At 62.5% G+C, this 57,671-nt stretch carries 48 protein-coding genes and 2 pseudogenes (1 of these 50 only partly in view); 30 read left to right on the top strand and 20 right to left on the bottom strand.

Annotation, left to right across the window (positions count from 1 at the left end; genetic code table 11):
- The 4 genes from NKJ90_RS01615 to NKJ90_RS01600 form a co-directional block, all read right to left on the bottom strand.
- Window positions 1-898: the 5' portion of a sugar ABC transporter ATP-binding protein gene (locus tag NKJ90_RS01615; protein ID WP_023760802.1), read on the bottom strand. The gene continues 656 nt to the left of window position 1, outside the view; only the first 898 of its 1,554 coding nucleotides appear in the window; its start codon is at window positions 896-898; its stop codon lies beyond the left edge, outside the window.
- A gap of 170 nt (window positions 899-1,068) precedes the next feature.
- Window positions 1,069-2,061 carry an ABC transporter substrate-binding protein gene (locus NKJ90_RS01610; protein ID WP_023760801.1) on the bottom strand — a complete coding sequence of 331 codons (993 nt, stop codon included), beginning with the start codon at window positions 2,059-2,061 and terminating at the stop codon, window positions 1,069-1,071.
- A 329-nt stretch (window positions 2,062-2,390) separates the two neighbouring features.
- Window positions 2,391-3,389 (bottom strand): aldo/keto reductase, encoded by a 999-nt coding sequence (locus NKJ90_RS01605; protein ID WP_023760800.1) that lies wholly within the window; start codon window positions 3,387-3,389, stop codon window positions 2,391-2,393.
- Between the two features lie 61 nt (window positions 3,390-3,450).
- A complete protein-coding gene (locus NKJ90_RS01600; RefSeq protein ID WP_023760799.1) occupies window positions 3,451-4,956 on the bottom strand; it encodes a UxaA family hydrolase in 1,506 nt (501 codons plus the stop codon).
- Between the two features lie 229 nt (window positions 4,957-5,185).
- Here NKJ90_RS01600 and NKJ90_RS01595 point away from each other — a divergent pair, with 229 nt between their 5' ends.
- The 6 genes from NKJ90_RS01595 (at window position 5,186) to gnd (ending at window position 11,046) form a co-directional block, all read left to right on the top strand.
- The gene (locus tag NKJ90_RS01595; RefSeq protein ID WP_352485569.1) at window positions 5,186-6,088 is read left to right on the top strand and encodes a GntR family transcriptional regulator; all 903 of its coding nucleotides are present in this window, start codon (window positions 5,186-5,188) and stop codon (window positions 6,086-6,088) included.
- Between the two features lie 149 nt (window positions 6,089-6,237).
- Window positions 6,238-6,594: a DUF2946 family protein gene (locus NKJ90_RS01590; protein ID WP_023760798.1), complete on the top strand. Its 357-nt coding sequence runs from the start codon at window positions 6,238-6,240 to the stop codon at window positions 6,592-6,594.
- Window positions 6,595-6,692: 98 nt separating this feature from the next.
- Window positions 6,693-7,232: a copper chaperone PCu(A)C gene (locus tag NKJ90_RS01585; protein ID WP_023760797.1), complete on the top strand. Its 540-nt coding sequence runs from the start codon at window positions 6,693-6,695 to the stop codon at window positions 7,230-7,232.
- A gap of 39 nt (window positions 7,233-7,271) precedes the next feature.
- A complete protein-coding gene (locus NKJ90_RS01580) occupies window positions 7,272-7,790 on the top strand; it encodes a YcnI family copper-binding membrane protein (RefSeq protein WP_023760796.1) in 519 nt (172 codons plus the stop codon).
- Window positions 7,791-7,844: 54 nt separating this feature from the next.
- Window positions 7,845-9,476: a copper resistance CopC/CopD family protein gene (locus NKJ90_RS01575; RefSeq protein WP_023760795.1), complete on the top strand. Its 1,632-nt coding sequence runs from the start codon at window positions 7,845-7,847 to the stop codon at window positions 9,474-9,476.
- A 142-nt stretch (window positions 9,477-9,618) separates the two neighbouring features.
- Complete coding sequence (gnd, locus tag NKJ90_RS01570) at window positions 9,619-11,046, top strand: NADP-dependent phosphogluconate dehydrogenase (protein ID WP_023760794.1); 1,428 nt, start codon at window positions 9,619-9,621, stop codon at window positions 11,044-11,046.
- A 9-nt stretch (window positions 11,047-11,055) separates the two neighbouring features.
- On the opposite strand, the gene NKJ90_RS01565 is transcribed toward gnd, so the two are convergent.
- Entirely contained in the window at window positions 11,056-12,111 is a 1,056-nt protein-coding gene (locus NKJ90_RS01565) for a LacI family transcriptional regulator (RefSeq protein WP_352485567.1), read from the bottom strand.
- Between the two features lie 394 nt (window positions 12,112-12,505).
- Here NKJ90_RS01565 and NKJ90_RS01560 point away from each other — a divergent pair, with 394 nt between their 5' ends.
- The 7 genes from NKJ90_RS01560 to mgrA all read left to right on the top strand — a co-directional run bounded on the left by NKJ90_RS01560 (window position 12,506) and on the right by mgrA (window position 19,859).
- Window positions 12,506-13,744, top strand: coding sequence for an ABC transporter substrate-binding protein (locus NKJ90_RS01560; RefSeq protein ID WP_023760792.1), 1,239 nt, complete (start codon window positions 12,506-12,508; stop codon window positions 13,742-13,744).
- A 76-nt stretch (window positions 13,745-13,820) separates the two neighbouring features.
- Complete coding sequence (locus NKJ90_RS01555) at window positions 13,821-14,708, top strand: carbohydrate ABC transporter permease (protein ID WP_023760791.1); 888 nt, start codon at window positions 13,821-13,823, stop codon at window positions 14,706-14,708.
- The gene (locus NKJ90_RS01550; RefSeq protein ID WP_031260681.1) at window positions 14,705-15,643 is read left to right on the top strand and encodes a carbohydrate ABC transporter permease; all 939 of its coding nucleotides are present in this window, start codon (window positions 14,705-14,707) and stop codon (window positions 15,641-15,643) included. The genes NKJ90_RS01555 and NKJ90_RS01550 overlap by 4 nt, the downstream gene beginning before the upstream one ends.
- Window positions 15,644-15,648: 5 nt before the next feature.
- Window positions 15,649-16,746, top strand: a complete 1,098-nt coding sequence (locus NKJ90_RS01545) for an ABC transporter ATP-binding protein (protein WP_023760789.1) — start codon at window positions 15,649-15,651, stop codon at window positions 16,744-16,746.
- A gap of 51 nt (window positions 16,747-16,797) precedes the next feature.
- Window positions 16,798-17,544 (top strand): sugar phosphate isomerase/epimerase family protein, encoded by a 747-nt coding sequence (locus NKJ90_RS01540; protein ID WP_023760788.1) that lies wholly within the window; start codon window positions 16,798-16,800, stop codon window positions 17,542-17,544.
- Window positions 17,545-17,555: 11 nt separating this feature from the next.
- Entirely contained in the window at window positions 17,556-18,698 is a 1,143-nt protein-coding gene (locus NKJ90_RS01535) for a Gfo/Idh/MocA family protein (protein ID WP_023760787.1), read from the top strand.
- 114 nt (window positions 18,699-18,812) lie between these two features.
- The gene (gene mgrA / locus NKJ90_RS01530) at window positions 18,813-19,859 is read left to right on the top strand and encodes an L-glyceraldehyde 3-phosphate reductase (RefSeq protein WP_023760786.1); all 1,047 of its coding nucleotides are present in this window, start codon (window positions 18,813-18,815) and stop codon (window positions 19,857-19,859) included.
- A 78-nt stretch (window positions 19,860-19,937) separates the two neighbouring features.
- Here mgrA and NKJ90_RS01525 read toward each other — a convergent pair whose 3' ends face one another.
- On the bottom strand, window positions 19,938-21,035 hold the full coding sequence (locus NKJ90_RS01525) for a S1 family serine peptidase (protein WP_352485563.1): 1,098 nt from the start codon (window positions 21,033-21,035) through the stop codon (window positions 19,938-19,940).
- Between the two features lie 349 nt (window positions 21,036-21,384).
- Here NKJ90_RS01525 and NKJ90_RS01520 point away from each other — a divergent pair, with 349 nt between their 5' ends.
- Window positions 21,385-22,479, top strand: coding sequence for a trypsin-like serine peptidase (locus tag NKJ90_RS01520; protein ID WP_352485561.1), 1,095 nt, complete (start codon window positions 21,385-21,387; stop codon window positions 22,477-22,479).
- A gap of 145 nt (window positions 22,480-22,624) precedes the next feature.
- Window positions 22,625-24,457, top strand: a complete 1,833-nt coding sequence (locus tag NKJ90_RS01515; protein WP_023760784.1) for an MORN repeat-containing protein — start codon at window positions 22,625-22,627, stop codon at window positions 24,455-24,457.
- Between the two features lie 150 nt (window positions 24,458-24,607).
- Here NKJ90_RS01515 and amrB read toward each other — a convergent pair whose 3' ends face one another.
- The 5 genes from amrB to NKJ90_RS01490 form a co-directional block, all read right to left on the bottom strand.
- Window positions 24,608-26,320 carry an AmmeMemoRadiSam system protein B gene (gene amrB / locus NKJ90_RS01510; RefSeq protein ID WP_023760783.1) on the bottom strand — a complete coding sequence of 571 codons (1,713 nt, stop codon included), beginning with the start codon at window positions 26,318-26,320 and terminating at the stop codon, window positions 24,608-24,610.
- A gap of 155 nt (window positions 26,321-26,475) precedes the next feature.
- Window positions 26,476-29,502, bottom strand: coding sequence for a caspase family protein (locus NKJ90_RS01505; protein ID WP_245266780.1), 3,027 nt, complete (start codon window positions 29,500-29,502; stop codon window positions 26,476-26,478).
- A 2-nt stretch (window positions 29,503-29,504) separates the two neighbouring features.
- Window positions 29,505-30,206, bottom strand: a complete 702-nt coding sequence (locus NKJ90_RS01500) for a DUF4760 domain-containing protein (protein WP_023760781.1) — start codon at window positions 30,204-30,206, stop codon at window positions 29,505-29,507.
- Entirely contained in the window at window positions 30,203-30,550 is a 348-nt protein-coding gene (locus NKJ90_RS01495; RefSeq protein ID WP_245266778.1) for a hypothetical protein, read from the bottom strand. Before NKJ90_RS01495 ends, NKJ90_RS01500 begins: the two co-directional genes overlap by 4 nt.
- Before the next feature lie 141 nt (window positions 30,551-30,691).
- Window positions 30,692-32,896, bottom strand: coding sequence for a caspase family protein (locus NKJ90_RS01490; RefSeq protein ID WP_352485558.1), 2,205 nt, complete (start codon window positions 32,894-32,896; stop codon window positions 30,692-30,694).
- 264 nt (window positions 32,897-33,160) lie between these two features.
- Here NKJ90_RS01490 and NKJ90_RS01485 point away from each other — a divergent pair, with 264 nt between their 5' ends.
- Complete coding sequence (locus NKJ90_RS01485) at window positions 33,161-33,565, top strand: Fur family transcriptional regulator (protein ID WP_023760778.1); 405 nt, start codon at window positions 33,161-33,163, stop codon at window positions 33,563-33,565.
- Window positions 33,566-33,596: 31 nt separating this feature from the next.
- Here the strand turns inward: NKJ90_RS01485 and polA are convergent, their stop codons facing one another.
- On the bottom strand, window positions 33,597-36,554 hold the full coding sequence (gene polA / locus NKJ90_RS01480) for a DNA polymerase I (protein ID WP_352485585.1): 2,958 nt from the start codon (window positions 36,552-36,554) through the stop codon (window positions 33,597-33,599).
- 416 nt (window positions 36,555-36,970) lie between these two features.
- Between polA and NKJ90_RS01475 the strand changes: the two genes are divergently transcribed.
- The 3 genes from NKJ90_RS01475 (at window position 36,971) to NKJ90_RS01465 (ending at window position 39,421) form a co-directional block, all read left to right on the top strand.
- Window positions 36,971-38,356, top strand: a complete 1,386-nt coding sequence (locus NKJ90_RS01475; protein ID WP_023760777.1) for a M20/M25/M40 family metallo-hydrolase — start codon at window positions 36,971-36,973, stop codon at window positions 38,354-38,356.
- A gap of 147 nt (window positions 38,357-38,503) precedes the next feature.
- Window positions 38,504-39,124, top strand: coding sequence for a ribonuclease D (locus NKJ90_RS01470; protein ID WP_031260677.1), 621 nt, complete (start codon window positions 38,504-38,506; stop codon window positions 39,122-39,124).
- Between the two features lie 96 nt (window positions 39,125-39,220).
- The gene (locus tag NKJ90_RS01465; protein WP_023760775.1) at window positions 39,221-39,421 is read left to right on the top strand and encodes a hypothetical protein; all 201 of its coding nucleotides are present in this window, start codon (window positions 39,221-39,223) and stop codon (window positions 39,419-39,421) included.
- 61 nt (window positions 39,422-39,482) lie between these two features.
- Here the strand turns inward: NKJ90_RS01465 and NKJ90_RS01460 are convergent, their stop codons facing one another.
- Window positions 39,483-39,686: a hypothetical protein gene (locus NKJ90_RS01460; RefSeq protein ID WP_023760774.1), complete on the bottom strand. Its 204-nt coding sequence runs from the start codon at window positions 39,684-39,686 to the stop codon at window positions 39,483-39,485.
- Window positions 39,687-39,792: 106 nt separating this feature from the next.
- Here NKJ90_RS01460 and NKJ90_RS01455 point away from each other — a divergent pair, with 106 nt between their 5' ends.
- A complete protein-coding gene (locus NKJ90_RS01455; protein ID WP_023760773.1) occupies window positions 39,793-42,069 on the top strand; it encodes a transglycosylase domain-containing protein in 2,277 nt (758 codons plus the stop codon).
- A gap of 50 nt (window positions 42,070-42,119) precedes the next feature.
- Window positions 42,120-42,872 carry an SDR family NAD(P)-dependent oxidoreductase gene (locus NKJ90_RS01450; protein WP_023760772.1) on the top strand — a complete coding sequence of 251 codons (753 nt, stop codon included), beginning with the start codon at window positions 42,120-42,122 and terminating at the stop codon, window positions 42,870-42,872.
- A 13-nt stretch (window positions 42,873-42,885) separates the two neighbouring features.
- Here the strand turns inward: NKJ90_RS01450 and NKJ90_RS01445 are convergent.
- A pseudogene (locus NKJ90_RS01445) lies at window positions 42,886-43,805 on the bottom strand (zinc-binding dehydrogenase).
- A 117-nt stretch (window positions 43,806-43,922) separates the two neighbouring features.
- Here NKJ90_RS01445 and NKJ90_RS01440 point away from each other — a divergent pair.
- Window positions 43,923-44,685 (top strand): annotated as a pseudogene (locus tag NKJ90_RS01440) (AraC family transcriptional regulator).
- On the opposite strand, the gene NKJ90_RS01435 reads toward NKJ90_RS01440, so the two are convergent.
- Window positions 44,682-46,466, bottom strand: a complete 1,785-nt coding sequence (locus NKJ90_RS01435; RefSeq protein ID WP_023760770.1) for a cation:proton antiporter domain-containing protein — start codon at window positions 46,464-46,466, stop codon at window positions 44,682-44,684. The pseudogene NKJ90_RS01440 and the gene NKJ90_RS01435 sit on opposite strands and share 4 nt — an antisense overlap.
- A 225-nt stretch (window positions 46,467-46,691) precedes the next feature.
- A complete protein-coding gene (locus tag NKJ90_RS01430; protein ID WP_023760768.1) occupies window positions 46,692-47,141 on the bottom strand; it encodes a baeRF12 domain-containing protein in 450 nt (149 codons plus the stop codon).
- A gap of 415 nt (window positions 47,142-47,556) precedes the next feature.
- On the opposite strand from NKJ90_RS01430, the gene cysG reads away from it, so the two are divergent.
- From cysG to NKJ90_RS01405, 5 genes are all read left to right on the top strand, one after another.
- Complete coding sequence (gene cysG / locus NKJ90_RS01425; protein ID WP_023760767.1) at window positions 47,557-49,008, top strand: siroheme synthase CysG; 1,452 nt, start codon at window positions 47,557-47,559, stop codon at window positions 49,006-49,008.
- Window positions 49,005-49,310, top strand: coding sequence for a DUF2849 domain-containing protein (locus NKJ90_RS01420; protein WP_023760766.1), 306 nt, complete (start codon window positions 49,005-49,007; stop codon window positions 49,308-49,310). The genes cysG and NKJ90_RS01420 overlap by 4 nt, the downstream gene beginning before the upstream one ends.
- A 42-nt stretch (window positions 49,311-49,352) precedes the next feature.
- On the top strand, window positions 49,353-51,023 hold the full coding sequence (locus NKJ90_RS01415; protein ID WP_023760765.1) for a nitrite/sulfite reductase: 1,671 nt from the start codon (window positions 49,353-49,355) through the stop codon (window positions 51,021-51,023).
- Window positions 50,998-51,762, top strand: coding sequence for a phosphoadenylyl-sulfate reductase (locus NKJ90_RS01410; RefSeq protein ID WP_023760764.1), 765 nt, complete (start codon window positions 50,998-51,000; stop codon window positions 51,760-51,762). The genes NKJ90_RS01415 and NKJ90_RS01410 overlap by 26 nt, the downstream gene beginning before the upstream one ends.
- 169 nt (window positions 51,763-51,931) lie before the next feature.
- Window positions 51,932-52,465, top strand: coding sequence for a DUF934 domain-containing protein (locus NKJ90_RS01405; RefSeq protein ID WP_023760763.1), 534 nt, complete (start codon window positions 51,932-51,934; stop codon window positions 52,463-52,465).
- 23 nt (window positions 52,466-52,488) lie between these two features.
- Here the strand turns inward: NKJ90_RS01405 and NKJ90_RS01400 are convergent, their stop codons facing one another.
- Complete coding sequence (locus NKJ90_RS01400) at window positions 52,489-52,761, bottom strand: hypothetical protein (protein WP_023760762.1); 273 nt, start codon at window positions 52,759-52,761, stop codon at window positions 52,489-52,491.
- 114 nt (window positions 52,762-52,875) lie between these two features.
- On the opposite strand from NKJ90_RS01400, the gene NKJ90_RS01395 reads away from it, so the two are divergent.
- A complete protein-coding gene (locus tag NKJ90_RS01395) occupies window positions 52,876-53,496 on the top strand; it encodes a DJ-1/PfpI family protein (protein WP_023760761.1) in 621 nt (206 codons plus the stop codon).
- A 129-nt stretch (window positions 53,497-53,625) separates the two neighbouring features.
- Here NKJ90_RS01395 and NKJ90_RS01390 read toward each other — a convergent pair whose 3' ends face one another.
- Window positions 53,626-54,648 (bottom strand): fatty acid desaturase, encoded by a 1,023-nt coding sequence (locus NKJ90_RS01390; protein WP_023760760.1) that lies wholly within the window; start codon window positions 54,646-54,648, stop codon window positions 53,626-53,628.
- A gap of 186 nt (window positions 54,649-54,834) precedes the next feature.
- Window positions 54,835-55,035, bottom strand: coding sequence for a hypothetical protein (locus NKJ90_RS01385; protein WP_023760759.1), 201 nt, complete (start codon window positions 55,033-55,035; stop codon window positions 54,835-54,837).
- Between the two features lie 237 nt (window positions 55,036-55,272).
- Here NKJ90_RS01385 and grpE point away from each other — a divergent pair, with 237 nt between their 5' ends.
- Together grpE and NKJ90_RS01375 are read left to right on the top strand one after the other, a co-directional pair.
- A complete protein-coding gene (gene grpE, locus NKJ90_RS01380) occupies window positions 55,273-55,908 on the top strand; it encodes a nucleotide exchange factor GrpE (protein ID WP_023760758.1) in 636 nt (211 codons plus the stop codon).
- Between the two features lie 137 nt (window positions 55,909-56,045).
- Window positions 56,046-56,678: a trimeric intracellular cation channel family protein gene (locus NKJ90_RS01375; RefSeq protein WP_352485554.1), complete on the top strand. Its 633-nt coding sequence runs from the start codon at window positions 56,046-56,048 to the stop codon at window positions 56,676-56,678.
- A 113-nt stretch (window positions 56,679-56,791) separates the two neighbouring features.
- On the opposite strand, the gene olsB is transcribed toward NKJ90_RS01375, so the two are convergent.
- Entirely contained in the window at window positions 56,792-57,667 is an 876-nt protein-coding gene (gene olsB, locus NKJ90_RS01370; RefSeq protein WP_023760756.1) for a l-ornithine N(alpha)-acyltransferase, read from the bottom strand.
- Window positions 57,668-57,671: the final 4 nt, after the last annotated feature.

Below are 57,671 nucleotides of genomic sequence, written 5' to 3'. Positions count from 1 at the left end.
CATAGAGCCCGACGATCTCGCCGGCGCGAACCGTCATCGAGACATTTTCAAACCCTTTGCCGGAAAGGTTCCGGGCTTCGATGATCGCGGCGCCCGGCGTGAAATGCTCCTTGTGGTAGACCTGCTCGATAGAGCGGTTGATCATCATCTTGACCAACTCGGCGTCGTTGGTCTCGGCGATGTTGCGGGTGCCGACCAGCATGCCGTCGCGCAGCACGGAAACACGATCGGCGAGTTCGAACACTTCCTCCATGCGGTGGCTGATGTAGATGATCGTCACGCCTTCGCCCTTCAGCCGGCGGATCAGGGTGAAAAGCTGGTCGGCCTCCTTGCGGGTGAGGTAGGCGGTCGGCTCGTCGAAGATCAGGAATTTGGTACCGCGCACGGTGGCGCGGGCCGCCGCTATCAGCTGTTGTTGGCCGATTGTCAGGTCGCCCAGCGTGACATGCGCCGGCAGGTCGAAGCCGAGATCGTCGATGATCTTCTGCGCTTGCCTGACCATGGAGCGCTGCTGCAGGATGCCGAAGCGCGAATTTTCTTCGCCGAGGAACATGTTGGCGGCGACGGTCAGGTGACGGCACAGCACGACCTCCTGGTGCACGGCATTGATGCCGAGCGCCATCGCCTCATGCGGCGTCGCCAAAGCAGCCGGCTGGCCTTCCCAGACGACCTCTCCGGAGGTGCGCGGCATGACGCCGGTCAAAAGCTTGATGAGGGTCGATTTGCCGGCGCCGTTCTCGCCGACGATGGCGTGGATCTCGCCGGACTTGAAGGCGAGGTTAACCGGCTTGAGCGCGTGGGTGCCGGGATAACGCTTCTCCAGCCCGCGCAATTCGAGGATGGTCCTGCCAGGCTCCAGCACAGGGGCCGGATGCAGTTCCTGCGCCGTCGATGTCATGACAATCCTCCCAGATTGGCCTCCCAGATCGGCCTCACGATTGGCACGCGGCGAGGCAAGGATATGCCGCGAAGACAGCCTAGCTCAGGCTCGTGGATTGCCAAGCCGTTTGTGCCGGCAGCGAATGTTTCCGGGGCGCGAGGCCCCGGAAACGATTTGGATGCGAAGGCTTAGAGCTTCGGATTGAGCAGCGCGTCGATTTTGGGGTCCTTCATGTTGTCCTTGGTCACCAGATTGGCGCCGGTGTCGACATTGGCCTCGACCTTTTCGCCCTTAGAGGCGGCGAGTGCGGTCTTGATGCCGTCATAACCCATCCGGTACGGATCCTGGACGACGAGGGCGGAAATGACGCCGTCGTTGAGGAACTTGATCAGCTTCTCGTCGCTGTCGAAGCCGACCAGCGCCAGCTTGCCGCCAAGGTTGTTTTCGGCGACAGCCTGACCGACGCCCTGCGCCATGATCAGGTTGGAGGCGAAGATGCCCTTGAGATTCGGGTTGGCGGTGATCAGGTCGGTGGCGATGTTGAGGCCGGTTGTGGCCTGGCCGTCGGCATATTTGTCGGCGACCAGCTTCAGGCCCGGATATTTGGCGGCCAGCTGTTCGGTGAAGCCCTGCTTGCGCTGTTCGAGCGAGCCGGCGCCCGGTGCGTTGGTGATCAGGGCGACGTCGCCCTCGATCTTACCGCCGTTGGCGGCGCCGATAGCGGCTGCAAGGCCGTCGGCAGCAACGCGGCCGCCCTGCACATTGTCGGTGGTCAGGAACGATGTGAAGGCCTTGGAGTCGGCGCCGGAGTCGATGCCGATAACCTTGACCTTGGCAGCGGCTTCATCGATCGGCTTGCCAAGCGCCTTGAACTCGGTCGGCGCAATGACGATGGCCCCCGGGTTGCTGGCAACGGCGTTCTCGAGGATCGAGACTTGGCCGTTGACGTCGGTTTCAGCCTGGGCGCCAAGTTCCGGCACGTTGACGCCGAGATCCTTGCCGGCCTTGCGGGCGCCGGCCAGAACGATCTGCCAGTAGAAGGACGTGGTGTCCTTGACGATGATCGGAATGGTCACATCCGCCGCCGAAACCGGCGCCGAATGCATGACGCCGGTGAGCATCGAAGCTGCTGCCAGCGCCATGACAGCGCGGCGGTTGAGAATGCTGGTCACGAATTTCATGAGGTTCCTCCCTAAGTCGCCCGGTGAACGTTACGGAAGCTCCGTTCGGATAGGCGTAGCCCAAACAGAACTTTATCAATAAAAAACAGTTGCCATGTTTTGATAGTGCATCGAACCGGCCGATGCAAGCGGTGTTTGACCAGTTCTCGGGAAGCCTGGCAGAGGCAGAGCCACCGCACTGCTTTCCCTCGCCGTCATCGAATGCTCCCGTTTCCATTCCGTGAGCGTATGGAATATTAATTCCACCCATTCGTCAATATGGAATATTCATTCTCTTATAGATTGCAAGGGTGTGAAACCGGATCGCCGTTCACCGAGCGGATCGCGTTTCACGCCAGCTCCTGCACCAGGGTATGGGGGCGATATCTGGCGTATTCCGTCTCAGGAACGTCGATGTCGAGCAACTCGAGGTTGCGGATCAGGTTTGCCAGCTTGGCGGTACCGGTCAGCACGGTAGCGACCATTGGTTCATGCAGCGGGAACTGGAACGCGGCCGCGGCCAGCGGATAACCGCCCTCGGCTGCGATCCTTTCCATCGCACCGACGCGATCGAGCACGTCATGGCTGGCAGGGCGGTAATCGAAATGCGAGCCTTGCACCGGCCCGGTCGCCAGGATGCCGGAGTTGAAGACGCCGCCGATGACCAAGGAGGTCTGTTGCGCACCGCACAGCGGCAGCAATTCCGCTTCGGCGCTGCGGTCGAGCAGGGAATAGCGGCTGGCGAGCAGGATGCAATCGAGCGGCGCCCGGCGCATCACGTCGAGACAGATCTGCACCTCGTTGACGCCGAGCCCATAGGCGGAAATGACACCTGTTCTCTTCAGCTCTTCGAGCGCCTTGAGGCCGCCATCCATCAGATCGCGAAAGTGCAGCTTGGTCTTCTCGGCGCCATGCGTGTAGGCGCCGATATCGTGGACGAACAGGATGTCGATCTTGTTCAGGCCAAGCCGCGCATAGCTGAACTCGACCGAGCGCATGATGCCGTCATAGGAATAGTCGTAATCGAGGGCGAAGGGCAGCGGATCGACATAGGAGTGATCGGGAACTTGGTCATCCGGCACCGGGCGGAACAGGCGGCCGACCTTGGTGGACAGCACATAGGAATCGCGCGGCTTGTAGCGCAGGAAGTCGCCGAAGCGTCGTTCCGACAGGCCGAAACCATAGAAGGGTGCGGTGTCGAAATAGCGCAGGCCGGCTTCCCAGGCGCCTTGCAGCGTCTCCATCGCGGCTTCGCGCGGACAGGCGCGGTACAGGCCGCCGAGGGCTGCGCCGCCAAAGCTGACCTCGGTGACCTCGAGCGCGGTGCGACCGATGCGACGCTTGTTCATGCGAAAACCTCCCCGTTCCCGACCATTGTCCGGCCGGGTCATCTTCAGATATCAGTGGAAACTAAAGCGTCGCGCCCAGGTGCCAGGGCACGAACTCGTTGTCGCCGTAGCCGAAATCCTCGCTCTTGGTCTTGCGGCCGGAAGCCGTCTCCACAATCAGTTCGAAGATCTCGCGGCCCATGCCGGCGATGGTCTTTTCACCGGAGGCAATGACGCCGCAATTGACGTCCATGTCCTCTTCCATCTGATGATACATGGTCGAGTTGGTGGCGACCTTGATCGACGGTGTCGGCCGGCAACCGAAGCAGGAGCCGCGGCCCGTGGTGAAGACGATGATGTTGGCGCCGCCCGCCACCTGGCCGGTCGCCGAGACCGGGTCGTAGCCGGGGGTGTCCATGAACACCAAGCCGCTGCCGGTGACCTTTTCGGCATAGCCGAAGACACCATTGAGCGGCGTCTGGCCGCCCTTGGCGACCGCGCCGAGCGATTTCTCCAGGATGGTGGTGAGGCCGCCGCGCTTGTTGCCGGGCGAGGGGTTGTTGTCGATCGAGGCGCCGTGCTTGGCGACGTGATCTTCCCACCACTTCACGAAGCCGTCGAGCTTCTGCGCGATCTCCGGCGTTGCCGCGCGATAGGCAAGCAGATGTTCGGCGCCGTATATTTCCGTGGTCTCGGAGAGAATGCCGATGCCGCCGACGCCAGCCAAGATATCGACGGCAGCACCCAGCGCCGGATTGGCTGTAATGCCCGACATGCCGTCGGAGCCGCCGCATTGAAGGCCGACGACGATCTCGCTGACCGGGATCGGCTCACGCTTCAACTGGCCGACTTCCTCGGCAATCTCAGCCAGCACGCCCATCGCCTTTTCGACCGATTTACGCGAACCGCCGGCGTCCTGGATGTTGAAATGGCGTTTGCCGGCAGCGACGCCCTTCTGGCCGTAAAGGGTGAGCTGGTTGACCTCGCAGCCGAGGCCGACCATCAGCACGCCGCCGAAATTCGGGTGGCGGGCATAACCGGCAAGCGTGCGGTGCAGCACCATCATGCCGTCGCCGGTGGCGCTCATGCCGCAGCCTTGGCCGTGGACGATCGGCACGAACCCGTCAATGCCGGGATATTTCGGCAGCAGGGTTCGGTTGGCGGTATCGGCGATCGAATGGCATACGGTGGCCGAGCAATTGACGCTCGCGACGATGCCAATGAAGTTGCGTGTGCCTGCGCGGCCATCGGCGCGGCGATAGCCCATGAAGGTGCGGGCGCGGTCTGCTTCCGTTGCGTGCTCGGCCTCGCTCGGCGGCACGACCGGCAAGCGACCGGACTCGAAAACGAGATTGTGGGAATGAACGTGCTCGCCGGCTGCAATATCCTGTGTCGCACGGCCGATCGCCTGCGCGTATTTGACCACGGCCTCGCCACCGGCGATCGGCTTGATCGCCACCTTATGGCCAGGTTCGATCGGAGCAGCGGCGAGGGCGCCGCCCGGCAGCACGGTGCCGATCTCGATGCGGCCGTTAGCGACGGCGACATTGTCGGCGGGGGACAGGAGGATGCAGTTGGAGGCGTTCACGGGCGGTTTCCTGGGTGATCCTGGGGTGCGCGGGCGGATTGACACGCGCCTGTTTAGATATAATGTCTTTTATCGTGAAAAAACAATTTTGCGTCAATTGTTTTTTCGCGGGGGAGTTCCGCATGTCCATCGGCGTTCAGGAAAGCGAATTTCGCTTTCAGGGGTCATGGGAACATCATATTGCGCTTCCGGCCGACGGCCGCAAGCGACGGCGTGCAACGGGTCAGGGATGTCGAAGAGCAACAACGTCTATAAGGATGCCTACAACCGCTGCCTGCGGCTGCTCGGCGAGACGCGCAGCCTGCCTTCGGAGCCGGAACTGGGCACTTTGCTTGGCGTCAGCCGCACCACGGTACGAACGATTCTTGCGCGCATGGAAGAGACCGGGCTGATCGCCTGGAACAAACGTGCCAAGACGGTGCTGCGCGAACCGCGTCCCGATGATTTCTTCCCCGAGGAAGAAACCGACACGCTGGCCGAGATCATCGAGCGGTCGTTCATGCGGCGCCTGCTTGCCGGCGGAGCGGAAGCCGGCATGCAGATCAACGAACTCGAACTGGCGCGCGAGATCGGCGTCGGCACCACCAGCGTGCGCGAGTTCCTGATCCGCTTCTCGCGCTTCGGCCTGATCGAGAAGCGCCGCAACAGCCACTGGGTGCTTAAGGGTTTCACGCGCGCTTTCGCGCTGGAGTTGACTGAAATCCGTGAGATGTTCGAACTGCGCTCGGCGGCAGCCTTCGCCGCTCTGCCGCAGGACAGCGCCGTCTGGGCCAATCTCGAACGTCTGGAAGACGAACATCGTCGGCTGGCAAGCGAGATCGCCACCCGCTTCAACGAATTCTCCGAGTTGGACGAGCGCTTCCACCGGCTCATCCACCGGGCGTCGCATAACCGGTTCATCGTGGATTTCTACGATGTCATCGCCATGATCTTTCACTATCACTACCAATGGAACAAGACGCGAGAACGCGAACGCAACGAAGTCGCGATCAATGAGCATCTGGTCTATATAGAGGCGCTGAAATCACGCGATCTCGGCAAGGTCGACGCCGCCTGCCGCAAGCACCTGAAGTCGGCGCGCCAGACCTTGCTGACCTCGATCCCCGAAATGCGGTCGCCCCAAAAATCATAAGGCGCGTCGCATCTGAAGGGCTGCGACGCGCTTCCTGCCGCGTTGCCGCAGCATCGAATTGGCGATTTTCCACCCGACGGCCTCGTGCTAGGAATGTTGCATTGCTGCGAAGAGGCAGGGTTTTGGGCGTATCGAGGAGACGGTGGAGCATACCGGTCGCGCTTGTCGCGGCCTATCTGCTGTTGCTCCAGTCGACGCTCGGCGCTTTCGCCTTCGGAAACGTGCCGAATGCGTCACAACTCGATGCCTTTGGCAACGTCATCTGCACCCATGGGGGTGCCACCCAGCTTCCCGGCGGCAACCAGCCGCCATCCCATCAGCCGGCATGCTGCGTGTTCGGCTGCGGCATGTTTTCGCCGGCCTTTGCGCCGCCGCCCGATGCCGGGCCTACACTGGACAGTCGGTCCTTTGAAACGGTAGCCTTTGTCTTCCGGGCGGCCATCCATCTCGACTTCGCGCGTGAGCGGTCGCCATCGAACCCGCGCGCGCCGCCGCCGACGGCCTGAGCCTGCTTGCCCGCCGGAACCTTTAGTGGGCGTACCCATCCAAAGATCAAACTGCTCGCGACCCGCAACGGGCGCGACCATCACTTCATGGAGCAACCATGTCCTATTTTTTCCCGGACGCCGCGCGTCCTATGCTCGGCAGCATTCTACACAGCATCGAAGAGCGTGTCGGCATTGCCATGCTGGCTTTTGCGCTGCTGTTCGTCGGCGCCCATACTGTCGTCGCGCATGAGTTCAAGGTCGGCGATATCGAGATCGGCCATCCCTGGTCGCGCGCCACACCGGCGGGCGCCAAGGTCGCCGGCGGCTATTTCACGATCACCAACAATGGCAGCGCGCCGGATCGGCTGGTGTCGATTTCCTCCGATATTTCTGGAAAAGCCGAGCTGCATGAAATGGGCGTCAAGGACGGCGTCATGACCATGCGACCGGTTGCCGGCGGCCTGGAAATTCCGGCCGGCGGCAAGGTGGCACTGGCGCCTGGCGGCTATCATCTGATGTTCTTCGGCCTGAAGCGCCAACCCAAGCAGGGCGAAAAGTTTTCCGCCACGCTGACCTTCGAGAAGGCCGGCGCCGTCAGCGTCGATTTCGCCGTCGAAGGCATCGGTGGTGGCGCCACGGACGATCACGCCAATTGATCCGGCCAGCTTCGCCAGTTTGAAATCAGAGGAACCATCATGAACAAGTATCTTTTGTCCGCCGCAGCACTTTTCGTGCTCGGGACAAATGCCGCTTTCGCGCATATCACGCTCGAAACCCAGGAAGCGGCCGTCGGCTCGACCTACAAGGCAATCTTACGCGTGCCGCATGGCTGCGACGGCAAGGCTACGACTGCAGTGCGCGTGCAGATCCCGGAAGGGGTGATCGCGGTGAAGCCGATGCCGAAGCCTGGCTGGACGCTACAGGCCAAGAAGGGCAAGTACGACAAATCCTATCAACTCTACGGTCAGGCGGTGAGCGATGGGGTCAAGGAAGTCGACTGGAGCGGCGGCAGCCTACCGGATGAATTCTACGACGAGTTCGTCTTTCGCGCGACGCTGACGGAGGATCTCCCGGTGGGCCAGACGCTTTACTTTCCGGTGGTGCAGGAATGCGACGGTGCCACCGTCCGCTGGATCGAAATCCCCGCAGCGGGCCAGGATGAAGACGCCCTCGAAAACCCGGCGCCCGGCATCAAACTGCTGCCGAAGAAATGATCTTTTCGGGCGGCGCGCTCGCAAGAGCGCGCCGCTTTATTTTTTGGTGGTGACATGAGCATGACGTCCTACCTGCAAACGGCTTCCACGACCGGCCACCGCGCCGGCCGGCTTGTCGTCGGCCTGCTGGCCCTGATCGTGTTTCTCGCCATCATGGCAAATCAGGCCTTCGCCCATGCCGCGCTGATCAAGACCGATCCGGCCGACGGCGCGGTGCTGGAACAGGGGCCGGCACAGTTCTCGCTCACCTTCAGCGAGCCGGTCTCGCCGCTGGTGCTGACCCTGGTGAAGCCCGATGGCACGCCGGTCCCGCTGACTGCCTTCCGTCTCAACGACCAGACGGTCGAAATCGACAACCCGCAGGAGCTCGCACCCGGCACGCACGTTTTGAGCTGGCGCGTCATTTCCGCCGACGGCCATCCGGTCGGTGGCTCCCTCCTGTTTTCCATCGGCGCGCCAAGTGCGCCGCCGGCGGTGTCCGAAGCCGTCGACTGGTCGCTGCGATCGGCGATCTGGATCGGCAAGGTCTTTCTCTACATCGGGCTCTTGCTCGGCGTCGGCGGCGCCTTTGCCCTTGCCTGGCTGGCCCGGGATGCCCACGCCGGACAGCGCTTCATCGCGGCTGCAATCTTGGGTGGGTTGGTCGCGGCACCGCTGTCGCTCGGCTTGCAGGGGCTTGATGCGCTCGGGGCACCGCTCTCCAATCTGGCGCAGCCGGTCATCTGGCGGACCGGGCTCGGCACCAGCTTCGGCTGGACGGTGCTGGTCGCGCTGATCGCGCTGGGGCTCGGCCTGCTGTCGCTGGCCGGACCGCGCGCCGCCGCCAAGCCATTTGCGCTGGCCGGCCTGGCCGGGGTGGGTGTCGCGCTTGCCGCCAGCGGCCATGCCAGTGCCGCCGAGCCGCAATGGCTGACGCGGCCAATGGTGTTCCTGCACGGCGTTGGCATTGCCTTCTGGGCCGGCGCGCTGATGCCGCTCGGCCTGGCGCTGAAGGGGCAATCGGCGGAGGCCGCGCCATTCCTACGTGCGTTTTCTAGGCTGATCGTGCCGGTAGTGGCCGCGCTAGCGGCTGCCGGTGTCGTGCTTGCCGTCATCCAGGTGCAAACGCCCTCGGCGCTGATCAACACGGCCTATGGCTGGCTGCTGTTGGTCAAGCTCGGGCTGCTGGTCTTTCTCTTCACGCTCGCCGCCGTCAATCGCTGGAAACTCACTGCGGCGGCCGAGACCGGATCGACGCAGGTGCAACGCAGGCTCTCCCACTCGATCGGCGTCGAACTGCTGATCGTGCTGGCTATCTTCGGCGTGGCCGCGGGCTGGCGTTTCACGCCGCCGCCACGGGCACTGGCGATCGCTGCGGCGCAACCGGCCTCGGTTCACATCCATGCGCTGCAAGCGATGGCCGATCTCAGCATCACGCCCGGCCATGCCGGACCAGTTGTCGCCTCGATGATCATCATGACCGGCGATTTCGGACCGTTCGACGCCAAGGAGGTGACGCTGGTGCTGTCGAAGCCCGATTCCGGCATCGAACCGCTCAAACGCGCGGCGACCAAGCCCGGCGACGGCAGCTGGCGCGTCGACAATCTCGTCATACCGGTGCCCGGCCGATGGACGGTGCGCATCGACATTCTGGTGTCGGACTTCGAGTTGGTAAAGATCGAGGCGCCAATCGACATCAGGCCCTGACCGCCAGACGCTCTCAAGGCCAAACTCATCATGGTCTGCTGCAACACAATTCGGCAAGGCGGTTGACGCGACCCAAAAGGCCCGTCAATCATCCCGACAAAATTGCGGGCTGCAATCAACAAACCCGAAGGGTAGGAAAACGATGGAAAAAGCCGAAATCGGCCTGATCGGCCTTGGCACGATGGGCTCCAACCTGGCGCTCAACATCGCCGAGCACGGGCATCGCATCGCCGTCTTCAACCGCACCAGGGCGCGCACCGACGCTTTCGTCGAGAATGCCGGCGCGCTCAGGAGTAGGGTGGTGCCCTGCTACAGCCTGGAAGAGCTTGCCGCCGCCATCCGTCCACCGCGCCCGATCATCATCATGGTGCTGGCCGGCAAGCCGGTCGACGAACAGATCGCCGCCTTGCGCGGCGTGCTGTCGGCCAACGACATCGTCATTGATGCCGGCAATGCCAATTTCCGCGATACGATGCGGCGCTTCGCCGAGCTTTCCGGCTCGGACCTCACCTTTATCGGCATGGGCGTGTCCGGCGGCGAGGAGGGCGCGCGCCACGGACCGTCGATCATGGTTGGCGGCACGGAGGATTCCTGGAAGCGCGTCGAGAAGGTGCTGACCGCGATCTCCGCCAAGTTCAAGGACGAACCGTGCGCGGCATGGCTTGGCACGGACGGCGCCGGGCATTTCGTAAAAACCATCCACAATGGCATTGAATATGCCGACATGCAGATGATCGCCGAGATCTACGGCATTCTGCGCGACGGCCTTGGCATGGGACCGAAGGACATCGGCACGGTGTTTTCCAACTGGAACAAGGGCCGGCTCAATTCCTACCTGATCGAGATCACTGCCAAGGTGCTGGCCGCCGACGATCCGAAGACCGGCAGGCCGGTGGTCGACATCATCCTCGACCGTGCCGGCCAGAAGGGCACCGGCAAATGGTCGGTCATCGAGGCGCAGCAGCTCGGCATTCCGGCGACCGCGATCGAAGCGGCGGTGGCGGCGCGCGTTCTGTCGTCGATCAAGGACGAGCGACTGGCGGCGGAAAAGGCCTATGGCAATATCGGCGTGACCAGGATTTCCGGTGACAGGGATGCCTTGTTGAAAGACCTCGAACTGGCGCTGTTCGCCGGCAAGATATCAGCCTATGCGCAAGGTTTCGCTGTGATGAGCGGCGCCTCCAAGGAGTTCAACTGGAACCTGCCGATGCCGACCATCGCCAAGATCTGGCGCGCCGGCTGCATCATCCGCTCGCAGATGCTCGACACCATGGCGGAAGCCTTCAGCAATGGCGGCGCCTCGACCAATCTTCTGATGGCGCCGGCCTTCATCTCATTGATGCAGGAGGCGCATCCCTCGCTGCGTCGTGTCGTGGCACGGGCATCGGAGGCCGGTTCGCCGGTGCCGGCGCTGTCTTCGGCACTTGCCTATTTCGACAGTTACCGCCAGGGCCGCGGCACCTCGAACCTGATCCAGGCTCAGCGCGACTTCTTCGGCGCGCACGGTTTTGAACGCATCGACGATGCGGGCGCGTTCCACGGGCCGTGGGGCAGCGGAGCGGCTGGCTAGCATCGCGGGTTAGGCGGGCACTGGCGAGCTGAACGCCTGGACGTCGCCGGCGACGACAAGGCTCTGCAAAGAGCCTGGTGCGGCGCCGCCAATCAAGCCGAGCACCGAGCGGGCAAGTTCGGAGCCAGCCAACCGGAAATTCTCGTTGACGACCAGCAATTCCCTGCGGAACAGGTGCAGCAGGTCCGACGACTGCTTCGATACGACATCGACATCGCGGCCGAGCTTGAGACCGGCATCCTCGATGCCGGCGACGATGGCCAGCGTCGCCGCGGCGGCGCTGCTGACGAAGCCGTCCGGCCTGACATCACGGCGCATCACCTGAGCCGTCCTCATCCTGATCTGCTCGATCGTGTGATCGATGGAAACGGTGTTGAACGGAATTTCGCTGGCGCCGACCTCGCTTAGCGCATCGGCAAAGCCGTTCAACGTATGGCTGTAGTAGGTCAGTCCGGGCGGTGGCGACAGAAGTGCCAGCCTGCGCCGGCCTATGCTGGCCAACCGGCGCACGGCTGCACTCGCGAACGCATGGTTGTCGAAGTCATGGTAGGGGTGCACGAGACCCATGTCGGTGCGGCCATGCGTGGCAAAAGGCATGCCGTGCTCAAGCATATAGCGGGCGCGCGGATCGTTGGGCTGGGTGCGTGAGATGATGACGCCGTCGGCCGAGCCGGTCTCGACCAGATAGCGGATCGGCTCCATCGGATCCTGCGAGCGCGAATAGGGCGTGACGATCAGGTGATAGGGCGTTTCGGCGAGCACTTCCGAAACGCCGTAGATGATATCCGAGACGAAGCTCATGATCTCGCGATCGGTGTTGAGCACCAGGCTGATGACATTGGTCCGGCCCGTGCGCAGGCGCACGCCAGCGCGGTTCGGCCGATAGCCGATCTGCTTGGCAACGAGTTGGACGCGGCGCCTGGTTTCGGCGCCGATTTCCGGGGCATCCTTCAGGGCGCGCGACACGGTGGTGACGCCGAGCCCGGTCATGAAGGCAAGCGTTTTCAGCGTCGGTCGCCCCTGCGCCGACGCTTCCTCGTTCTTTTCCGTACGCCGTCTGTCCATTCGTCCCGCCCGTCAGGCGCATAGCAGCCGTAGGCCGGGCGGGCAATCGTCGTCATTGCGATATGGTATGCGTTCCAGCCCGGCGGGGCTTCAATATACTGAAACGTTACAGATTGCCAATGTCGAGATGCCGACCACTCGTGGCGAGGTAGACGCCCGCTTTGCGAAACCCACTGGGAATCCAGAAGAAATCGCCCTCGTCATCGGTTTTGCCGGCTCTTACGCATCATTTTGGCATTTTGCATTGCAGCAAGCCATGTTGCAGCGCACATGCTCATGCGAATTTGTTCGTCACTCGAAAAAATGTGGAACTCGCTTGGTTCATGGGGTTGCGCAGGCCGCGCAATTCCCGTATCGAAAATCTGTAACGTTTCAGATTCTGGGAGGAACCGAAATGCGCTATAAACTTTTGACCGCTGCGCTGGCGGCGACAGCCGCACTGCAGTTCGCCGGTCCGGCCGCCGCAACCGACCTGGAGGTCACCCATTGGTGGACTTCAGGCGGCGAGGCCGCGGCTGTCGCCGAGTTGGCCAAGGCTTTCGACGCCACCGGCAATCACTGGGTCGACGGCGCCATCGCCGGCTCCGGCGGCACGGCGCGGCCGATCATGATCAGCCGCATCACCGGTGGCGATCCGATGGGCGCCACCCAGTTCAATCATGGCCGGCAGGCTGAAGAGCTGGTCCAGGCCGGCCTGATGCGCGACCTCACCGATGTCGCAACCAAGGGCAAGTGGACGGAAGTCGTGCGGCCGAAGAGCCTGCTCGACAGCTGCACCATCGACGGCAAGATTTATTGCGTGCCGGTCAACATCCATTCCTGGCAGTGGCTGTGGCTGTCGAACGAGGCCTTCGAGAAGGCCGGCGTGCCATTGCCGAAGGACTGGAATGAATTCGTTGCGGCAGCGCCCGCGCTGGAGAAGGCGGGCATCATCCCGCTCGCCGTCGGCGGACAGGCCTGGCAATCCTCAGGCGCCTTCGACGTGCTTTTGGCAGCGGTCGGTGGCACAGACACCTTCCTCAAGGTCTACAAGGACAAGGACGCGACTTTTGCCGCCGGGCCAGAAGTAGCCAAGGTCTTCAAGGCTGCGGACGATGCCCGCAAGATGGCGAAGAACACCAATGTGCAGGACTGGAACCAGGCGACCAACCTCGTCATCACCGGCAAGGCCGGCGGCCAGATCATGGGCGACTGGGCACAGGGTGAGTTCCAGGTTGCCGGCAAGACCGCAGGCAAGGACTATACGTGTCTGCCAGGACTGGGGCTGAATGAAGTCATCGCCACAGGCGGCGACGCGTTCTACTTCCCGCTGCTGAAGGATGCCGACAAGTCCAAGGCGCAGGAGGTGCTGGCCGAAACGCTGCTCGATCCCAAGACGCAGGTTGCCTTCAATCTCAAGAAGGGTTCGCTGCCGGTACGCGGCGACGTCGATCTCAATGCCGCGAACGACTGCATGAAGAAAGGCCTCGCGATCCTCGCCAAGGGCGCCGTCATACCGTGGACGGACCAGTTGCTTTCACAAGACACCCAGAAGCAGAAGGAAGATCTCTTCGCCGAATTTTTCGCCAAGCCGGACTTGACCGTGGAAGAGGCGCAGAAGCGCTTCGCCGCCCTCATCGCTTCGGCGGACTGACGTTGAAGTCTACTCACCTCGCTCCCGGCCGTAACAGGGCCGGGAGCAGACCGTCCTTACCCAGCCGGCTGACGACATGAGCAAGAGCGAACGCCCCAACCCGCTGTTCCGCAACCTCAATGCGAAGGTCGCCTCGATCCCGATGATCCTAACCGCGATGGCGGTTTTCGTCGGCGGTACCGTTTGGACGGTGCTCTACTCCTTCACCAATTCGAAGCTCTTGCCGCGGCTGAATTTCGTCGGGCTTGACCAATATTACCGGCTGTGGGCGACGCCACGCTGGCTGATCTCGATCGAGAACCTGCTAATCTACGGCGCGATCTCACTGGTGTTCTCACTGGTCGTCGGCTTCCTCCTTGCCGCGCTGCTCGACCAGAAGATACGCTTCGAGGACACGTTCCGGACCATCTTCCTCTATCCCTTTGCGCTCTCGTTCATCGTTACCGGCCTAGTATGGCAGTGGCTGCTCAACCCGGACTTCGGCATTCAGCATGTGGTGCGGGGGCTGGGCTGGGAGAGCTTCAGCTTCGACCCGCTCTACAATTCCAGCATCGTCATCTACGGCATATCGATCGCGGCACTGTGGCAAGGCACCGGGCTCATCATGTGCCTGATGCTGGCCGGACTGCGTGGCATCGACGAGGACATCTGGAAAGCCGCGCGGGTGGATGGGATACCGATGTGGAAAACCTATCTGTTCATCGTCATCCCGATGATGCGGCCGGTCTTCATCACCACGCTCGTCATCATCGCGTCCGGCATCGTGAAGGTCTACGACCTCGTCGTGGCCCAGACCAGCGGCGGCCCGGGCATCGCTTCCGAAGTGCCCGCCAAATACGTCTATGACTACATGTTCTTCGCCCAGAACCTCGGCCAGGGTTTTGCCGCCTCGACCATGATGCTGCTTTCGGTGGTAATCGTCATCGTGCCTTGGGCCTATCTCGAATTCGGGCGGCGCAAATGAACATTGCAAACACCACCGCTGAAACAAGCGTTGCCGCCGGCGCGCGCCAGGACATCATCGGTCCCTACGGCCCGAAGCCGCGCCGCATGATTTCGCGCCGCAACATCTTTCTCTACGGCACATTGTTTGTCATGGCGGCCTACTACCTGTTGCCGCTCTATGTGATGGTCGTCACCTCGCTCAAGGGCATGCCGGAGATCCGGCTCGGCAACATCTTTTCGCCGCCACTCGAGATCACCTTCGAGCCCTGGGTCAAGGCGTGGTCGACCGCCTGCACCGGGCTCAACTGCGACGGGCTTTCGCGCGGCTTCTGGAATTCGGTGCGCATTACCGTGCCGTCGGTGCTGCTGTCGATCGCTATAGCCTCGGTGAACGGTTACGCGCTGGCCAACTGGCGCTTCAAGGGCGCCGACACATTTTTCGTCATCCTGATCGTCGGCGCCTTCATCCCCTATCAGGTGATGATCTATCCGATCGTCATCATCCTGCGCGAGATCGGCCTCTATGGGAGTCTCAGCGGGCTGGTGATCGTCCATTCCATTTTCGGCATGCCGATCCTGACGCTGCTTTTCCGAAATTATTTTGCCTCGATGCCGGAAGAGCTGTTCAGGGCGGCGCGCGTCGACGGGGCAGGCTTCTGGGGCATCTTCCTGCGGATCATGCTGCCGATGTCGCTGCCGATCTTCGTCGTGGCCATCATCCTGCAGGTGACCGGCATCTGGAACGACTTCCTGTTTGGCGTCGTCTACACCCGCCCCGATACCTATCCGATGACGGTGCAGCTCAACAACATCGTCAACTCGGTGCAAGGCGTGAAGGAGTACAATGTCAACATGGCCGCCACCATCCTCACCGGGCTCGTGCCGCTCGTCGTCTACTTCATTTCCGGTAAGCTTTTCGTGCGGGGCATCGCCGCCGGCGCGGTGAAGGGATGACGGCGATGACGGCAGCCAACGGCACCAGCGTTTCTATCCAGGACCTGTCGCTGAATTTCGGTGTGGTGACTGTCCTGGAGACGCTCAATCTCGACGTCGCCGAGGGCGAGTTCATCGTGCTGCTCGGGCCTTCCGGCTGCGGCAAGTCGACCTTGCTCAACTGCATAGCCGGCCTGCTCGACGTTTCCGAAGGCCGCATCTTCATCAAGGGCAAGAATGTCACCTGGGAAGAGCCCAAGGACCGCGGCATCGGCATGGTCTTCCAGTCCTACGCGCTCTACCCGCAAATGACGGTAGAGAAGAACCTGTCCTTCGGCCTGCGTGTCGCCGGCACGCCGAAAGACGAGATCGCCAAGCGCATCGCACGGGCCGCCGAGATCCTGCAGATCGAGCCCCTGCTGCAGCGCAAACCGGCGGCACTCTCCGGCGGCCAGCGCCAGCGCGTGGCGATCGGACGGGCGCTGGTGCGCGATGTCGATGTTTTCCTGTTCGACGAGCCGCTGTCCAATCTTGATGCCAAGCTGCGGGCCGAGTTGCGCGTCGAGATCAAGCTGCTGCATCGCAAGTTGCAGAACACCATGATCTACGTCACCCACGACCAGATCGAGGCGATGACGCTGGCCGACCGTATCGCGGTGATGAAGGGCGGCGTCATCCAGCAGCTCGATGCGCCGCAAACCATCTATAACAGGCCGGTCAACCGCTTCGTCGCCGGCTTCCTCGGCTCGCCGGCGATGAACTTCATCAACGGCCGTCTTGAAGACGCCGACGGCGGTTGGCGGTTCGTGGCCGACTCTCTCGAGATACCACTCGGCACTTATGACTTTGCCGGTCCTCCAGCCGCCGGCCCCGCCGTATTCGGTATCAGGCCCGAGCATGTCAGCCTGAACAGCGGCACGGGCTGGCCATTCTCGACCGCCGCCAATGTCGAGGTGGTCGAACCGATGGGCTCCGACACGCTGGTCTGGCTGAAGCTTGCCCAGCAGAATTTCAGCGTCCGGGTGACGTCGGAACGCACGCCCAACAATGATGAGGCGGTGACGGTCGGCTTCGATCCGATGCGGGCCTCGCTTTTCGACGCCGAAACCGGCAACCGCATCTAGCTCTCGACAACCATCCTCCACCGACAATCCCAAGCAAAACGGACAGAGACGATGAACTGGTCATTCCAACTCTACAGCGCCCGCAATTTCCAGCCCTGGGAAGGTGTGCTCGCCACGCTCGGCAAGCTCGGCTACACCCAGGTCGAAGGCTTTGGCGGCGTCTATGATGATCCCAAGGCCTTTCGCGCTGAACTCGACAAGAACGGGCTCGCCATGCCGACGGGACATTTCTCGATCGACGCGCTCGAGAACGATTTCGACGGCGTGTGCAAGATTGCAGACGCGCTTGGCATCAACCTGCTCATCTGCCCTTTCCTGATGCCCGACCAGCGGCCATCCGATGCGGCCGGCTGGCGCGGCTTCGGCGAGCGGCTGGCCAAGGTCGGCGACGCCGCGAAGAGGGCCGGCTACGGCTTTGCCTGGCACAACCATGATTTCGAATTCAAGAAGCTCGCCGACGGCTCGGTGCCGCAGGATCTCATTCTGTCGGCAGCACCCGACATCGGCTGGGAGATGGACGTCGCCTGGGTGGTGCGCGGTGGCGATGATCCGTTGCCCTGGATCGAGAAGTACGGCAAGCGCATCAGCGCCGTCCATGTCAAGGACATGGCCAAGCCGGGCGAGGGGCTGGATGAGGATGGCTGGTCGGATGTCGGCCATGGCACCATCGACTGGGCCGGTCTGATAAAGGTGCTGCGCGCCAAAAGTGCTGCCCAATACTACGTCATGGAACAGGACAACCCCAACGACATCGAGCGCTTCGCCCGCCGCTCCATCGCAGCCGTCAAGACCTATTAGGAGCAATCAGCATGGCAAAGAAACTTGGGATCGGCGTCATCGGCTGCGGCAACATCTCGAAGGCATATTTTTCACTGGCGCCGCTGTTTCGCGGCATTGAGATGCGCGCTTGCGCCGACATCAACATGGATGCGGCGAAGGCGCGGGCGAAGGAGTTCAAGCTGCGCGCCGAGACCGTCGACGGACTGCTGAAGGCCGATGACATCGACATCATCGTCAACCTGACCATCCCGGCGGTGCACTACGAGGTGTCGAAGCAGATCCTCGACGCCGGTAAGCACGTCTATTCGGAAAAGCCGTTCGTGCTGTCGGTCGAGGAAGGACTCGACCTGAAGAAACGCGCCGAGGCGAAAGGCCTTCGCATCGGCTCGGCTCCCGACACATTCCTGGGCGGCGCGCATCAACTGGTCCGCGACTTGATCGACACCGGCAAGCTCGGCAAGATTACCAGCGGCACCTGTCACGTCATGGGCCACGGCATGGAGCACTGGCACCCCAATCCCGATTTCTTCTTCCAGCCAGGCGCAGGTCCGGTGCTCGACATCGGACCGTACTACATCACCAATCTGATCCAGCTGATCGGACCGGTGAAGCAGGTCGCTGCCTTCGCAACGACGCCGGCCAAGGAACGCACGATCAGTTCAAAGCCGCGCGCGGGTGAAAGGATTCCGGTCAACACGCCGACGACCATCCATGGCCTGCTGGAGTTCGAAAACGGTGCGGTGGTGACGCTCAACACCAGCTGGGACGTTTGGGCCCACGGCCACGCGCCGATGGAACTCTACGGTGAAGGGGGTACGGTGTTCGTGCCTGATCCAAACTTCTTCGGTGGCGACGTGCGCTTCACTAACTCGGCCAAGCCGGTCAAGAAGGCGCCGAAATGGTCGCATCCGTTCGGCGTTCCCAACGAAATGCATTCGCAAGGCATGATGGCCAATTACCGCACATCAGGCCTCGCCGACATGGCGGTGGCGATCGCGGAAGGCCGGCCGCACCGCTGCTCGATGGAACTGGCGCTGCATGCCGTCGATGTGATGACCGGCCTGTTGCGCTCCGGCGAAACCGGCAAGTTCGTCGCCATGCAGACCACCTGCGAACGGCCGGCCGCACTTGGCGTCAAGGAAGCGAAAGAGCTCTTGGCAAAGAAGAAGTAGGCAGCGCACCTCAACCCTCTCCCCGTTCCGACGGGGAGAGGGTAAGGGTGCGGGGCGAAGCCTGCTCGCTGCGTTGCCGCGATGCCTGGCTTGCTTCCGTTTGAGGATTTTCCGATGCCCTACATGCCCGCCGAAACCCGCTACGAGAAAATGATCTACAATCGCTGCGGCCGCTCCGGCCTGAAGCTGCCGGCGATCTCGCTGGGGCTATGGCACAATTTCGGCAACGACACGCCGCACCGCACGAAGCAGGCGATCGCGCGCAAGGCCTTCGACCTGGGCATCACGCATTTCGACCTCGCCAACAATTACGGCCCGCCGCCCGGCTCGGCCGAGACCGCTTTCGGTGAAATACTGCGCACCGATTTCGCCGTCTACCGCGACGAGCTAATCATCTCGACCAAGGCCGGCTATGAGATGTGGGCCGGCCCTTACGGCGAATGGGGCGGGCGTAAATATGTGCTGGCCAGCCTCGACCAGAGCCTGAAGCGGATGGGACTCGACTACGTCGACATCTTCTATTCGCATCGTTTCGACCCAGATACGCCGCTGGAAGAAACCATGGGCGCGCTCGACCATGCCGTGCGCTCGGGCAAGGCACTCTATGCCGGCATCTCGTCCTACAATTCGCAGCGCACGCGCGAGGCCGCCGATATTTTGAAGCAGCTTGGCACGCCTTGCATCATCCACCAGCCGAGCTATTCCATGCTGAACCGCTGGGTGGAGGACGACGGTCTGCTCGATACGCTCGAAGGGCTCGGCGTCGGCTCCATCGTGTTCTCGCCGCTGGCGCAAGGCATGCTCACCAACAAATATCTTGGCGGTATTCCTGATGGCAGCCGCGCCTCTCAGGGAAAGTCGCTGAAGACAGCTTTCATCAACGACAAGACCATCGCCAGCATCAAGGCGCTCGACGCCATCGCCGGCAAGCGCGGGCAGACGCTGGCGCAGATGGCGCTGGCCTGGGTGCTGCGAAAGGGCAAGGTGACCTCGGCGCTGATCGGCGCCAGCCGGCCGGAGCAGGTCGAGGACTGTGTAGGCGCGCTCAAGGTGCTCGACTTCAGCGACGCCGAACTCGCCGAGATCGATACCTATGCGCGCGAATCCGACATCAATCTGTGGGCGTCTTCGGCCGAGCGCAAAGGTCCGCCGAGGAAGTAAACCCGCTCGATAAGCCGGCAAAGCAAAAAACGGCGGGCGTTCCCGCCGTTTTTTCATGTGAATCGAGATAGCCGTAGTTCAGGGCGTCTTCGGCTTCTGAGCCGTGCCCAGTCCCGCCTTGGGCTTTGCAGGCGCCGGAGCAGAAGTTTTCATTTTGGCCTCGATCCAGCCGGTGTAATTGGCCAGCCGGGTGTAGATGCCATAAGCGTCCTTGTGGCCGCAAGCAGCACTGCCGTCCGCAGGGCCTTCGCCCCAACTGACGACGCCGACCTGGACCCGGCCGCCGGTGCCGGTCATGAACAGCGGGCCGCCGCTGTCGCCGTTGCAGGCATCGCGCACGCCGCTCGTGGTGCCGGCGCAGATCATGTTGCCGGTCAGTGGGTCGGTCATGTCGGCGGCGATCGCATTGGCGGCCGCGTCGATGCCTTTTTCCGAATAGCGCATACGGTGGGACAGATCGCCAAGTGCTGCCTTCAGGTCATGCGCATAGATGGCCTTGATGCCGCTGTTGCAGGCGGTGTTGGGCTCCAGATCGAGGTCGGCAACCATCAGTGTCGTCGGGAAGGTGCCATCCTGCATCTTGCCCCAGCCGGTGACCGTCGTCTTGCCGGTATCGGGCGTTGCGTCATGGGTGATCTTGATGGTCGGCGCATCGGCCGGTTCAGCAAGCCGGAGCAGACCGAGGTCGTTGTCGAGAGTTTGCTCGCTGTAGCCTTCGTTGACGATAACCTCCACCACCTTGTGGCGTTTACCCTCGCTGAGATCGGTGGCGCCGGTCAGCACGGTGACGCTCTCCGGCGAAATCGGCCGGCCCTCATCATTGAGACAGTGTGCCGCCGTCAGCACCCATTGCGGTGCGATCAGGCTGCCGCCGCAGAACTGGGCATTGGCCTGCGAGACCGGGTTCTCGTCCAGCCTGTCGGTGGTGAGCAGCGCCACCTGAAATGGATAGGCGCCCTTTTCTGCCTGGTTGCCGCCATAGACGCGGTCGGCGCCGTCGGGGTTCTCCGCCGCGGCCTTCGCTCTTGCATCGGTCACCCTCTTCATTGGCGAAACCGCCGCTTCGGGCTTGGCGGCAGCTTCGTCCGCCTGGGTGGAGTTGGCGCCCGCAAGGGCGGCAGCGATGCCGAGCAACGACGCGGCGGCGATCGGCTTGAACCGATGGATAATGTGCACCTGAAATCCTCCTGAGACACGTTCCCGAACGAGCCAGCCCCGGTGCATGATCAACGAAACAGTCGCCGGCAAGCAGGCGTTGCTTCGCGGACCGCGTTCCCGTGCGGAACCCACTCAAAACCCTATAGCCCCCCACGGGCTACGTGGAAGCGATTTGTCATTCCAATGTTGTATTAATTTAGGCAATATATCTGTGCGGGGTGTCTTTGGCGGGGCCTTCGATAGACCGTATGGGGTGATGATCAGGTTCAGGCGCCGGTAATCAGGCCCGTTTTTCGGCTTCACCACGATCTCGACAATATTTCTATATCTTGATCCAGTCCTTGCTGACTTTTGGGAGAGTCTCACCATGACAAAACTGATAAACGTACTTATTGCGTCCGCATTGCTTTCCACCGCAATGTGGGCGGTACCGGTTTTCGCCGCCGATCCTGGCTCGGCCAGTGCCGGCAATGGCGAAAGCATGCGAGACGTGACTTCAGGCAACTACAAGCCAGGGCGGGCAAAGCCAATCGCGCCGCCGAAGCTGACTGACGAGGACAGCCGCGCCGCGCCGCTTGCTGACGAAGCAACGGCTGTCAAATCCTATGGCATCGTCGGACGGTCCGCCGATGGCAAGGAGATCAAGATCGAGCCGAGCGAAGCGCTGAGGGATCTTATCATCAAGGAACTGAATGCTCCGGCCAATGGAAAAGACGGGGCTGAGCGGAAGACCGAGGATCCGGATCTCGGCGAAGGCGAAGCCGGCCGCCAGGTTTTCGGCACCGACGATCGCGAGCAGGTCAAGAACACCAAGACCTATCCGTTCTCGGCGATAGGCTATCTCGAAGCCAAGTCGGCGAAGACGGGCAGTTATGGCAGCTGTTCGGCAACGCTGATCGGCCCGCGCACGGTGCTCACGGCGGCGCACTGCCTCTATAGCCATGAGGACAAGGACTGGCTCTCCGAGTATCTGTTCGTGCCAGGGCTCAATGGCAGCACCGCCGATGACGCACCATTCGGCGCCTTCGCCTTTGAAAGCGCCTATGTGCTGCAAGGCTTCATCGACAACTACCAGGGCTATTATGGCTCCGTGATCCCGTGGGATCTTGGCATCATCACGCTGAAGGAGGATGTCGGCACCAACCTCGGCTGGCTGGGCTACGCCAACTATGACGATCTCGGCGACTTCACCGCCAACCTCGTCGGCTATCCCGGCGACAAGCCAATGGGTACGATGTGGAAGGCAAACTGCGAAGTGCAAGCCGAGAACATCGCCCCGGAATATTTCCAGTATGACTGCGACACGTTCCCGGGATCGAGCGGCAGCTCAGTTTATGCCTATGACAACAATTCCAAGCAGCGCATCATCACCGGCGTCAATGTGGCGGAAAGCCCCGACGCGAACACAGCCGTTCGCTTGAACGCTGCCAACATCCAGTGGATCAACAGCCTGTACAAATAATCGCTGCGCATTCGCAGTGGAAAGGCGGCGGAGCAATCCCGCCGCCTTTTGCTTGGCGGCACTTCCGCTGCGGTTCTCTTGCACGAGGCTGGTTCGCCGACTACGCTTGAACGGCCAAGAGGTAGGCATCCAAAGGGGTTTTGGGATGGCGCGGGTGAAGGTAGTGTTGGCGATCGCGGCCGCGTCGATGCTGGTCGCATTGATGCTTTCGCCAGCCTTCGCCGATCCGGCCGCCGCACCAGCCGCTGGCGTCTGGGCGGAACGGGTGCAGATCCTCTACCAGGCAGACACGCGCTCCGTGCTGCGCAGGACGGTCCGGGTGTGGGATTTCCATCCGGAAAAGGGACTCGACTTCGTCTGGGAGCCGGCGGCGGGCCAGTCGCCTGACCGGACGATTGCCGAAGACGGCACCATCAACGGCAGGGGTAGGCTGGTGTGGCGGGTGCGTGGCTCGGCCAGCTATGATCCCAAAACCATCTATTCCAGCTATTTCGGTGACATCAGGCAAGGCCGCTTCGACGGGCAGGGCCGGCTCGAGCTGCGTTCGGGCGAGGTTTTCGATGGACATTGGCTCGCCGGAGAACTCAACGGCAATGGCGTCCATCTCGATGTGGAGGGCAACCGCTACGAAGGTCAGTTCGTTGCCGGCGTGCCGAATGGCGAGGGGCGGCTCCTGTCAAAGACGGGGGAGATTTTTGCCGGCTCATTTGTCGACGGGTTGAAGGATGGCAAGGGCCGCACCCGGCTGGCCGGAGGCACCGCCTACGATTCGCAATGGGCAAGGGGCAAGGAGGTCGGCGGCTCGCGCCCCGACGTGCTGGCCGACGCCAAGGTGGGCGGACTCCTCAAGGCGCAGACCGGCGGCGGCGATGCCGGCAAGGTCGAGATCGGCGTGGCCGTCGACCAGCGCATGACCCAGCAATCCGACATGCAATACCAGCATCTGGTGCGCGACGAGGACATCGCGATCTATCCGCAATCCGATCAGTACAATGACAGCTGGAGCGGCACCGGCCAGGTCGCCACCGGCAATGTCTATCAAGGCATGGATTGGGAGGACTCGCCGGCCTTTGCCGAAGTTGATCTCAAGACGTCCGATCAGTCCAAGGTCAAGCTCGACAGCCTGGAGATGAGGGTTGCCGCCAGCGATGCCTATCGCAAGCCGATGCTGTCGATATCGGAGCATTTCGGCTGCGTCGGCTTCAGGCCGGATTTCTCGATCGTCAACAATGGCTGGGGCGACGCTAAGGACATGAAGATGTCGATCCAGTTCACCGCGGTCGATGACGAGGGCAATCCGACCGGTGATCCCAGCCGCATGTTTACAAAGGACGTCGGCAGTTTCGGCGACGGGGTCGACGTGTCGGTAAAGAGCGTGCTCACGGAGGCCGGCGTCGATACGGCCAGCCTGGAGACAGGGCGTTTTCCCTGTCCTTCGGTAGACAGTCTCAATGTCTGCCGCAGCCAGCTGACCAACAAGATCAAATTCGGCGAGGTCGCTGACTATCTCGACAATGTCGAACAGGCGATGACGCTGAATGCGATCGGCAAGTTCGACTATTCCTGGGCGGACGACAAAGGTCATGTCTACCAGCAGAGCGAGCCGTTCCGCACCTCCATCACCATGGCGGTCTTTGAGACACCGGAATCAATGGCCGAATGCGGTGATGGCGGTGGCGGTACGCCGGAAGCCATGCGCTACCAGAACATCGAGTTTCCGATCGGCAAGTATGACTACACAATCGCCATGCCGGTGCGCGGCAACAAGAAGATCAGCGCCTATACGGCGCGGCTGAAGATGTGGTCGTCAATGTCGTCGATCCACAGGTTCAGCATCGCCGCGCATTTCGCCGACGGCAGCGTGCGCGAGAGCAAGCCCGTAACCTTCTTCTATTTCCGCCCGAAGCAGTCGCTGTTCGAGACCAAGACCGAGCCGGCGGCCTGCTACTTGCCGCGCGATATGGTCGGCTGCGGCTAGGGTGCCTTGATATTCAGATGATGCCGGCCTGCAAACGGCAGCTTCCTGTGCTTCCGGTGCTCGCGTACAAAAAGTACGCTCCGCTCCGGTTCTCGGAACCTACCGTTTTCGACTCGGCCTGACCTGAATCTCAACACACCCTGGAAGCGTTCATTTTCTGCCCATCTCGAAATAGTTGGGCAGCGGGATGAGCCGGGTGAAGATCGTGCCCTGGGCGAAGACGCGCAGCTCCAGCATCGATCCCGATGACCGTTCGGCGCGCTGGTCGAACAGGAAATTGCCGAGCGAATAGACCTCCGCCACATCGCCGCCGGCAAGCGGGACGATCGCGTCGCTCGACACATGCGGGTGGCCGCCGACGATGACTGAAGCGCCGCGCAGGCGCATCTGGTCGGCAAGTATATCTTCCCGCTTCGACGGTGCGGTCTTGTATTCGCGGCCCCAGTGGACGAAGGCGACCACTGGCCGCTCTGCATCCTCGTGCAGCAGCCGGTCGAGCAGGGCAGGGATGAGAAGGTCGGTGTTCTTCGAACCATTGGTGTCGATGTCGGTCAGGCCAACCAGATCGAGATCGGCAAGCGCCAGCATCTCGCCCTGCCCGAAATGCGGAATGCCGGCTTCATCCAGGGCGCGCAGCGTCTCGGCGTAGCCTGACGGGCCGAGATCGTAGGCGTGGTTGTTGGCGAGACCGACGCCGGCGACATGCAGCTTCTTCAGCATGTCCACAGCCAGGCCCTCCGGCATCGCCAGCGTCATGTCGTCGATCGCTTCCGGAACGTTTGGCAGGATGACACCTTCGAGATTGATGATCAAAGGCCGCGATCCGGTCAGCGCCAGAACGTTGCCGACGATGCGGTCGGCTACACCGTCACGAACCAGGATCTTCTTCATGGCGCGGCCGAAATTCACGTCGCCTGCGAGATAGTAGATCCTGTCCTTTGGCCGTGTCGGATTGTTGAAGCCCGGACCGAAGGCGCCGAACAGCGCAACGACATAGCTGGTGGTCCGCTCGACATAGTTCGAGGTGTGTTCCTGCGAATTCTCATTGGCGACGACCAGAGGTTGGGCGCCGAACAGCTCGCGCTGCAGCCTCGTCTGGATATAGAGCGCGCCGACGGAATCGGCATGATCGGGCTGGCGAAGTGCTGACAAGCCGTCGAGCGACCCGGCGGCCAGCAGGTTCAGCGACTGCTGGTCGAATCGTAGCGCGTCATGCTGCGGCAGATAGTGCGAGAAGTCGGTGGATTCGACGATGAGCGTGTCCTGGTCGACGATCGGCTTCAGCGCCTCGGCCAGTCTGTCCCAGTCGCCGCGCCGTGCCTTGACCGACATCGCCACGGGAACGATTTTCGCCTCCGGGAAATAGTGACGCAGGAACGGCAGCATGGCGCGTACGCCATGCTCCTTGTCGAACAGGCACGATTCCTTGACCATGTCGCCGTTCGTCTCAAGCCGACGCACGGCGTCGGTGTCGGCTGCGACCGGGCCAAGCACGGTGTCGAAGCCGCGCAGCGTGGTGGCGTAGAGCTTGTGCGTCTTGTGGAAGTGATCCGGCGACAGGATGATGATCCGTTTGTAGCGGAAACCAGACGCCGCCCGGAACCCCAGCGCCACCAGGTCGGCAGCCAGCAGATGGTGCGGCACCGTGATGCCGGTCAGCCGCTGGTTGGACGGCTCGACATCGGCAACGTTGGCGATGGCGTCCTTGAACAGCGAGGCGTCGTCGTAGAAGACCGGAAAGTTATCGGTACCCGGCGGGCAGACGACAGGTGCGGCGAAGCCGGGGAGGGGCAGGAGAGTGATGGCGAAGATCAGCAGGATGCTGGCCGGCGCGCAGGCACCCCCCTCTGTCCTGCCGGACATCTCCCCCGCAAGGGGGGAGATTGGCAGCTTCCGCCTCGCGAGTTTTCTTGCAGCGCTGCAGATCAGCGTAAGCAGCCCTGACAGCCGATCTCCCCCCTTGCGGGGGAGATGTCCGGCAGGACAGAGGGGGGTGCGTGCGCGCAGACCTCGCCTCCTCATGGCTCGGCGAGCACAATGTTCTCCACGCCGCCGACGTAGTAGAACGGCTTCTGCTTCGAGGACGTCAGCCGCACCACCTCGCGAGAAATATAATCGGCAAGGCCGAACAGCGTGACGCCGCCGTCCGAAGTCCTGGCCTTTCCGCGCAAGCCTTCGAGAATCGAATAGGTGAAGACGCCGTGGCCGAGCTCGGGCAGTTCGGCGGCGGTGTTGTTGGCGGCGGTGGCCGAGAACACGACAATGCGCGCATCCTGCGCGTCCTTTTCCAGGCGCGGGTTGAAGGCGTTGGCGGCATGGCAGGTGTCGAGCAGCATGAAGCGCATGCCCTTGGCGCGCTCTACCGATTTCTGGATGTCCGACCAGTCGACAAGCGAGGAGCGTTTCCAGCGCTCGGCATCCTGTTTGCGGCCGTTAGTCGGGATGAAATAGTAATCCTCATCGATGTTGATGCCGTGGCCGGCGACGAAGATGATGGTGGTGTCGTGCTCGCGGGGCCTATCGAGGAAGTCGGCGAGCTGGTCGTCGATCGTGTCGGAGTCGGGCTCCATGATGCCGTCGGCACTGGCGACTGCATAAGTCTGTCTGGCCTTGTCGGAGTTCTCGTCGAGTGCGTCGCGGTTGACCAGAACCAGCGTTTCCATGGATGAAAACAGCGGCGCTGATTTCTGGGAGATCACCTTGAGAAACTCGGTGGCATCATCGACGGGGTAGCGCAGGTCGCAGGCATGGCCCGAACAGGCGTCGGTCAGGAACGGATATTTGTCGACCCCAATGACCGCTACATAGAGCTTGCCTTTGGCCTCGGTCTTCTCGGTCTTCCTCGCCAGTGCCGTCACGCTGCGTTCGGTCAGATAGCCATATTCGTTGGTGCCGGTGATGCGGATGGTGTTCTTGCCGTTCTCGACCGGTATCTCGACAGTGGTGCTGTTGCCGTCCACCGAGCGCGCGGTGACATCGCCGACATTGCGACTGTTCGACAGGATCGAGAAGCCGGCGACATCGGTTCCAGCTTCCTTGGCGCCTGATATCTCGACGGCGACGTAGCCGTCGCGGACCTTGCTCTGGTCTTCCGCCAGACGGATGCCGAACTCCGGCGGCTTGCGCTGCAAAAGCTTCTGCAACTCGTTGTCGACGCCGGGCCGCATCTCCTCGACCGCCTGTTTGGCGCTGCGCAGGATAATTGCCCGGCGCACCATCTCGGGGCTCCAAAGATATTTCTTCAACTGGCCGGCGCGGATGAAGCGGCCTTCATGATCGCGGCCCTGGTTGACCTGCCAGCCGATCAGCTTGTCGCCCTCGTCGGAGGAATAATAGTAGCCCTGCGGCATCCAGACGATCCATTGCGAACCGGCGAAGAACATCGAGACGATCAGTTCGTGCGTCTTCAGGTTCCAAAGCCTCAGCGTCTGGTCGGCGCTGCCGGTCACCAGCAGGCCGGCCTTCTCCGAGGCGACCATGGCGTTGATCTCGGCCGTATGGCCGGTGTACTCGCCCGACGCTTTCGCGGTCGCGGTTCTGTACTCGATCAGCGTGCCGTCATTGCCGCCGGTGATCAGGCCAAGACCTTTGCCGATCAGCGTGTAGGCGGAATGGACAAAGCCGTTGGTGGCGTCGTTTTCGATGCTGCGCACCAGCTTGCCGCCATTGGCAATCTCCAACACGGCGTTTTCCAGTGCGTCCTTGCCGCCCGTCGCGGCGCGCAGCGACCACTGGCCGTCGACAAGGGCGGCGCGGTCGAACGAGCTTGGCTCCGTCAGCGGCTGCGGATCCTCGAAGAAGCGTTCGGTGGTCGGCAGCACCAATTTGTTGTCCAGCGCGCCCTGCTGTTCGGGACAGGCCACGCGCTCGGGGCAAGGGTTGGCGTTGCCCCAGGCGACGACGTCGTTCGCCGCGTCGATGCCGACGGCGGTTACAGGTTCGCCCACTCCCTGCAGCAGTGCCTTGCGTTCGCCGTTCGCGGGATCCCAGACCTGGATGGCGTGGCGCGTGCCGCCGGCGGTTGCGACCAGCGAACCATCGGCGTTGGCGCCGCTGGCATAGACCGTGCCGTCATGGCCGGTATAGTCGAGCACCTTTTCGCCGGTGTCGGTGTTCCAGACGATGGAGCGGTGTGTGTCGGCGCAGCGGTAGCCGCAGGAGGCGATCAGCCGCGCATCCTTGGCGAAGGTCAGCGAACCGATGAAGAAATCCTGCGTCGGCATGGCGCGTGCCAGCGTGCCATCGGTCGCCCGCCAGAGCTGGACCTGCCCGTCCTTGCTGCCGGTGGCGAACAAGGCCCCGTCGGGCGAAACGGCCAGCGCCATCACGCTGATGTCCCGCAGCGGCTCGGCTACGTCGGGCAATGCGATCTCCTCGCCGTTCACGACGTCCCACAGCCGGATACCATTGTCGGTGGTCGTCGCGGCCAGTCGGGTTCCACCGGCGGCGAAGGCAAGCTTGTCGATGTGCCAGGAATCGGCGTCGAGCTTCTTGTCCAGTGACCAGCCGGTCACGGATTTGTCGTCAAAGCGCCAGAGATAGACGACGCCGTCGGCGCCACCGGCAGCCAGCGTCTTGCCATCGGGAGAGAAGGCGAGATCGTAGGTCGCGTAATCGGCGGCCTTGAGTACGGCCTTGATCTTGCCGGTGGCAAAGTCGAACAGCCTGATGTCGCCATAGGGCGGCTTGTCGCCAAGGCTGGCGCCAAAATAGCCGCCTGCGGCGATCGTCTTGCCGTCGGGCGAGACCGCGATCGCGAAGATCTTGCCGTCGCTGCCATTGCCGAGATAGCCGCGGATGGTGCGCAGCGTCACGCCACTCCGCCAGTCCCAGATGCGGATGGTTTTGTCATTGGATGCCGAGACGATGTCTTCGCCATCGGGTGTGAAGGTGAGATCGGTGACCTGCGCACTATGGCCGCCAGTGTCGAGGTCGAGGTGGAAATCCGGTGCGTCCTCGGCACGGGCAACCGAAGTCCCGATCAATGCTCCGCCCAGAGCCAGCCAGCGGCAGGCGCGCATCAGGCGGAGGTCAATTTTTCCCATCGCTATTTGACTTCGTCCGCAGGCGGCGCATTGCGCACATAGGTCTCGATTGCCGAGGCAAAAGCGGGTGAACCCGCCTTGCGCTGCTTGTCGACATAGCCGGCAAAATAGCTCCAGAACGAGACGGCATAGTCGCGGAAGTACGCATCGGTCACCTTGCGCGAACACAGGTCGCCGTCGACGCAGAAGGATAGGCGGTTGAGGAAATAGACGATGCGGTCGAAATTCTCGCTGAAATCGGCGAGCGGCATGTCGCCGCCGGCGGCGGTCATGGCTTCGATGCCGATCCGCTGCCGGAACACCTGCTCCTCGGTAGGCGAGGGGTTGGCGCTGAGCAAATTGTCATATTTGGCATTGAGAGCCGTTAGACGATCTTTCAGCGCGCGCTGCGCCTGCTGGTAGTCCTTGTTTTCCCAAAGTTCGACCAGCGACATGGTCTGCTCGACGCGCTTCTGCTCTTGGTTGGCCAGGAACTGATAGACCGAGAACATCAAGGTGAAGATGATGGCGATACGCACCGCCATGCCCGACCAGGCATAGGCCAGCATGCGCCAGTCGCGGTCGGTGAAGGGATTGCTCTCCTTCTTGATCTCATGGCTGCTCGGCCACGGGAAACCTTCCGTGGTTTCCGGCAGTGGCGATTTCGCGGCAAGCGCCTTTGCGGGCGCTGCTGTTTGCCTGGTGTTGCCCGCCGGTTTCTTCATCCGCAGCTGTCCAGTTCGATGGTGGCGGAGGGATCCAGCACGATGCCCGGCGCCTCCAGCTTCTTTTTCAGGCATTCCAGCTGCAGGCGCGAAATCATGAACTGCACGTCGGGCTCCATCGCTCCCCTGTTCGGTGACGGCAAGGCTTCGACGACGCCGCGCGAGGCACAGTTGCTGAGATCGACGACAATGGCACCGCTGGCACTTTTGGCGATCTGGTCATATTGATCGAGAAAACACGTCGCCAGCTCCGAATTGGTGACGATCTGCTTGACGCACAGGCCGCATGCCTCGTCCGCAGAGGCATTGGCGATCAGCAACAGGCCGCCGGCAAGGCCGGTCACTGTTCCACACCAGGAAAACATAGAATTCCTCACAATCGGTCCTGTCCGTTTCATCCGGCCGTCATGCACCAAGGCTGGGGGCGGGAATGTTCTCATATCGCGTCGATGGCGCAAGGGCTGGCCGTCGCCTCCGCCATCGGCTCAACCGCGCGGCACCGTCTCCATCGGGAAGATCATCACAGCGCCTTTCGGCCCGCCCTTGTCGGCAAGCCGCATCACCGAGCGAGTTGCAGGCGCCATGCCGAGATCGGTCAGCATGTCGGAGAAGCTGGCGGAGCCCATTCCGCGTGTCGCAGAGGCGACGCCGTCCTGTGCCAGGAAACTCAGGTCCTGCTCCTCGCTCTCCGGCGGTGCCTCGGTCAGAACCGCAATCATCCGTTCCATGCCGAAGCTGGTGTCGGTGAAGGCGAGCAGTCCCTCCTCTAGCGTGGCCTGAGGGGCGAGGCGCTCGGCAACGATGTGGGTGATCGAATAATCGCTGCCGACATAGAGCACGTTGATATCGACCAGAAGGTCCGAGCTGTTCTTGGCCAGCACATGCACTTCGTCGCCCGGCGAGACGCGCGGCACCACTGAAGCCTGGAGCGGTTCCAGACCATCCTTGTCACGGCGTTTGACCTGGAACTGGACGTCGACGTCCTCGGGCTTGTAATCGGAGGCCGCCGCCAGCCGTGAAAGCCCGGTGGCACGGAAGATGGTGCGCAGGTTCCTGGTCGTTGCATCGACCAGCTTCTGCCGGTCGTCCATGTGGATGATGATCAGCGGCGGCTTGCTGTCCTCCTTCAGAGTCACATCGCCCGACGCCGGCAGGAACCACAGCGCCGGCTTGTCAGTCGCATTCTTGTCGGCGCCGGTAAGAGCATTCTCGCGTAGCACCGCAAGGCGGAGCTCGGCGCCTTTGCCGGGCTCTACCACCTCGATGTTGAAACCCGTCTCCTTGGCTGTGGCCAGTTCGTCGAGAACCGAATTGACAAGCGCGGTCTCCGTCTCAAGTCCCTTGGCCACGGCAGGCCGCGCGACGACGAGCTTGTAGTCGACGGCGATCTCCGCCACCCGCGCATAGGCGTTGGCCGGAATGTCGGCGACCTTGAGCGCCGGCTTCTTGTCGAACTCGACCGGCTTGACGCGGCTTTCCAGGTTCTTTGCCGACCGAACTTCCAAAAATCCGATCGCGTCGGAAAGCGGGGACAGCGCCGAAGGCAGGATGGCGAGCTTGCTGCCGGGGGTGAGTCGGTGCAGCAGCCCGGCGCCGATCGTCGCCTCGCCATCCTTGATGACGACAGGCCACTGCATGACCGCGTCGGTCCTGTCGGTGCCGAACACACGGGCATCCAGTTCGCCTTCGAACAGCGGCGTTGGCCGGGTGCGGCTGTCGGCCGAATATTGCTGCAGCACGCCCTGGCCGAGTTGGCGGTAGGTGACGTTGGGATTCTCGGCCAGTTTCGACAGGATGGTGAAGGTGAACAGGCCAAAGCGCGGGGCGTCCGTTGCGCCTTTGGGCAGCGGCATTTCCGGGGTCGTCTCCACCGTCTGCGCGGCGTAGAAGGCGACCAGCTTGCCCTTGGCGATTGGTTCGCCGCCGGTTGGGGTCAGGTTGAAGGCAGGCCTGCGCGTGCCTTTGTCGTCGATGCCACGCGAGCCAGCGGCCGATGTCACCTCGTCGTAGGCCTTGATCGCAGCCGCCCGTTCAGCCTTATTGCCGCCGACCAGGTCGGCAAACTCGACCTTGCGTTCCAGCTCGTCGTCGACCTCGACGGCCCGTGTCGCGGTGCCGGAGTGGCAGCAGTCGAACACGACCCAGACGAAGGCGCCCTTGTTTCGAATGGCGTCGAGTGCCGCGCCGATCTCGTTGTCGACCAGCGCATTCGGCACGCCGGCATCGCGGTTGATCCATTTGTCGATGTCGACGGGCAGGAAGATCTCGTCGAGCCCGTCGGTCTCGTCGCCCTTGACCATCTGCGGCTGCTGGGCGCCGTGACCGGACAGGTGCAGATAGACGAAATCGTCGCGCTGAACCTTGGCGGCAAGGTCGGCCAGAGCGGCCTTGATCGCCGCATGGGTCGGCAGGCCACTGGCGCCGGGGACATCCTTGGCGAGCAGCGTGACATTCTCGGGCGCGAACCGCACTGGGTCGGGCACGTTCTTCAGAAGATATTCGCGGACGAGCCCGGCATCGTTCTTCGGACCGACCAGCCAGTTCCTCTGCGGCAGAGCAGGATATTCGGTGCAGGCGACCAGCAGCGCATGGTATGTGCGCGATGCGGCCATGGTCCGGAACGACACCATGCCGGCCATCGTCAGCGCGGACGTGCCGACCAGCAGCGTCCGCCGCGTCAATTTGATCATGATTGCTTCCCCAAGCCCGATCGAATTCCCAAGTGACGCTATCCTTGCCGAGGATTTTGTCAGTATTTTGAATGTTGCATCGGAGAGCAACCCGCCTGTTATCCTGCTCCGATCGACAAGGCGCGGTTCTCGGCAGCCTTCCGGCGCAGAGATGCTGGAAACAGTAGCAAAAATGCCTGTTCGTCGCTATCTGGGTGGGACAGGGGTCGTTTGCGCGCGGAAATGATGCGCGAGCGACGCAAGACGCGAGTTGGATCAAGGACCATGGCGGCAAGGGATGTGCTGACGAAGAACCAGCTGTGCGTGCTTGAGAAGCTTGAGGCTGCCAGTGGCCCGCTCAGTGCCTACACCTTGCTCGACCAGTTGCGCGAGCGCGGTTTCCGCGCGCCGCTGCAGGTCTATCGGGCCCTCGACACACTGGTGAAGTCCGGTTTTGTGCATCGGCTCGAAAGCATCAACTCCTTCGTCGCTTGCGTCGAGCCGCATGATCACAGCCACTCGATGACCGCCTTCGCAATCTGCGACACATGCGGGCAAGTGACCGAAATGTCCGACCACGATGTCGGTCACCAACTGGACGAATGGGTGCGCTCCACCGGCTTCGCCGCCAAGAAGGCGGTGATCGAATTCCGCGGGACGTGTGCCAAGTGCCTGGCCGAAGCTGCTTGAAGGCTGGTCAGCCGTGAAGCATTTCAAGAATCTAATGCGCCTCGTCCCAGTTGTTCGCCGCCCGCGCGTCGACATGCAGCGGCACCGACATCGACACCGCCGGCATCGCCGCATTCTCCATGACGTGACGGACAACCGGGATCGTTGCCTCGACTTCGGCTTCGACCGTCTCGAAGATCAGTTCGTCATGCACCTGCAACAGCATGCGAGCCGAAAGGCCTGCTTTTACCAGCGCCTCCTCCATGCGGATCATGGCACGGCGGATGATGTCGGCGGCGGTTCCTTGCAGGCGGGCGTTGATCGAGGCGCGCTCGTTGAAGGCGCGGAGGGAGGGATTGGACGATCTTATGTCCGGGTAATGGATGCGGCGCCCGAAGATCGTTTCGACAAAGCCGTGCTCGCGGGCATAGGCCTTGGTCTCTTCGATATAGTCGCGAATGCCCGGGAAGCGCTCAAAATATTTCTTGATGTAGTTGCCGGCTTCCTCGCGCGGGATCGACAGCTGGTTGGCGAGGCCGAAGGCCGAAATGCCGTAGATGATGCCGAAATTGATCGCCTTGGCGCGGCGGCGGACTTCCGAAGGCATGCCTTCGACCGGCACGTTGAACATTTCCGACGCGGTGATGGCGTGGATATCGGCGCCGTTGGCGAAGGCCTGCCGCAGTTGCGGTATTTCGGCGACATGGGCGAGGACCCGCAGCTCGATCTGGCTGTAGTCGGCCGAGACCAGCCGATGGCTCTTGTCGGTGATGAAGGCGGTCCTGATCTTTCGGCCTTCGGCTGTGCGCACCGGGATGTTCTGCAGGTTCGGATCGGAAGATGACAGGCGTCCCGTCGTCGTCGCGGCCAACGCGTAGGAGGTGTGGACGCGTTTGGTGTCGGGGTGGATGAAGCCTGGCAGCGCATCGGTATATGTCGATTTCAGCTTGGTCAGCTGGCGCCAGTCGACGATCTTGCGTGGCAGTTCATGGCCTTCGGCAGCGAGGTCTTCGAGAAGCTGCGCCGAGGTCGACCACTGGCCGGTCTTGGTCTTGGAGCCGCCGGGCAGGCCCATGCGGCCGAACAGGATGTCGCCGAGCTGTTTTGGCGAACCGATGTTGATGCGCTCGCCGATGAGCTGGTAGATTTCCTCTTCGAGGCGAGCGGCGCCCTGCGCCAGTTCGCCCGACAGTCGCGACAGGATCTGACGGTCGACCGAGATGCCGCGCTGCTCCATGCGTGCCAGCACCGGCACCAGCGGCCGTTCCAGCCGCTCGTAGACCGATACAAGCCCCTTGGCGGCAAGCCGCGGCTTCAGCACCAGCCAGAGCCGCAGTGTCACATCGGCGTCTTCTGCGGCGTGAGCGGTCGCCTTGCCGATGTCGACCTGATCGAAACCGACGGAGCCCTTGCCCGAACCGGTCACGTCCTTGAGCTGGAGCGGAGTGTGACCGAGCCATTTCTCGGCAAGCGAGTCCATGCCGTGACCATGCGGGGTGCCGGCGTCGAGCACGTAGGAGATCAGCATGGTGTCGTCGAAAGGCGCGACATCGATGCCATAACGGCTCATGACGACGAGGTCGTATTTCAGGTTCTGCGCGATCTTGAGAACCGACTTGTCCTCGAGCAGCGGTTTCAGCACGGCCAGTGCCTCGCGTACGGAGATCTGGTTTTCGATCATCCCGCCGCCGAGCAGGTCACCGTTGCCGCTCTTGTGGGCAAAGGGAATGTATGCTGCGCGGCCGGGCGCCGTGGCGATGGACATGCCGATCAACTCGGCCTGCATCGGATCGGCCGACGTCGCCCTGACGTCGAAAGCGACACGGCCGGTCTCCATTGCCTCCGCGATCCAGGCTTTCAGGGCCGGGACATCGCGGATGCAGTGATACGTTGACGTATCGATCTTGCGGGTGGCCGCGCTCTCCAGCCGCAATGCGGCGAGCAGAGAAGGGGTGTCGCCTTGCTTTGACGTTTCTGTCGTTGCCGCTCCACTGGCCTGGCCAGGCTCGGCGCCGGACTCGGCTCGGGCAACAGCTGGCACTCCGGCCCCGACATCCGGGCCATGGGCATGATCGGCGCGCTCAACTGTCACCGCGACGGCCTGGACATCACCTGCCTCGGTGCCGGTCGCTTCCGCCACGCGGCGGGTGAGCGAGGTGAATTCCATGGTCTTGAGGAAGCCGATCAGTTTTGGGCCGTCCGGCGGGTGCAGCACGAATTCGTCCAGCCCCGCGGCCACCGGCACGTCGTTCATCAACGTCACCAACTGACGCGAAACACGTGCCTTGTCGGCGTTGGCGATGATCGATTCGCGCCTCTTGTCCTGCTTGATCTCGCCCGCGCGGGCAAGCAGCGTGTCGAGGTCGCCGAACTGCTCCAGCAGCTGTGCTGCCGTCTTCGGCCCGATGCCGGGCACACCAGGTACATTGTCGACCGAATCGCCAGTCAGCGCCTGCAGGTCGACCATTTTCTCCGGCGGTACGCCCCATTTCTCGATGACCTCGGGAATGCCGATCTGCCGGTCCTTCATCGGGTCGTACATACCGACCGTGTCGCCGACCAGCTGCATCAGGTCTTTGTCGGAGGAGATGATGGTGGTGTCGCCGCCGGCCTCGCAGGCGAGCCTGGCATAGGTGGCGATCAGATCGTCGGCCTCATAGCCTTTGGTTTCTATGCAAGGCAGGTTGAACGCTCTGGTTGCCTGGCGGATCAGGCCGAATTGCGGGATCAGGTCTTCCGGTGGCGCCGAACGGTTGGCCTTATATTCGGGGTAGAGGTCATTGCGAAAGGTTTTCGACGAATAGTCAAAAATGACGGCGAAATGCGTCGGCACAATGCCTACATCGGTGTTACGGGCGTCGAGGACCAGCTTCCACAGCATGTTGCAGAAGCCGGAAACGGCGCCGACCGGCAGGCCGTCGGATTTGCGGGTCAGCGGCGGTAGCGCGTGATAGGCACGGAAGATGTAGCCGGAGCCGTCGACAAGGAAGAGATGATCGCCTTTTTTCATGTCGGCAGGGATAGCGCGGCGCGGCGGCTTGGTCCATGCCAAAGGCGGCTTCAGATACCGGTTCCGGCAACACCCTGACAGACCCGCTCCGGCCCAATCACGGCCATGTTACAAAACTGTAATCTTCGTGCCCTTGAATCGCCATGTTCAAAGACACAGATACAGAGCATCGGCAATTTTCGCCGAGTCCGGAGCAAGGCCCGTCCCCCGCCTATCCCGGACAACTGCGGCAGCCTATCCCCCCTCTCCGGGCTGCCGCAACGTTTCGAGTAGAAGGCCGCCGTGGCTCCCCCTCCACCACGGCGGTCTTTTTTTACCTCGGACAGACATTTGCAGCCCGTGGTCCAATGATCGCGGGCTTTTCGTTTTCCTGTCCTGCCTTTACGGTTCCGGTTCTGAATCGAAAGGCTTCACACATGTCCGCAGTTTCCCCCGTCCTCGACCGTCTCGACATGAATCTCGACCAGAGTCTCGAACGCCTGTTCGGCCTGCTCAGGATCAAGTCGATCTCCACCGATCCGGCCTATGCCGCCGACTGCCGCAAGGCGGCGGAATGGCTGGTGGCGGAGCTCAAGCTGATCGGCTTCGATGCCAGCGTGCGCGACACGCCCGGACACCCGATGGTGGTCGCCCATCACGATGGCCCGGCCGGTTCGCCGCATGTGCTGTTTTACGGCCATTATGACGTGCAGCCGGTCGATCCGATCGAATTGTGGGAAAGCGATCCGTTCGCCCCCGCGGTCAAGGAGGTCGGCCCGGATCACAAGGTGATCACCGGACGCGGCTCGGCCGACGACAAGGGCCAGCTGATGACCTTTGTCGAGGCCTGCCGCGCCTGGAAGCAAGTGCACGGCAATTTGCCTTGCCGCATCACCATCCTGTTCGAGGGCGAGGAGGAATCCGGCTCGCCGTCGCTGAAGCCGTTCCTCGAAGCCAATGCCGACGAGCTCAAGGCCGATTTCGCGCTGGTTTGCGATACCGGCATGTGGGACCGCGACACGCCGTCGATCTGCGTCGGATTGCGCGGGCTGGTCGGCGAGGAGATCACGGTGAAGGCCGCCGACCGCGACCTTCATTCCGGCCTCTATGGCGGCGCTGCCGCCAATCCTATCCGCATCCTGGCCAGGATACTGGCAGATATCCACGACAAGGACGGCCATATCACCATTCCCGGTTTCTATGACGGCGTCGAGGAAACGCCGTCGCAGATCCTGAAATCATGGGAGACGCTTGGCGAGACGGCCGAGACGTTCCTCGGGCCTGTCGGCCTGTCGATCCCGTCGGGCGAAAAGGGTCGCTCGGTGCTGGAATTGACCTGGGCGCGTCCGACGGCCGAGTTCAACGGCATTATCGGCGGCTACACTGGCAAGGGCTTTAAGACGGTGATCGCGGCGGAAGCCTCGGCGAAGGTATCGTTTCGCCTCGTCCATAAACAGGACCCGAAGAAAATCCGCGACGCGTTCCAGAAATTCGTCAAGGAGCGCATTCCGGCCGACTGCTCGGTCGAATTCCACCCGCATGGCGGCTCGCCGGCAATTCAGCTTTCCTATGACTCCCCATTCCTGGCCAAGGCCAAGAATGCGCTGTCCGACGAATGGCCGAAGCCGGCGGTGACGACGGGCAGCGGCGGCTCGATCCCGGTGGTCGGCGATTTTCAAACCTATCTCGGCATGGAATCGCTGCTGGTCGGGTTCGGCCTCGACGACGACCGCATTCATTCGCCCAACGAGAAATACGAGCTCAACTCCTTCCATAAGGGCCAGCGCTCCTGGGCGCGGATTCTCGATGCGCTGACGCGCTGAGTGGCGAGAAAATCACGCTGACGGCATGAAAATCAACTTTCTGTTGATTTTTCAGCGGATTGCGGCGAGGACGAGCCAACATCATAGCTCTCGGCGTCCTATGCCGTTAAAGGACGCCTGAGACTGTAGGTTCGACCGGAGAACACAATGGCCGACATCCGTTTCCACAAGAATGACCTGTCCGATCTATCGCACTACAATGTCGGCGCGGTGGCTATCGATACCGAGACGCTCGGGCTCAACCCGCATCGTGATCGGTTGTGCGTGGTGCAAATTTCGCCCGGCGACGGCTCGGCCGACGTCATCCAGATCGCGCCCGGCCAGAAGAAGGCGCCGAACCTCGTCAGCCTGCTGAGGAGCCGCGGCATAACCAAGCTCTTCCACTACGGCCGTTTCGACATCGCGGTGCTCTACAACGCGTTCGGCGTGATGCCCGAGCCGGTTTTCTGCACCAAGATCGCCTCGCGGCTATCCCGCACCTACACCGACAGGCACGGGCTGAAGGATATCTGTTTCGAACTTCTCGGCGTCGGCCTGTCAAAGGCGCAGCAATCATCGGACTGGGCGGCCGAAACGCTGTCGCCCGAACAGCTCGAATATGCGGCATCCGATGTGCTCTATCTGCACCGCTTGCGCGATGTGCTGGCCGGGCGGCTGGCGCGAGATGGACGGACAAAGGAGGCCGATGCCTGCTTTCGCTTCCTGCCGACGCGCGCCAAACTCGATCTGATGGGCTGGGACGAAGAGGATATCTTCGCCCATAGCTGACGGTAGTCGCGGACATCTGTCGATGGCCGGGTTTGGAACCGGAAGCAAGGCTGCCGCGTTTGTCGGCTCATCGTCGCCGGTTCAAAGGGGATGACATTGACGGACAGAAAGCCGATAGCGACCGCGCCGACCGACGGCTCCAAGATCTCAATCACGTGGAAGGACAGCGACGGCGTCATCAACGAATCCATCGCGCAATACCGCGATGACGGCTGGTGGGTCTACACAGACAGTCATACGCAAAAGAAGGTCGAGCCGACCAGCTGGCGGCCTGCCGCGAGCGAAGACGACGATTAGAGCAGTTCACCGTTTCATGGAAACCGGCGAGCTGCTTGAACTCTTTGTTTGATGCAATCCCCTAGGGAAAGCGCCGCGCGCTTTCCCGGGAAAACCGCTTGGCGTCTTTTATCGTGAGCAGACCAAACCGAAAGGGGTCGAGCTCAAGATCGACAACAAAGGTATTTCGATCCAGCAGAATTGACGGCATTAGGCCGGCGCCGACCTTCGCCTGCTGCCGCACGCAGCCGGCGCTGATGCGCGATTCAAGACGATCCGCGAGCAATTGAATCCATATTGCCTCGATTTTTCACGACTTAACCCGCCCTTAAATCGCCGCATCTACTCTTCAACCCGAATGCCATAGGCATCGGGGATATCAAGCACAGCTCATGGCGAACCGCAGAGACAGCCGCATCGAACCCAGTTTCGAGGGGCCGCCACAGGCGCGATCCTCGGCGGGTCTTTCGGTGAATGAGGAGGATCGCGTCGTGCCGAGCAATCGCAAAGCCTCCGCAAAGCGCAAGCCGGCCAAAGGAAAATCGTCGCGGGCAAAGCGCGGCGGAAGCCGGCGCGGCCTGTTCGGGGTGCTCGGCCGGCTGTTCTACTGGTGCTTCGTGCTTGCCATCTGGGGCGGCATCGCGGTGGCCGGCACCGTCGTCTACTACGGCGCCAAGATGCCGGCGGCGACGACATGGTCGATCCCCGACCGCGCGCCCAATATCAAGATCGTCTCGGCGGATGGGCAACTGCTCGCCAATCGCGGCATGAGCGGGGGCGAAGCCGTCGGCCTGCACGAAATGTCGCCCTATATTCCCGAGGCCGTCATCGCCATCGAGGATCGCCGCTTCTACTCGCATTTCGGCATCGACCCGATTGGCCTGTCGCGTGCGATGGTGACCAATGTTCTGGGCGGGCATTTCTCGCAAGGCGGCTCGACGCTGACCCAGCAATTGGCCAAGAACCTGTTCCTGACGCCCGACCGTACGCTGGAGCGCAAGGTGCAGGAGGTGCTGCTGGCGTTGTGGCTGGAGCACAAGCACACCAAGGACCAGATCCTCGAAATGTACCTCAACCGGGTCTATTTCGGTTCCGGCGCCTATGGCGTCGAAGCGGCCTCGCGCCGCTATTTCGGCAAGAGCGCGCGCGACGTCACCCTGTCGGAAGCCGCCCTGCTTGCCGGTCTGTTGAAAGCGCCGTCGCGGTTGTCGCCGGCACGTGACCCCAAGGCCGCCGAAGAACGCTCGCAACTGGTGCTTGCCGCCATGCGCGACGAGGGCAAGATCAGCGCCAAGGAACTGACCTCTGCGATGAGCGCGCCGGCAACGCGCGCGCCGTCCTACTGGACCGGGTCGGAGAATTACGTCGCCGACACCATCATGGAAGAACTTCCCGACCTGATCGGCGACGTGCGCGGCGATATCGTCATCGACAGCACCGTCGACCTGAACCTGCAGAAGCTCGCCGAACAATCTATCCGCAGGCTGATCGACGAAGGCGGCAAGAAGCTCAACGTAAGCCAGGGTGCCCTGGTGTCGATCGACGATTCCGGCGCTGTGCGCGCCATGGTCGGCGGCTACGACTATTCGACCAGCCAGTTCGATCGCGCATCCGAGGCGCGCCGCCAGCCGGGATCGGCGTTCAAGCCGTTCGTCTATATGGCCGCCCTTGAAGCCGGCCGAACACCCGACAGCGTGCGCAACGACGCACCGATCAGGATCGGCAACTGGACGCCCGACAATTACCACGGCAAATATTTCGGCAAGGTGACGCTGGCAACCGCATTGGCTAAATCGCTGAATTCGGTCGCCGCCCAACTGACCATGGAGGTCGGGCCGGGCGCAGTTGTCGAGGCAGCGCACCGCATGGGCATCCAGTCCGACCTGCAGTCCAACACCTCGATCGCGCTGGGCACGTCGGAGGTGACCCCTCTGGAACTGACATCGGCCTATGTCCCCTTTGCCAATGGCGGCTACAAGCCGGACATCCATTTCATCCGCCGCGTGACGACCACCGAGGGCAAGGTGCTCTACGACAGCGGTGGCGGCAGCGCGCCGCGCGTGGTCAAGCCCGAGATCGTCGGCATGATGAACTCGATGATGACGGGTACGGTCGAGATCGGTACCGCCCGGAAAGCGGCTTTCGCCTGGCCATCGGCCGGCAAGACCGGCACCAGCCAGAATTCGCGCGATGCCTGGTTCGTCGGCTACACTGCCAACCTCACCACGGGTGTGTGGTTCGGCAATGATGATGGCAGCCCGATGAAGAAAGTCACCGGCGGCGCGCTGCCGGCGCAGGCCTGGCACGAATTCATGGTAGCAGCCCACGAGGGCGTGCCGGTGCGGCCGTTGCCTGGCACCTGGAAATCGACGCCGGCCGACACCATCGTGCCCGATGAGATACCGTCGGCGAACAACACGCCGCCGGCGCCGGTTCCTTCCACGTCGGTCGGCCAGCAGGCGCCGCAGATGCGGCCAGCCGCGCCGGTCGCCCAGCAGCCAGCGCCGGTCCGCGCGGCCCGTCCCGCCCAGACCGTCGATGCCGATGGCTTGTCCATGCCGGAAGACGACGGCGCCACCGCATCGATCAAGCACCCGGTGCCACCAGGCGAAGTTGGCGGTCCGCGCAAGAAGCGGCAGACCTCGATCCTCGATCTCCTTGGCGGCTGAGCGGCAACTCGCCGCTCGCCTCCGCGACGCGGTTCGGCTACACCTCCCAAATGACTGAACTCGACTCCAGAAAGACCATCGTGCTGACCGGCGCCAGCCGCGGCATCGGCCACGCCACGGTCAAGCGTTTTTCGCGCGAAGGCTGGCGCGTCATCACCTGCTCGCGCCAGGCCTTCGCCGAGGACTGCCCGTGGCCGGCCGGGCCTGAGGACCACATCAAGGTCGACCTTGCCGATCAGGAGGATGTCGGCATCGCCGTCTCGGAAATCCGCCACCGGCTGGAAGAGCATGGCGGCCAGTTGCACGCGCTGGTCAACAATGCCGGCATTTCGCCGAAGCTCAAGGACGGCAACAGCCGGATGGACTCGATCGACACGCCGATGCATGTCTGGCGCGACGTGTTCCAGGTCAATTTCTTCGCGCCGATCATGCTGGCTCGCGGCCTGTTCAAGGAATTGGCGGCGGCCAAGGGCTCGATCGTCAATGTTACCTCGATCGCCGGAACCCGCGTGCATCCCTTCGCCGGCACCGCCTATGCGACATCGAAGGCAGCACTTGGCTCGCTAACGCGCGAGATGGCACATGATTTCGGCCCGCACGGCATCCGTGTCAACGCCATCGCGCCGGGCGAGATCGACACCGCGATCCTGTCGCCGGGCACGGACAGGATCGTCGAGACCATTCCGCTCAGACGTCTTGGCACCACTGCGGAAGTCGCCGACATCATCTTCTTCCTGTGCTCGCAGCAAGCGTCCTACGTCACGGGCTCGGAAATCCACATCAATGGCGGCCAGCACGTGTGACAAAACAGGGTGCTCATCCTGTTATGGTGAGAACGGCCTTGCCGCTGAAGCTGCGCTGTCGCAGTGCGTCCAGGGCGTGAGCAATGTCTGTCCACGGGATGGTAAGGGCCACGCGCGTTTCGAGCCGGACAGCCACGACAGAGCGAGCAGCGAGGCGATGTCCGCGCCAATGCCTGGACCTGACGTGTAGTACGCAAAGGTTTGAAGCCTCGCGCCCTCATGATCCGGAACGAACTGGCGGAACCCGACCGGCGTGAGTTCGCCGCTGCTTGAACCGTACATGACGATGGTCCCGCCAGATGCGACACGTTCGATCGCGTCCGCCAGGCTTTTGCCGCCGACCGACTCGGTGATCAGCGAAAACGGTCCCTCAGCCAACTCGATCGACTCGACGACACGCATAGCTCCCAAGCCGCGGAGATCGTCGCCATGCCGGGCGGCTGCGATCGCAGTTACCGAGGCGCCTTGCTCGCGGGCGATCTGGATCTGGAAACGACCGACCGCACCGCTTGCGCCGGTGACCAGGACCTGCTGGCCGGCCAGGTCGCCGCCATGGCGCAAAGTCCTCAGCGCCGTCGTGCCTGCGACCGGAAGCGTGGCTGCGGACACGAAGCTGACCTCATCCGGCAGGACCGCGAGGCGGTCGGTTGGGACGGCGACCCGTTCGGCCCATCCGGCCTGGTCGACCAGAGCCGCAACCCGGGCGCCTGTGGCTGGCCCAGAGCCATCGGCTGCTGCCCGTTCGACAATCCCGACGATGTCCTGACCCGGGATCCAGCCGTTCGAATGGATGGCAAGCAGGCGCAGTTCGCCACGGTTCAACGAGGTCGCATGGACCGAGACAAGCGCCTCGTTCGGGGTCGGTTGAGGCTCGGCAAGCTCCGCGATCCTCAGTCCGGTCGCGCTGTCGGAAGAGATGACGAGGGCGAGCATGGTTCATACCTCATTGCTGCGTGGTGGACGCACCACTCATTCGCAAGTGGACCCTATCGATTTTTGCCTTTGAATAATTTAGATATGAAGGCAATTGATCGCTAAAAGCCGTCAACCATGAAGCAGCCTCTCAGCTACCCTTGGCTCGATTTCGATGTGGATGACCCTTCCGCGCCAGCGATTGCCGTGCGCGTCGACGTCCCCGGGACCAGAGCGGAAGTGCCCGCACATCGGCACCGCAAAGGCCAACTCGTCTTCGCGCTCGGAGGCGGTATCACATGCCACGTCCCAAGCGGCCTGTGGATGGTGCCACCTCATTGCGGGGTGTGGATTCCCGGCGACATGGAACACAGCAATGTCGCGACGGCCAACGCTCGGACCGAACCGGTGCTGCACGTTCTCGATCTCGCCACTTTTGCGCGAACTGATCATCGAGCTGTCCGATGCTGTGCAGGACGATCGCGCGAGGGATGAGCTTTTGACCAAGACCCTGCTTACCGAATTGCCCCGCATGCCCGTCCAGCGGCTGCATCTGCCGATCTCATCCGAGCCGCGCTTGAAGCGGGTCGCCGAAGCGTTGGCGCAAGATCCTGCCGATCGCAGCACACTGGCAGAATGGGCCAATCGCGTTGCGCTCAGCGAGAGCAGTCTCGCCCGTCTCGTGGTGAAGGAGACGGGGCTGAGCTTCGGGCGCTGGCGCCAGCAACTGCACTTGATCGTCGCAATACGGGAACTGGCTTCGGGCGCCAGCGTGCAGCAGGTTTCGGGCGATCTCGGCTACGGGTCGGTCACGGCCTTCATCACCATGTTCAAGAAGGCGCTTGGGAAGCCGCCGGCAAAATATCTAAGCAGTGTCTTGCAGCATGGCGGCGCGGCTTAGGCAGTGGACGGTTCAGCCGCCTCCGGCTTGTGGCCAAGCACCTCTTCGACAATGCCCCGCGCGATCTCGCGCTCGCCCATGATCACCGTATCGGCGCCGAGCCCCTTGAGATGCTCGATCTCGGCGTCGGAATGGGCGCGGGCAATGACGTTGATGCCGGGATTGGCAGCGCGTGCCCTGAGCACGATCTGTCCGGCCTCGAAGGCATTGGGGATGGCTAGGATCAGCCGATTCGCCCCTTCGGGATTGGCGGCGGCGAACACTTCGACGTTGGCCGCATTGCCGGAGACGGTTTCTATGCCGTCGGCTTTCAGTCTGGCCAGTGTCTTGTCGGCATCCTCGACGACGAGGAAGGGCAGGGCGGCCTGTTTCAGCGCCGCACCGACGAGGCTGCCGACGCGGCCATAACCGATCAGGATGGCATGGTTGGTGAGACCTGTCCTGGCCGGCGGCCCGTTTCCTCCTTTCGTCGTGGCTGCAACCGAGGCCAATTGGCCCGGTTCCGTCGCCGGACCGACCGGCTTTGCCTCGGCCGGCGGTGCCGTCCTGGCGGCGCGCCGCCCCAGCCATGGCTTCATCCAGTCGATGGCCAGGAACATCAGCGGATTGAGGACGATCGACAGGATGGCGCCGGCGAGGATGAGGTCGCGGCCTTGTTCGGGCAATAATTTCAGCCCGACGCCGAGTTCTGCCAGGATGAAGGAGAATTCGCCGATCTGGGCAAGGCTTGCCGAGATCATCAGGGCGGTGGCCAAGGGATAGCCGAAGGCAACGACGATGATGAACGCCGCTAAAGATTTGCCGATGACGATGATGGCCAGCGTCGCCAGGATTGGCCAGCCATTGCTGGTCAGGCTGAACGGGTCGAACAGCATGCCAACCGAGACGAAGAACAGCACCGAAAAGGCATCGCGCAGCGGCAGCGATTCTTCCGCCGCGCGGTGGCTGAGCTCGGATTCGCTCATGATCATGCCGGCGAAGAAGGCTCCCAAAGCCAGCGAGACCCCGAACAGTTTTGCCGCGCCGAAGGCGACACCGAGCGCTATTGCGAGCACGGCCAGCCGGAACAATTCGCGCGATCCGGTGTGGGCGACGTAGTGCAGGATCCAGGGGATGACCCGACGGCCGACCACCAGCATGACGACGACGAAAGCAGCAACCTTGGCCAGCGTGATGCCGACGACGCCCCAGATGCCGTAGCTGTCCGGTAGCGAAAGCAAGCCGCTTGCATGGGCGTTCGCCTGCTCCTGGCCGCCGAGCACGCCGGCGAGCGCCGGCAGCAGCACCAGCGCCAGCACCATGGCCAAATCCTCGACGATCAGCCAGCCGACGGCGATGCGGCCGCGCTCCGTCTCGATCAGACGGCGTTCCTGCAAGGCGCGTAGCAGCACCACGGTCGAGGCGACCGAGAGCGCCAGGCCGAAAACCAGCCCTGCGCCCATCGACCAGCCGAGCATCCAGGCAAGGCCGGCGCCGAGCGCTGTTGCAAAGCCGATCTGGACGATCGCGCCGGGCACGGCGATGGCGCGCACCGACAACAGATCCTTCAGCGAGAAGTGCAGCCCGACGCCGAACATTAGCAAGATGACGCCGATTTCGGCCAGTTCGTTGGCAAGGCTGGCATCGGCGACGAAACCGGGCGTGTTCGGCCCGACCAGCACGCCGGCTACGAGATAACCGACCAGCGGCGGAATGCGGAAGCGGTTGGCGAGAGCGCCGAAGACGAAAGCCAGCCCCAGACCGGCGACGATGGTGGCGATAAGGGGCGTGTCATGCGGCATTGTCTATGGAGCGCCTTTCAAAAACCAGCGATATCGGATGGACACCGCCCGAAGCCGCCGCCTGTTCGCAATATGGCGGATCGGGTGTTGGCGAGGCAACCCGCAAATCCATGACATCGACGCTGCGGCCGCAAAGGCTTGACCGGCGGCTGAGGAAGCCGCCGGCCCCAATTTGAATTTCCTCGATGGTATTCCGCCTCGGTCCGGCGCAATTGCTCACAGCGATCAGGCTGCCTGCAGCAAGGCCTCGATTTCGAATAGGGCGTGGTTGGTCAGTGTCTTGGGAATTTCGGCGGTCACTTTGTCCGCGACCTCCTTGTGCAGCTTCTTGCGCATTGTCCCAAGCACCATCGGTGGTGCGACAAGCACGATCTCCTTGAACTGGCCGCTGTGCGCGAGCTTGTAGAGCCGGTCAGCAATGTCGTCGGCGAAACGCTCCTTGCCGATGCGGTGCCAGTCCGTTTCCTCGACCGCGCTGCGGTGTACGGAGGGACCATCATTGTATCGGCCCGGGCTATCACTGCCTTGCTCGCGGGTGGGCGGGTTGTTCTGTTCGATTTCCTGCACGACTTCGAGGTTCGGATATTTGCTGTCGCCGGCATTCCTCAGGAAAAGCGCTTTTTCGCCATCGGCCACCAAAACCCAGATGCCATGCTTCAGGTTGATCGTGCTCATGACAAGGCTCCTCTTTGGGTCGCCCCGGCATCTTGCGATGTGCCGCGGCCGGGTTTCGCGATCTGACGCGATGGGCCTTTGGGAACGCGTCTCTCAGGGGTAATGTTCCCGCCAGCATCCCTATAAACTTGGACATCCGGGCATCCAGCGCCGGCGGCTTTAATCTACTAAACTGGTAGAATTTAGAAAAACCTGATTTGCGGCACTGCTCGCCGGGTGCTAATACGGCTGGAAATCAAGGCCTGCGACAGGTGCTTGAATCCGCATCACCTGCCGATGAGGAATATTTTTCTCTTGGCCGAGGTGCATTCAGAAAAGCGATTGCATCCCGACAGGCGATGCGCCAGTGCGTTCCTTCTGATTGCTCGCGCTCGCGCGTAGAACTGCAAGCCTGTTCAGGATTCCGCTCGCGCCCATGCCGCACATTGCTCCCAAACTCAATGCCTTCCCCGTCTTCATGCGGGTCGAGGGCCAAGCCGTGGCCATCGTCGGCGGCGGCGAAGAGGCATTGGCCAAGGCAAGACTGATCGGACAGTCGAGTGCGGTTTTGCGCGTCATCGCGGAACATGCCGAGCCCGATCTCTTGACCTTCATCGCTCAGACCGGCACCCACCATTTTGCCGCCGCTTACGACGCGTCGCAGCTCGAAGGTGCGGTCATGGTTTTTGCCGCCAGCGGCGATGAGGAACTCGATCGCCGCGTGGCCACGGATGCGCGCCGGCTGGGCATTCCGGTCAATGCCGTCGACCGGCCTGAGCTTTGCGATTTCTTCACCCCCGCGCTGGTCAACCGCGCGCCGGTCGCCATTGCCATCGGCACGGAAGGTGCAGGCCCGGTGCTTGCCCAAATGCTGCGAAGCCGCATCGACCGCATGCTGTCGCCGGCGCTCGGGCCGCTGGCAACGCTCGCGGCGTCGTTTCGCGGAGCTGCCGAAAAGCTGCTGCCGAGAGGCAACGCCCGCCGCCGCTTCTGGAATGATTTCTTTGCTGGTGCTCCTGCCCGTGCGGCTGAGGCGGGCGAGCTTTCGCAGGCGCATGACGCTGCTGTCCATCTTCTGCTGTCGGATGCGCCGGCCTGCGGCCACATCGCCCTGGTCGGCGCCGGTCCGGGCGCCGAGGATCTTCTGACTTTGCGTGCCCATCGCCTGCTGATGGAAGCCGATGTCATCGTCCATGACGCGCTGGTGCCGGAGGCGGTCGTTGCCATGGGTCGCCGCGATGCCGAGCGTCTGCCGGTCGGAAAACGCAAGGGCTGCCACACCAAGAGCCAGGCGCAGATCAATGCACTGCTGGTCGAGCTCGGCCGTGAAGGCAAGCGCGTCGTGCGGCTGAAGTCGGGCGATCCGCTGGTGTTCGGCCGGGCCGGTGAAGAGATGGCAGCGCTTCGCGATGCCGGCATCGCCTATGAGGTGGTTCCGGGCGTCACCGCGGCATTCGCCGCCGCAGCCGATTTCGAATTGCCGCTGACGTTGCGCGGTGTTTCCTCGTCAATGGTGTTCACCACCGGCCACGACCTCAAGGGCAATTCGCTACCCGACTGGGCCAAGCTCGCCATTTCGGGCGCCACCGTCGCCATCTATATGGGCCGCTCGGTGGCGGCCGAAGTTGCCGGCCGGTTGATCGAGGCCGGTCTTTCGCCGGATACGGCAGTAGCCGTGGTCGAGAATGCAAGCCTTGCCAACCGGCGCCGGTTCCACGGCACGCTTGCCGACCTGCCGTCGCTGGAAGCGCGCGCCGATCTTTCCGGCCCGGTCATGACCATCATCGGCGACGCGGTCGCCGGCGCCAACTTTGACCGGTCCGAGGCGCTCGCGGCACACAGACATGAAGGTGCGTCCAGTTCGGTCGCTGAAGGAGTTCAGTCATGAAGATTCTGACCGCCAACCGCCTGACCGACGGCATTGCCGTCTGGTACGCCGATGGCGGCTGGGCCGAGACGGTGGACCATGCCGACATTGCCCGTGACAAGCCGGCCGAGGATCGCCTCGAGGTGATCGGCGCCAAGGCCTATGCCGCCAACGAAGTGGTCGATGTCAATCTGATCGATGTCGATGTCGTCAACGGCGTCGTCGAGCCGGTGCGGCTGCGCGAAAAGATTCGCGCCGCGGGCCCGACCATCCGCAACGATCTCGGCAAGCAGGCTGCCAAGCAGGCGACGTGGGCAGCTTAACAAGACACTAGGCATGGGCGGACGCGCCCTGAAAGACGAAGCATGTACCGTTACGATGAGTTCGACCACGATTTTGTCCAGGCCCGCGTCGCCGAGTTCAGCGACCAGGTCCAGCGCCGCCTTGCCGGCGAGATCACCGAGGACCAGTTCCGGCCGCTCAGGCTGATGAACGGCGTCTATCTTCAGCTGCACGCCTATATGCTGCGCATCGCGGTGCCCTATGGCACGCTGAACGGCAAGCAGTTGCGTATGCTGGGCCACATCGCTCGCAAATACGACAAGGGCTACGGCCATTTCACCACGCGCCAGAACATCCAGTTCAACTGGCCGGCGCTGTCGGACATTCCGGCCATCCTGGCCGATCTTGCAAGCGTCGAGATGCATGCCATCCAGACCAGCGGCAATTGCATCCGCAATGTCACCGCCGATCATTTCGCCGGCGCCGCCGCCGACGAGGTCGCCGATCCGCGCCCCTATGCGGAAATCCTGCGCCAGTGGTCGTCGGTGCATCCGGAATTCTCGTTCCTGCCGCGCAAATTCAAGATCGCGGTGACGGGGGCCGAGCGCGACCGCGCTGCCATCCAGACGCACGATATCGGCCTGCACCTGAAGAAGAACGCCGCCGGCGAACTCGGCTTCGCCGTCTATATCGGCGGCGGTCAGGGCCGCACGCCGATGGTCGCCCGCAAGATCCGCGACTTCCTGCCGGAAGCCGACCTTCTGTCCTACTGCACGGCGATCCTGCGCGTTTACAACCTCTATGGCCGCCGCGACAACAAGTACAAGGCGCGCATCAAGATCCTCGTCCACGAGACCGGCGTCGAGGAAATCACCCGCCAGGTCGAGGCCGAGTGGCGGGAGTTGAGGGATGCCGACCTGAAGCTGCCGGAAGCCGATATCCGCGCCATCCAAGCCTATTTCGCGCCGCCGGCGCTCACCGACCGGCCGGAAGGCGACCAGGCGGTCAAGCTGGCGCGACTGGATTCCAAGGGGTTCTCGGAGTGGCTCGACCAGAATGTCGTGACGCACCGCCATCCCGACTACGCCGCGGTGACGATCTCGCTCAAGGGAATCGGCGAGGTGCCCGGCGACGCTTCGGACAGCCAGATGGAAGCGGTCGCCGACATCGCCGAAAAATATGCTTTCGACGAACTGCGTGTCAGCCATGAGCAGAATCTGATCCTGCCGCATGTGGCACGCGCCGACCTCAAGGCGGTCTATGATACGCTGGTCGGCATTGGCCTGGCGACGGCCAATTCCAATCTGATATCGGACATCATCGCTTGCCCTGGCCTCGACTATTGCGCGCTGGCCACGGCGCGCTCGATCCCGATCGCACAGGAAATCTCGCGCCGCTTCGCTTCGTTGGAGCGGCAGCGCGAGATCGGCGAACTGAAGCTGAAGATATCCGGCTGCATCAATGCCTGCGGCCATCACCATGTCGGCCACATCGGCATCCTCGGCGTCGAGAAGAAGGGGTCCGAGCTCTACCAGGTTACGCTGGGCGGCTCGGCCGATGAGAACACCTCGGTCGGCGAGATCATCGGCCGCGGCTTCTCGTCGGAAGAAATCACCGACGCCATCGAGCAGATCGTCGAGACGTATCTCGGCCTGCGGCTCGACCCACAAGAGAAATTCATCGACGCCTACCGCCGTGTCGGTCCCGCGCCGTTCAAGGAGGCGCTTTATGCTGGCGAAGCCAAGGCCGCTTGACCGCATAGTCGACGTCGACGATGGCGCCGCCGCCAAGGCGGCGGGACTCGACGCGCTTTACGGTCACCTGAACCCGCTCGAGATCATCGAACGCTCGGCCCGCGACCTGTTTCACGACGAGATCGCTGCGGTGTCGTCGTTCGGCGCGGATTCGGCTGTGCTGCTGCACATGATCGCCAAGATCGATCGGGCGTTGCCTGTCATCTTCCTCGACACCGGCAAGCATTTCGAGGAAACGCTCGGCTATCGCGATGCGCTTGCCGCCGATTTTGGACTGACCAATATACGGGTGATCAAGCCCGAAGAGGCGGCGCTCGAACGGATCGATCCGATGGGCAATCTGCACCAGAGCAACACCGACGCCTGCTGCGACGTGCGCAAGGTCGAGCCGCTGGCGCGTGGCGTTGCACCTTTCCGCGCCTGGTTCACCGGCCGCAAGCGCTTCCAGGCCGCGACACGCGCAGCGCTTCCGGTGTTCGAGGCCGTCGGTCCGCGCATCCGTATCAACCCGCTGGCGCACTGGACGACTTCGGACCAGGCCGACTATATGCGCGCGCATGCGCTGCGCGAAAATCCGCTGGTTGCTTATGGCTATCTATCGATCGGCTGCTTTCCATGCACGCAGCCGGTGCAGCCGGGCGAGGACGCGCGCAGCGGCCGCTGGGCTGGCCATGCCAAGACCGAGTGCGGCATTCACCTGTCGGGGCTGGAAGTGTCGCTGACCGACGCATCGCTTTAGGGTATGTTGATATTCAGGTAAGACCGGCCTGCAAAAGGCGGTTTCCTGCGCTTCCGGTGCTCACGTACTTCAAGTACGCTCCGCTCCGGTTCTCGGAAGCCACCATTTTCGGCGCGGCCTGACTGAATCTCAACGCACCCCTAGCTTCTTTGAATTTTTAGGAATTTTGATGACTGAACCGACGACACCGGAGATCCGGCTCTGGACCCCTGAGGGTTTTCGCGAGGATGAGTGGGCTCATGCCGAAAACGCGGACGCGCTTTCCGGCAACGGCCGCTTCATCCTGCCGCTGCAGGCGTTTCTCGATCTCGAGCCGGAGGTGCGCCGCTCGGCCAAGGAACGGCTCGGCGTCGTGCTGCAGCCGGGCGATCAACTCGAGAAGATCGCCGACCTGCTCGACCAACTCTCTCTGGTGGCACTGGCCTTCCCGGCCTTCAGCGATGGCCGCTCCTTCTCCAAGGGCGAGTTGCTGCGCAGCCGTTATGGTTTCGAAGGCGCTGTGCGGGCCACCGGGCAGGTGCTGGTCGACCAGTTGCCGCATATGCTGCGGCTCGGCTTCGATGAGTTCGAAATTTCGAATCCGGTGCTGTTGAAGCGGCTGGAGGAGGGCCGCACCGGTGGGTTGGGGCTTTACTACCAGCCAGCCGCCGTGCCGGAGCCGAAGGGGTCGAAATATTCCTGGCGGCGCGCTCGCAACAGCTGACGCAACGGCAATTCCCGACGTCTTTACATCGGCTCCGATCGGGCTTCCCTGCGACTATCCGTACGGAAATATCCGCCGGGTGCGAGGAGGAGAGCATGGTTTTCGACTATGTCATTGCCGGCGGCGGTTCCGCCTGATCCGTGCCCGGCAGGCGTCATTGCGCTGTTGCCGGGCCGGCCATCGCCGAAAAGGCGGCGGATATGATCAAGGCGGCTGCCTGAAATTCTGGTCGAACCAACAATGCCGTTTTCGCTTTCTGCGAACGGTACTGCGGCGATGCTGATCACGATAGACATCAACTGGTCTTACCAATTGTGCGATTTACGCTTTCCCTTCCGCCGTCCTGACCTTAGGATAGGACCATTATTTCGTGATCCGAAATAAACATGGCCACAAGGGAGGAACCGGGAATGGCTGGCAAGAAGATACTGATGCTCGTTGGCGAGTTCAGCGAGGAATATGAGATTTTCGTGTTTGAACAGGCAATGCATGCGGTTGGCCATACGGTCCATGTCGTCTGTCCGGACAAGAAGGCGGGCGACATATTGAAAACGTCGTTGCACGACTTCGAAGGCCACCAGACCTATACCGAGAAGCCCGGCCACGATTATATCCTCAACAAGGCGTTCTCCGAGGTGGACCCAACCGGATACGATGCCGTCTATGCGGCGGGTGGGCGTGGCCCGGAATACATCCGCATCGACAAGCGGGTGCAGGCGCTGGTGCGGCATTTCCATGAGGCCGGCAAGCCGATCTTCACCATCTGCCATGGCGTGCAGATACTGATCGCTGTCGACGGTGTGGTGCGGGGCCGAGAAGTCGCCGCGCTGCATTATTGCGAGCCGGAAGTGACGCTCGCTGGCGGTATCTATATCGATGTCGCGCCGACCGGCGCCCATGTCGACGGCAATCTCGTTTCGGCCAAGGGTTGGCCGGGCCTCTCCAACTTCATCCGCGAATGCCTGAAGGTGCTGGGCACGGAGATCCGCCATGGCGAGATACTGATGCGCGACGAGCGCCAGGCGGCCTGATCCGGAATTTCTAAGGCCGCCGCGCGAACAGCGCGGCGGTCGTTCTATTTTTGTTTTGGCGCAATTCCCCGGGGAAAGTGGCAATGCGCTTTTCCCGGGAAAACCGTCTCACACCCTTCCTGGGATTGCTTAGGCCGCGGCCCGTGCCTCGTGGAACGACACCAGTTTCCGACGATTCTCGTCCCACAGCGCCAGTTTGACGCATTGCAGGCTTTCGAGCAGCGTGACGCGGCCGATGCCGCGCAGTTCCGGATAATCCCGCAGCACTTCCTGCAGCCGGTAGCACGGAACCTTGGCCGAGAGGTGGTGGACGTGATGGACGCCGATATTGCCGGTTAACCAGTTCAGCACTGGCGGCAGGTCGTAGTAGGACGAACCATGCAGGGCGGCGTGCTGGAATTCCCAGTCGGCGTCCTTTGCCCATTCCGTTTCCTCGAATTGATGCTGGACGTAGAACAGCCAGATGCCCGCCGATCCGGCCAGAATGACGATCGGCAGATGGACCACCAGGAACGCGCCAGGGCCGACGAACCAGATGAGGAGGGCTGCAGCAATCGCGATGCCAAGATTGGTGGTCATCGACGACACCCAAGGCGTCAGGCCGCCTCGCATCATGCCGACAGGCAGCCTCTGCTCGAAGATAAACAGCCAGATCGGCCCGAGCCCGAACATCACCAGCGGGTGGCGATAGAGACGATAGGCAAGGCGCCCTCGCCATGACATCTGCCGGTATTCGGCAACGGTGAGCGTCCTGATGTCGCCCATGCCGCGTTCGTCAAGATTGCCGGCGCTGGCATGGTGCGTCGCGTGAGCGCGCCGCCAGCAGTCGTAGGGCGTCAGCGTCAGAATGCCGAGCGCGCGGCCGATCCAGTCGTCCGCATAGCGATTGGCAAAGAAGGAGCCGTGGCCGCAATCGTGCTGGATCATGAAGATGCGCACCAGAAACCCGGCCGCGGGAAGGATCAGGATCAGACCCCACCAATGGCCATATGCGTAGGACGCCGAGGACAATCCCCAGAGAATGGCGAATGGAATGAGTGTGATGGCGAGTTCGACAGCGCTGCGCCGCCTGTCAGGCTTCTTGTAGCGCGCGAGAATTTTCAGCCAGGCGCGCTTGCTGTTAGCGACCGCCTCAGGGGAAATCATGTTCATCAGGAAGCATAGGCGGGGTGCCTCCCCGCCGCAAGCAAAGATCACGCGAAATTACTGCGCGTAATTGTCGCGTGGCCTGTCGGTCGAGCAACCGCAGCTCACCCGCTTGATGGTTCTCCCTCCGAGTGGCGGGCTCTCAAGATCATTCGGGGACCCCGAGGTTTGCTGCTAAGATTGGCGGTCGCGTTACCGCCGGCGCCGGCCGACGTCACTTTTCTCCGCTCCATCTAGGCGGTCGAGCAGCTTTCTGAATCGGTCAGGGATATCGGCCTCGGTGCGGAAGGCGGGCAAGGTGCGCATAAAGCGGTTGACCGCCTCGGCGCCAAACTGGCGTCTGACCTCGGCGGCGAGCCGTTCCGTCTTCTCAGCCTTTTTGCGGGTCGTCATCTCAAAATCCTATGTCGGCTTCGAAACTCCTCCAGCAAGAGAATGGTTCCAGCATCACGCATTTGTGGCAAGCAATGCCAGCGCTTAGGGTAAAATTTGAATTAAGATCGAAATGTCATGGGTCATTGTGCGGGCTTGGCCGACGACGTCCACAATCGCTTACCCCTTGATTTTTGGCCGCCAAACCTCGATATCGGGCTCAAAATCCATATCATTCGAGATTGACGGGAAATGGCGATGAGCGACCAGGCAAAAGACGAACGCGCGCCCGATGAAGTCGAGGCGACCGAGGCCAATGCCGAGCGCACGGAAGGCAGCATCGACGGCGACTATGAAGCCCTTGTGCGGCTGCTGAAGGAAAATGAAGAACTGAAGGACCGCGCACTGCGCGTGGCGGCCGAAATGGAAAACCTGCGTCGACGCACGGCGCGCGACGTGCACGACGCGCGCACCTATGCGGTTGCGAATTTCGCCCGAGACATGCTGTCGGTCTCTGACAATCTGCGCCGTGCGCTGGACGCGATTCCGGCCGAGGCCAAGGCCTCGGGTGACGCCGGCTTCAAGGCGCTGATCGAAGGCGTCGACTTGACCGAGCGCGCCATGCTGTCGGCGCTGGAACGGCACGGGGTCAAGAAGCTCGCCCCTGAAGGCGAGAAGTTCGATCCCAATTTCCATCAGGCGATGTTTGAAGTGCCCAATCCGGATGTTCCGGCCAACACCGTGGTCCAGGTCGTGCAGCCGGGCTATTCGATCGGCGAGCGGGTTCTGCGCCCGGCCATGGTCGGCGTCGCCAAGGGCGGTCCGAAGTTTGCCGCCGCTGAAGCGCCGGTCGAGCCGGGGCCGGTGAACGAGCAGGCTGAGAAAGACGCCTGAACGGACAAGCGAATAGGGAGTAGCGAGTAGCGAATAGGAAATACGCAAGAGTTGCTGCGCGGCTTCGTGCTATTCGCTACTCGCTATTCGCTATTCGCTACTCGCTATTCGCTACTCACTCTTTCATTGTTCACTTCATGAACCCCGTCGCGCTTCTCGACTATGCCGGTGTCGCCGTCTTCGCCGCGACCGGGGCGCTTGCGGCTTCGCGCAAACAGCTCGACATCATCGGTTTCCTGTTCCTGGCCAGCGTCACCGGGATAGGCGGCGGCACGCTTCGCGACGTCATCCTCAACCTGCCGGTTTTCTGGGTCGCCAACTCCAGCTATGTGCTGATCTGCGCCGTGGTTGCCGCGCTGGTCTTCTTCGGCGCACATCGCGTCGAATCGCGCTGGAAATGGCTGCTCTGGCTCGACGCCATCGGGCTCGCCGCCTTTTCGGTGATGGGCGCCGCCAAGGGACTGGCGATTACCGGTTCGCCGGTCGTCTCCGTCATCACCGGCGTGCTCACAGCCACCTCCGGCGGCATTCTGCGCGATCTCCTGGCCGGCGAGCCATCGGTGCTGCTCAGGCCTGAAATCTACGTCACAGCAGCCCTTGCCGGTGCCGGCCTCTATACACTTGGCGATCTTGCCGGGCTGCCACCGCTCACTTCGGACCTCGCCGGTTTTGCCGCAGCGTTCCTTGTGCGTGGCGGCGCGCTCAAATTCGGCTGGTCGTTTCCGTCCTACAAGAGCCGACCCGGCCGGCGCCCGGAAGATATTCCGTGAAGGAGCGAATAGCGAATAGGGAGTAGCGAATAGGGATAGCAGCCCGCAGGATTGCGGCGTAGTTCTCGCTATTCGCTATTCGCTATTCGCTATTCGCTATTCGCTATTCGCCATCACGCTGCGAAGCGCTGGGCTTCTCCGCCATAATAGTTGACGTAGCGGGCGCCGATTTCCTTGACCGGCATCACGACGAAGACGTCGACCGTCGAGAATTCGCGGTCGATGACGCAGCCATCGCCGATGCGGGCGCCAACGCGCAGATAGCCCTTGACCAAGGGCGGCATTGCCGCGATTGCCGCCTTGGTGTTGACCGCCTCGATCGGCATCAGGTCCATCGAGCAGTAGCGCCCGGACACCGCGCGCACATCCCAGGCCGAATTCGTTCGGCAATGGTGGGCGAGGTAGGTGAGTGCCTCGGCATGCGCCGCCGGCACCGTGCCGTGGAAGGAAGCACAACCGGTCATCACACCGATTTCGTAGTGGTTGATGTAAGCCCAGATGCCTTGCCACAATGCCTCGATAGTGCGCTTTGAGCGGTATTCCGGCAAAACGCAGGAGCGGCCGAGTTCGAGAAAACGCTGGCCGGGGTGACGGGCGATGAGCTTGGTCAGCTCGAATTCACCTTCCGAATAGAACCCTCCGGCGGTGGCCGCGATTTCTTGCCGCAGCAGCCGATAGGTGCCGACGATGCGGCGATGTTCGGGGCCGGAAAGCGTGGTGTCCAAAACCAGCAGATGGTCGCAGAGCGGGTCGAACCGGTCGGCATCACGGCGGTCATGGGTCTGGAACAGGTCTTTTCTGGCGCCAAGTTCGTCGTAGAACACCCGGTAGCGCACTTCCTGCGCGGCCGCGATCTCGGCTTCGTTGCGAGCGAGTCGCACTTCGAGATTACCTATACGGCCCAATGCTGCGCCCTTCATGACGCAATCGGCATTACGTCCGGCAAGCAGCGCGCTGCTGGCGTTCGGCCGAGTGTCACATTCCGGCATAACT

It is taken from the genome of Mesorhizobium sp. M0051, from assembly GCF_040323235.1.
Classification (GTDB): Bacteria; Pseudomonadota; Alphaproteobacteria; order Rhizobiales; family Rhizobiaceae; genus Mesorhizobium.
The sequence above is the reverse complement of the archived record's forward strand: the minus strand, read 5'-3'. Positions and strand labels throughout refer to the sequence as shown.

Coding starts and splice junctions, on each gene's coding strand:
- NKJ90_RS01610 (WP_023760801.1), bottom strand. CDS start 2,061: ATGAAATTCGTGACCAGCATTCTCAACCGCCGCGCTGTCATGGCGCTG.
- NKJ90_RS01605 (WP_023760800.1), bottom strand. CDS start 3,389: ATGAACAAGCGTCGCATCGGTCGCACCGCGCTCGAGGTCACCGAGGTC.
- NKJ90_RS01595 (WP_352485569.1), top strand. CDS start 5,186: ATGTCGAAGAGCAACAACGTCTATAAGGATGCCTACAACCGCTGCCTG.
- NKJ90_RS01585 (WP_023760797.1), top strand. CDS start 6,693: ATGTCCTATTTTTTCCCGGACGCCGCGCGTCCTATGCTCGGCAGCATT.
- NKJ90_RS01580 (WP_023760796.1), top strand. CDS start 7,272: ATGAACAAGTATCTTTTGTCCGCCGCAGCACTTTTCGTGCTCGGGACA.
- NKJ90_RS01575 (WP_023760795.1), top strand. CDS start 7,845: ATGAGCATGACGTCCTACCTGCAAACGGCTTCCACGACCGGCCACCGC.
- gnd (WP_023760794.1), top strand. CDS start 9,619: ATGGAAAAAGCCGAAATCGGCCTGATCGGCCTTGGCACGATGGGCTCC.
- NKJ90_RS01565 (WP_352485567.1), bottom strand. CDS start 12,111: ATGGACAGACGGCGTACGGAAAAGAACGAGGAAGCGTCGGCGCAGGGG.
- NKJ90_RS01560 (WP_023760792.1), top strand. CDS start 12,506: ATGCGCTATAAACTTTTGACCGCTGCGCTGGCGGCGACAGCCGCACTG.
- NKJ90_RS01555 (WP_023760791.1), top strand. CDS start 13,821: ATGAGCAAGAGCGAACGCCCCAACCCGCTGTTCCGCAACCTCAATGCG.
- NKJ90_RS01550 (WP_031260681.1), top strand. CDS start 14,705: ATGAACATTGCAAACACCACCGCTGAAACAAGCGTTGCCGCCGGCGCG.
- NKJ90_RS01545 (WP_023760789.1), top strand. CDS start 15,649: ATGACGGCAGCCAACGGCACCAGCGTTTCTATCCAGGACCTGTCGCTG.
- NKJ90_RS01540 (WP_023760788.1), top strand. CDS start 16,798: ATGAACTGGTCATTCCAACTCTACAGCGCCCGCAATTTCCAGCCCTGG.
- NKJ90_RS01535 (WP_023760787.1), top strand. CDS start 17,556: ATGGCAAAGAAACTTGGGATCGGCGTCATCGGCTGCGGCAACATCTCG.
- mgrA (WP_023760786.1), top strand. CDS start 18,813: ATGCCCTACATGCCCGCCGAAACCCGCTACGAGAAAATGATCTACAAT.
- NKJ90_RS01520 (WP_352485561.1), top strand. CDS start 21,385: ATGACAAAACTGATAAACGTACTTATTGCGTCCGCATTGCTTTCCACC.
- NKJ90_RS01515 (WP_023760784.1), top strand. CDS start 22,625: ATGGCGCGGGTGAAGGTAGTGTTGGCGATCGCGGCCGCGTCGATGCTG.
- amrB (WP_023760783.1), bottom strand. CDS start 26,320: ATGTCCGGCAGGACAGAGGGGGGTGCCTGCGCGCCGGCCAGCATCCTG.
- NKJ90_RS01505 (WP_245266780.1), bottom strand. CDS start 29,502: ATGGGAAAAATTGACCTCCGCCTGATGCGCGCCTGCCGCTGGCTGGCT.
- NKJ90_RS01500 (WP_023760781.1), bottom strand. CDS start 30,206: ATGAAGAAACCGGCGGGCAACACCAGGCAAACAGCAGCGCCCGCAAAG.
- NKJ90_RS01490 (WP_352485558.1), bottom strand. CDS start 32,896: ATGATCAAATTGACGCGGCGGACGCTGCTGGTCGGCACGTCCGCGCTG.
- NKJ90_RS01485 (WP_023760778.1), top strand. CDS start 33,161: ATGGCGGCAAGGGATGTGCTGACGAAGAACCAGCTGTGCGTGCTTGAG.
- polA (WP_352485585.1), bottom strand. CDS start 36,554: ATGAAAAAAGGCGATCATCTCTTCCTTGTCGACGGCTCCGGCTACATC.
- NKJ90_RS01475 (WP_023760777.1), top strand. CDS start 36,971: ATGTCCGCAGTTTCCCCCGTCCTCGACCGTCTCGACATGAATCTCGAC.
- NKJ90_RS01470 (WP_031260677.1), top strand. CDS start 38,504: ATGGCCGACATCCGTTTCCACAAGAATGACCTGTCCGATCTATCGCAC.
- NKJ90_RS01455 (WP_023760773.1), top strand. CDS start 39,793: ATGGCGAACCGCAGAGACAGCCGCATCGAACCCAGTTTCGAGGGGCCG.
- NKJ90_RS01450 (WP_023760772.1), top strand. CDS start 42,120: ATGACTGAACTCGACTCCAGAAAGACCATCGTGCTGACCGGCGCCAGC.
- NKJ90_RS01435 (WP_023760770.1), bottom strand. CDS start 46,466: ATGCCGCATGACACGCCCCTTATCGCCACCATCGTCGCCGGTCTGGGG.
- NKJ90_RS01430 (WP_023760768.1), bottom strand. CDS start 47,141: ATGAGCACGATCAACCTGAAGCATGGCATCTGGGTTTTGGTGGCCGAT.
- cysG (WP_023760767.1), top strand. CDS start 47,557: ATGCCGCACATTGCTCCCAAACTCAATGCCTTCCCCGTCTTCATGCGG.
- NKJ90_RS01420 (WP_023760766.1), top strand. CDS start 49,005: ATGAAGATTCTGACCGCCAACCGCCTGACCGACGGCATTGCCGTCTGG.
- NKJ90_RS01415 (WP_023760765.1), top strand. CDS start 49,353: ATGTACCGTTACGATGAGTTCGACCACGATTTTGTCCAGGCCCGCGTC.
- NKJ90_RS01410 (WP_023760764.1), top strand. CDS start 50,998: ATGCTGGCGAAGCCAAGGCCGCTTGACCGCATAGTCGACGTCGACGAT.
- NKJ90_RS01405 (WP_023760763.1), top strand. CDS start 51,932: ATGACTGAACCGACGACACCGGAGATCCGGCTCTGGACCCCTGAGGGT.
- NKJ90_RS01400 (WP_023760762.1), bottom strand. CDS start 52,761: ATGTCTATCGTGATCAGCATCGCCGCAGTACCGTTCGCAGAAAGCGAA.
- NKJ90_RS01395 (WP_023760761.1), top strand. CDS start 52,876: ATGGCTGGCAAGAAGATACTGATGCTCGTTGGCGAGTTCAGCGAGGAA.
- NKJ90_RS01390 (WP_023760760.1), bottom strand. CDS start 54,648: ATGAACATGATTTCCCCTGAGGCGGTCGCTAACAGCAAGCGCGCCTGG.
- NKJ90_RS01385 (WP_023760759.1), bottom strand. CDS start 55,035: ATGACGACCCGCAAAAAGGCTGAGAAGACGGAACGGCTCGCCGCCGAG.
- grpE (WP_023760758.1), top strand. CDS start 55,273: ATGAGCGACCAGGCAAAAGACGAACGCGCGCCCGATGAAGTCGAGGCG.
- NKJ90_RS01375 (WP_352485554.1), top strand. CDS start 56,046: ATGAACCCCGTCGCGCTTCTCGACTATGCCGGTGTCGCCGTCTTCGCC.
- olsB (WP_023760756.1), bottom strand. CDS start 57,667: ATGCCGGAATGTGACACTCGGCCGAACGCCAGCAGCGCGCTGCTTGCC.